This is a genomic window from Larkinella harenae (assembly GCF_054780515.1).
Genome location: NZ_BAAGWE010000012.1, coordinates 1 through 57671 on the forward strand (window position 1 = coordinate 1; position 57671 = coordinate 57671).

Consider the following 57671-nt stretch of genomic DNA (forward strand, 5'->3'; position numbering starts at 1 on the left):
GTGTTGAACTCACCGCCACGGGGGGCAGTACCTACCGCTGGGACAACGGAGCCACTTCCCCCAAGCGCACCATCACCACTGCCGGGACTTACTCGGTCACCGTCACCAGTGGCAATGGCTGTAGCAGTTCCACTTCCGTGGTCGTCACCGATCAGCAGCAACAACTTTCTAGTCCTAATCTGGCAAGTACGACAGTTACCCAGGGAAGTCCTACCCTGATGCTGACGGCCACCAACTGCCCTGGAACTCTCCATTGGACCGGACCTGATGCCACAACCGGTACCGGTACGATTTATGTGCTTACTAACAAACCGGGAACGTTCGTCTATCAGGCTACCTGTATTGTTGATCAGTGCGCCAGCCCAACCACGACACTTTCAGTTATCGTTAACGCCCCCACCGCTTCGGAATCTTATGATGGCTATATTAACGGCGCTGACTGTGCTTCCTTCCGAGGCTGGGTCTGGAACGCCGAACAGCCCAACAACCCTGTGCGCATCGACATCCTGAATGGAGATCGGCTTATCACTACCCTGATAGCCGATCAGTTCCGGCAAGATTTGCTCCAGGCGGGTAAGGGTAATGGACGTCATGGATTCATGTGGCCAATCCCCCAGGAGCTTAAAGACGGTTCTTCCCTCCTGCTATCAGCTCGAGTCAGTGGCCACGGCTTTGTCCTGAAAGATGCACCCAAAGCGATCATCTGTCATCCAAACCCAACGCCAGGGCAGAATCATCCCCCCCAGCTTCCGGCAGCGATCCCCGCTTTGGTGGCTCAGCTTGACGTTGCGTTCGTAGCCGAACTACCCGCCTTCTCTGATCCCGAGGCCCAACCGCTCAGTCATGAGCTGGCAGGATTACCCGCCGGGTTACGTTTTGATAGCGCCCGACGTGTCATCCATGGCACACCCACGCAACCGGGCACCTTTGTGCTCACTTACCAGGCAACCGACCCACAGGGGGCAAGCAACAGCACCACTCTCACACTGACCGTGCAGTCACCCACTACCTCTCCCGTAGCAGGGGCTTTGGATGGCTCCCTCTACGGGGCCGACTGTGAAACCTTCCGCGGCTGGGTCTGGGACCGCACCCAACCTAATACTCCTTTGTGGGTCGAACTGCTTGATGGAACAACCGTTATTGCCACCCTGCTTGCCGATCAATTCCGACAGGATTTGCTGCAAGCCAGCAAGGGCAATGGACGCCATGCCTTCATTTGGACCATTCCGGCCTCGCTCAAAGATGGTAAGCCCCACTCCCTCTCGGCTAGGGTTGTAAACCCCGGATTCATCCTGAATGGGGGGCCTAAAACCATTCACTGCCAGGCACAGCCCGCCCCGGTGGGCAACCAACCACCCCAGCCGCCCACGCCTACGGTTTTGGTCGCCCCTCTGACAGCCCAGGTTGGCGTGCCTTTCTCAGCAACCCTGGTGGCCTTTACCGATCCGGAAGGCCAACCGCTTCAGTACCGTCTGGAGGGGTTGCCCCCGGGCTTAAACCTTGAAATGCCTAACCGTACCCTCAGCGGAACACCCACCCAAGCGGGCACCTTCGTACTGACCTATCAGGCGACTGATCCGCTGGGGGCCAGCAATAGTGTGAGTTTTCCGCTCACGGTGCAATCCGCCGGCAGTGCACCCCTCACGGGTAATTTTGAAGGGTTCCTCGATAAACTTGACTGTGGAGGCATCCGAGGGTGGGTATGGGATCGGGACAAACCCAACACCCCGCTAACGGTTGAGTTTTACCTGGAAACGAGCCCCGGAACGATTACAGTACTAGGCAGCACGGTGGCCAATATTTACCGGCAGGATTTGAAGGATGCGGGCAAGGGTAATGGTGCGCACGTCTACAACTTCACCCCGCCGGCCAGTGTCACCAACGGCACGCTGGTGTTTGCCCGGGTGCTCGGTTCGCATTTTGTGCTCAGCGGTTCACCCAAGACCTACCACTGCACTCCAGCGGCCCGGATATCGGCAGAAACACCCCAATCGCTGCAGGTACAGGTGCTAGGGAACCCCGTTCGGGGTGATGCCGTAGTGTTTGAAGTGCGGGGTGCCGAAGGGCAAAACCTGCAAATGCGGCTATTGGATGAGCGTGGACTTGTGATTGCCGAACGGGCGCAGCCTCGAGCGACCGCGCTGGAACACCATACGCTATCAGTAGCTGGGCAGGCACCAGGGGTGTTAACCCTGCAGGTGCACACGCCCACACAGGTAAAAACAGTGAAGCTGTTGTACGCCAACTAATAACGATTACCCCTCCAAGGGCAAACGGGTTATTGCAAATGCGCTAACCCGTTTGCCCAAAATCTTGGTAAGTAGCTAATTTTGGAACAAGATGTGAATCACGTCTGATCGGATGGTTACGTACCCTTCTAGTATCCTGGGTTTTCCCGCGATTATCTCAACCGTAGCTTTTCAACCGAGTTGCACCGCTGAAGTCAGATAAAGTACACGTAAGTCATTTCATGGCAGTAAAAGAAGCTCTTTTTTTTCCCACGACTCGCTGTGGTCCAGAGAGGTTGAAGCCAACGGATTCATTTATTGGAGTCGGCAGCTCGTTGTCTTGTTTATCAATGGAGAGAATAGCAGTTGCTCCAATCGCTTGATTAGGCGATAAGATCAGCACCTCGTTCATCTTAAGGGTAGAAAGCTAAGACCCTGTTTAACGTAAGAAGGTCCTACAAAAAACTTGTCCACGAAACGGCATGGCTTATACGCAATGTCTACTTGAAACCATTTTCTATAGGAATAAAAAGGGGAGGAACCCGCAACCCGGCCCTCCCCTTTCGTTTATCTATTTGTTATTTCGATCTTACTTCGATGCTCTGAATTTCATGATTGTACCCGGTCCGTAATACAACACATAGTACACATCGGGGTTTACATTACTTAAGACAATATCAACTGGGGTTATAGCTGGTGAAAATAAGCTCATTGCTGGATCATCGCCACTGGCAATTCGAGCGGGCGACGAAAAGCCAAACTCCGTCACAATGCTTTTACCACTGGGGGTCAATAAGATATCTGTAATACCCGAAAAACCTTCTTTGTATAGGGTTGGTGAAACAGGCGCGCTACCGGTAGCACTCACTTTATAAATTTTTGAAAGACCAGCCGGAAACGGAAAACCGGTCAGCGTACTGACCAGGAAATGGGTACCATCATATACAATTCCTGTCGGTACCGCATCAATTGTTGAAGTCCCCACTGCTGGGAATAAGGGGTTTGGATCATCGGGAAACGTAGCGAAAATACTAAGGCTTCCATCCACTTTCTTACGGCGAACAATAGCGTTGGCGCCTGCATCAACGATAAACAAATCACCGTCAGGCCCAAATGTAAGGTTGTATGGATTAGAATCTGGATCATCAGGCGCATTGGGATGTTCCTTTCTGACAAATGTGCCGATATCTTCGCTGTGAATTGTGCTGAAATCGACTGCAGGCGTTGTTCCGGGCACAAAACCTGACACATCGGCGATGTATAATTTATCCTCCGTAGCATGCAGGATATACAACTTCCCATATTGATACACCAAATGATTGAGGCCTTCAGGTGAGTTTTCGGGACTCATCAGGGATGGAAAACCCGTTATAACCGGAAAAACGCTACCCGATGGCGTAACGACCGTAACCTGGCCATTGTTAACCGTCCCACTTCCCGCTTCAGTCACCCAAACATTGCCTTTCGGGTCTTCGGCCATGCCCAGAGGGGACTTGAGCCCTGTGGCCAACGGAGGGCCTGGCACGGGCTCGAAGGTCGTAGGAGTCGGAAACTGATGATCAACCAATACACAGCTTGAAAATCCTAGCAGGAAAAAGCCAACCAGCGCAAAAGGCTGACATAATTGCGAATAGAATCGTTTTGTAGTCATCTTGAAATAGGAAAAAGAAAGATAATCTGAACGCTTTTAACAGCGGTTTTGAAGTAGTCCGGTTTTTTGAAAGTGGCAGTAGGTAAAAGCTATAAACAAGCTACCCATCGCTCCAACCAGTTTCTACACCGGTCCTATCGTCGGAGCTTTTTGACCCGGTGGCGTCTCAATTCCTGGTTGCTTACTGGAGGCCTTTCGTCAGGAAGTGACTTCAAATAATCCTGGCTGGGTAACGGGGCGGATTAAATAACCAGTTCTATTCTTCGCCCTCCAGCTGTCACGGCCTTGAAAACTTACTCCTTCGACCTATCGCTTTACAGCGTAGCCGGCATAGAGCATATTCATATCGGAATCTTCCACCAGGCAGAAGTTTGCACCCAACTCCACAAAGGTCCATTCGCCTTTGACTCGTTTCCTGAGAAAGCTCAGCATTTTAGGCAGGGAAATGTTGGGCTTGGAACCTACATGTTCCTTCCATTCCAATCGGTTGGCTTTGAGGAGATCTTTCAGTTCATCCGGCCGAATGAACATGTCCCAGACGTGGAGATTGGGGGGCATAAAAGCCCAGCGTTTCCATTCCTGCCAAATTTTAATGGCAACAAGCTTGCTGATAAACGTCCTGTTGATGGTGTCATAAACAAATATGCCGTTGGGTTTGAGCACCCGGGAGATTTCAGAAATAACCTTCGGCAAATCTTCCACATGCTCTAGGACATCACAACAAAAAATGACATCAAACGACGCATCCGGAAAAGGAATTCGCTCACCGGACCCGACTTCGTAGCGGATGGCAAGTTTTGCAGCGTTGGCGTGATTTCGGGCCGTATGGATTGACTCCGCAGCCGGATCAATTCCAGTCGTGTTGAATCCCATTTTACTAATCTCTTCGGTGAGGATTCCACCTCCACACCCTACTTCCAGCGCTGATTTTCCCGCAGCGTTTATCATTAGCTTTTGTAAAACTTTCTTTGCAAAGCCAACCCGCCAGGGGTTTACGGAAGTTTTTAGAATATGGAGCACACTATCGGGCTTCCACCATATATCGCCTTCCTTTTTATAAACAGCATTGTTTATCTGGTTATATACCTCTGTAGCAACTTTCTCCATCGTTCATCAGGAATAAATAAGACTCATTTATAGAATAAAATGGGCAATAACTGGCCTTCGGCAAGCGAAGCGATAGGCCACTTACCGGTTTTTCAGACTAGAAATCGAGGAGGACTGGGATGCTGTTGCATCACGGCCTTATCAGTTCATTCTAGGGACTAGAAGGAATTGAACGGACTTGATGGGTAAAATTCCAAGGCTGATTCTTAATTTGCAACGGGCACTAATCCATATTCCAGCATGATCTTCTTTATTTTCCCCATGTCTGGAGGACCTCCTGCCCTCATTATTCCCAGCAAGTCTTTGAAGTAGTTGGAAGTAAACACCCCGGGATTCGCAAAAGCCAGGATTTCCACCGTTTCGCTGGTGTTGTTCGTAAAACTATGAATCCTCCCTCTTTTGATGAAGTAATGGTCGCCGGGGTTAAGTTGGAGAATCTGGTCATCCACCGTCAGCGTGAGCGACCCCTTTATACCATACAAGGTTTCATCAAAATTATCGTGGTAGTGCGCTGCTGGCACTTTCGCGTTTGGATGAATGACTACTTTAAACAATGTAAACTGGGCATTGGTGTCAGACGCATCTAAACAAAAATGGACTTCTAACCCATTGCCCAGGTTGATCACCTCAGAAGGTTTCATAGGATTTGCTTTGTTAACCAGGACAAAGTAAATCAGCAACTTCATGTAAAAAATTGATCCGAATCAAGAAAGTTATAAATGCCTGTTTCTTTTTCGGATGCGGCTCAACGTCTCTGGGGTTACGCCCAAATAACTGGCGATATGGTATTGGGGCAACCGGTTGATCCAGTGGGGAGATTCTTTCAATATCCGACGGTATTTTTCATCGGGCGTTTCAGTCGCCATGTTACTGAGCATATTTTTGAGCCAGGCCACCGTGCGCCCCCGGTTTATGATTTGGTACAGTGCATAATCTGGAATGGTTCGGGTGGCATATTCCCATTTCTCCCGGTTGAGATAAAGAAGGTGGCAATCTTCCAGCGCCTGCATGCTCATGGTAGAAGGAATTCGATTGATAAAGCTCTCCATTTCCCCACACCACCACCCTTCCTCGGCGAAAAAGATATTTCGTTCATTGCCTTCCGACGTGGTATGGTATTGTCGCAGGCAACCTTTCAAGACAAATGAAACGTGCTTTACCACTGCATCCTGCTCAAAAAGCATTTCGTTTTTAGGAAGAATTTGCTCGCCAAAAAGCGGGAGAAATTTTTGAAATTCCTCTTCCGGGAAATGATGTCTTTGCCGTAATGTCGTAAGCAGTAAGTGGGATTCCATCATGTAGTTCAAGATTAGCTCGATTAACCCATAGGGATTGTTTCTGGCAACTTGTCCCTACGAAGAATAACCTTTCTAGAAAGTAAATACAGGTAAATCCTGGATCTACCTACCAGCAGCCCAAAGGGAAAGAAATAATTTACGGAGCCCTAAAGAAGTTTAAGAGCAGGAAATTGATGAGGGCCTGGGTTCTTAGACTTGCCACTTACTCAAAAATATAACCTGGGTGTAACCAATTACAACGGCGGTAAGATCGAGTCAATCGTTCCCGACATCTACTATAAAAAAGAAAGTCCCTACGCGCTTCCGAAAATCAACCGGTTTGGTCCGCAAACAACAGCGTTCCCGTTGGAGGTGACACAACGATTAACCAGCGGTTTAAAATAGGAACTGATCATCAGTGCTCCACTTTTGCTACCAGGGTCCGTTCAACCAAGCCAGGCTTTAGGGCTAAACCAGGAACACTTTCTTTCCTGAACGGCTCATTCGTTAGCTTTTCGCGTTTGTTTCGAATTGCAGCCCCATTTAGCGTACACAACGAATTCGGATCCGGTCAATCTGGGGCGTCAACCAGGGTGTAAAAAATCAATCTAGTTTCAAAAGAATGCTGGAATGACAGCTTGATATGCGGTCGTCAAACTGTTACATTTGAAGGCATATCTCGTTCCTTCACCATGAATACCAGCCAAGAGATTCTATTCTTTTTCAGTGCCCTGGGCGCGTTCAACGGATTAGTTTTAGGTGTCTTCCTGCTGTTTTTTACCCAGAAGAAGTACCTGGCCAACTACATGCTGGGTGCTCTCCTATTGGCACTTAGCGTTCGAATCGGCAAATCGGTTTTTCTTTATTTTGACGGCCGGTTACCCAAAATCTACCTGCAAATCGGTCTTTCTGCCTGTTTTTTTATCGGTCCTCTGCTGTATTTTTTTGTGCGTTCGGCCGTAAAACCGTTGGAAAAAGTACCGAAAAGCTGGGTTGGAACGATCATTTTGTTGGCCCTCGTCATTATCACAACGGGAATTCTCTTCCCGTATGAAGCATTTCCGGCCTATTGGAATCAGTATTTTGCCAAAATCATCTATATACAATGGTTTTGCTTTCTGCTGGCTTCCGGGTGGGCCATTCGGAGCCTATTGGCGAACCTGTTCCGCCGGGATTACCGCATGAAACCCGCCGAAACCTGGATCTGTATGATCTTTGCGGGCAATGCGGTCATCTTTCTGTTTTATTTTACCTCCCTGATCAATGCTCCATTCGCTTCCTATATCAGCGGAGCCATTGCCTTTACCCTGATTCTATACCTGATGGCCACCCTACTGGTTTACCGGAAAAATACCGACGCGCTTTTGCTGGTTTTACCCGACAAGCCCATGCCTAAAAAGCTAAACGAATCCGATGCGCAACGCTGGCTGACCAAACTCGAAAAAGTGATGACGGAAAAAGCCGTTTATAAAAACCCTGATCTGAAGCTACATGATTTGTCAAACGAAATACAGATCTCCGCACACCAGCTCTCGGCCTTACTCAACGATCACCTGGGCAAAAATTACACCACGTACATCAACGAATACCGGATTGCCGAAGCCTGCAACAGGATGACCAATGAACCGCGTTTTACCCTGGAGGCCATTGGGTATGAAGTGGGCTTTAATTCCAAATCAACCTTTTTTGCCGCCTTTAAAAAAATTAAAGGAGTTACCCCTTCCAATTACCAACAATCTACTAATCAAACCATTACCTTATAAAAACAGTACGGTTTTATAAATTCATACGCCTGTTTTTCTTTTCCTGAACCCCTACTACCGATCTGCTGCTGACTTTTGGATTCAACCACATCCTTTGTCAATCAGCCATGAAATTCACCGGCTTGCTCTTCGTAACAGGTTTCCTGTTCACACTGGCTCATTCGGTCCTTAGTCAGCCCACTTATTCGTTGAATGCCACCATTGTGGATGCCCGGCAGCAACCCGTGGCAGTGGATGCCCATCTGCTTTCCCTACCCGATTCTGTCCTACTGAAAAGTGGCCACTTTCCGGATGGTCGCGTTTCTTTTTCAGCCATCCGACCTGCCAAGACCGTTCTCCGGTTAAGAAGCCTGTCGTTTGCAGATTCCCTGATTGCCCTTGCAGACAGATCCTTTTCGCACCGGAATTTGGGAGTAATTGTCCTGCGGGAACAGGCCATTCTAATGAATGAAGTCCGCTTCACCCGCCAGCCCCCCCTGGTCCGGCACGGAATCAACGGCACGATAGAGGTGCAGGTTGCGGGTTCCATACTGGCGGGTAGTGCTTCCGTCAACCAACTTCTCGAACGATCCCCCGGCATTACCTTTACGGAAGGGCGGATCAGCGTGGTGGGGAAAGGCGAAGCACTGATCTTCTTAAACAATCAGGCCATCACGTACGAGCAAATGATGACGATACCGGTTAGCCAGATTGTTCGGGTGGAAGTTATTGTCAATCCCTCGTCCCGCTACGATGCCGAGGGAAAAGCCGTGATTCGGATTATAACCCGGCAAAATGCCGAACGAGGGACTTCGGGATCGGTGATGCAGCAGTTGACCTATTCGCCTTTTGCCGGGGGTGAAGGCAATACCCTGGCCGATTTTACGTACCGGCACGGTAAGCTGACCGTATCCGGGAATTACACCTTCCGCACCGGCAAGGACCGTGAGGTGCTTTACACCACCCGAACCCGGCCGGATTCGGCGATCTTTTTACGTTCGGAATTAACGACTGACTGGCAGCGACAGCTCCGCAATTATTCCAGCTATAGCCTGGGGGCCCAGTATAATCCAACAGCAAACGCAGTCCTGTCCCTGGCCTACAAAGGAAACCTGGATCGCCTGGGCGGTCGACAATACAGCCAAAATAAGATCGATGACGCCGTCAATCAGGGGCTTTACAACAGCACGCTCGCCAAAAATGAAAAACGGCTCAATCACTCGTTCCTCCTGAATTACAACCGTACCCTGGATTCACTCGGCTCCGCTTTTTTTGTGGGCAGTCAGGTTGCTCGCTTCCAAACGGATGTCCGTGATGGAATTCAGGAAAGCAATCTCCTCAATGACAGCAGCTTCGCACGGCTCCTTAAAAATCACCAATCGTATCATATCACAATTTGGAGCACCCAACTGGATTATACCAAACGGTTTGGTAACGGCAATAAGCTCGAAACGGGGTTAAAGCTCTCCTTCGCCAGCACCGCTTCCAGCACCGACTTCCTCATTGCCGCTTCCGAAGATGGTTTTCAGTTTGACCCTGCCCTATCCAGCCAGTTTGATTACACCGAACGCATCCCTGCAGCCTATATTCAGTACGACGGCGGACTTGGCAAGCGCACCCGTTATGCGGCCGGTATTCGGGGTGAGTGGACGCAGTACGAACTCAACACAAGTGCCGGATCCGGCCAGCAGCTTCAAAAAAGTTACGGCCATCTGTTTCCCAATTTATTGCTGACAAAAGCGGTTTCGGCGGAACTGAACGTTCGCCTTTCCTACGTGGCTAAAATTACCCGCCCGCGGTATCAGGCCCTGAATCCGTGGGTGATTTATCAGGATCCTTTCACGAGCATCCAAGGAAACCCCGGTTTACGCCCCGAAAAGGTTCATTCGGTTGAAACGGGACTGAGCTACCGGGATTTTGATCTGCGAGCCGGTTATAATTTCACCAAAGACCCCATAAGCGGAGCTGCTTTGCGGGGCGATGGCCCCAACAGCTATGTGCTCAAAGGCATTAATCTGGAAAAAGATCATACCGTTTTTCTAACCGGTTCGGCCGTTTTTACCAGGGGCTGGTGGAATACCACCACCAGCCTTACAGTAAGCCGGAGTAAGTCGGTTGACCATCAGTACGGTTTTGAATTGATTAAACCCCGCCCCCACCTGTACGTTTACACCAGCCACTCGTTGCAGGTCAACAACCTATTCAAAGTGCAACTCGTGGCCTGGTATCTGGGTGATAAATACTACGGACTTTATTACAACAAGAGCCGGGCTACGGTAACCCTCGGTCTGGAAAAAGATTTTTTCAAAAATGCCTGGAAGCTTCGGTTGACAGCCAACGACTTGTTTCACCAAACCAACGCGTCGGGGACGTACAACGTCGGTAAAACCGCTATTTATTTCGACAGAACCTACAATACGGCCAATGTTACGATGAGCCTCACCTACCGTTTCGGAAAACCCCTCAAAATCGGTTACCGCAGCCGGTCAACGGCTGAAACGGAGCAAAATCGGGCTAAATAAGGGGCTGCCCCCGAACCGCCAGGCTGATTTACAAGAACCGAATTAGGCGAGAGAATCCCTGATTCTTCCGGTTAACGTTCCCCCCGTTGCGTTCCCCTGTTCCTAACGGAAATGGCCTCCTGCGTTTCGGGCAACAAAAAGGAAATACCGTCATAAACCGTTGCCTGTAAGGCGTCCACAGTGGGACGAAAAACTTCATTGTAGTGCAGAAAAGCATCCTGGTACGTAGCAGCATTAGCCATCGCATCGGCCAGTACCGTAGCGCCTTGTAGGGCCAATGTACTGCCCATACCCGTCGGAAATGCCGGTGCATACCCGGCATCACCGACCAAGGCGACCCGGCCTATGGTCCAGGCAGGCATCTTTATTTGACAACCCTGGTCAAAATAAAAGGTGTCGGCTTTTTTTACTTCCTCGATCAGCTGAGGCACTTTCCATCCCAGGCTTTTGAAAGCGTCAATGACAAGCTGCTTCTGAGCTTCGATATCGTGCCGATTATAGCTAATTTTTTCGTTTGTCCGGAACGTCAAAAAGCCATCCGCGTGCTCCTCATTGTAATAATAGACGACGGCCATGTTCGTCGGTGTGGTATACATTTGTCCGTAATTTTTCTTGCCTAAGCTTTTGTCCACCGGAAAAACCGAAAAATAGAAATTCAAGAAATGGGTAAATTGCTCTTCCGGACCAAAAGCCAGCTTTCTTACCCCGGAGTGGATCCCATCAGCCCCAATGACAAAATCATAGTTCTCAGAAGTGCCGTCTTTAAACGTAACGGAAACACAATCTTCACGCTGCTGTAAGGCGACGATGCGGCTGTTGAACCGATACTCAACGCCGTCTTTTACCTTTTCATACAAAATGTTGACTAAGTCATCCCGGCGAATTTCCGTATCATCACCGGGCCGGATAGCCCCAATTTCCTCAACCAACATAGTGCCTTCTACTTCCCCACTTGCGTTCAGAAATTCAAGACCTTTTGTTGGCAATTTGGCCGCTTTGATGGCATCGAGTATGCCCATTCTCTCGGCCGTGTCCAATGAGTCGCCACGCACATCAATGGGCGTGCCACCCATTCTTGGTCCATGACCGATTTCAACGACGGTTACCTTGTACTTATACTGTTTCATCCAGTAAGCCATAGTAAGGCCTGCAATGCTGGCACCTGAAATCAAAACGGACTGTTCCATACGTATTCGCCTTTATGTTAAGTTCCCTGCAAAGGAATGTCAGCTTTTAGGCTTAAAATAGCGCAATAACTAGTAAAAACAGTCGTAAACATGAAGTCGCAAACCGATCACCAACAGAACTTTGCCAAAATGGCGTCAATGGCAGAACGCCTGGGCGTACAGCTATCCAAAGACGTTCACGACGATTTTTTGCAGAGCTTCGAGTTTAATAACGTCCAGATTTTTGATTTTCTACCGGAGTTTGCGCTGATGGTCCGGAGCCTGGTTTCTAAAAAGGAATTTGCTTTTGAGCGGGGTCCTATTACGGCCATTGAGCACGGGATTCTGATTAGCTTTAAGAACTTTTTTGATGACGGATTTGAAGCTGTTGAGCCTAAACAAACGGTTTTGATCGAAGAGCTCCCGAGCCTACAAATCATGCCGTTACATTCGGGCGCGCGCCTTCAATTACCAAAGCATTCGCATGAAAAGCTCATCTCGATCATGGTTAGTCTGGACTATCTGCAACTACTTTTAAAAGAAAGTCAGGCTCGTTTTAATTTTTTGTTCGAGCAGGAAAATCAGTTCTTTATTGATGAATTAATGTCGGCCGATATTGTACGGGTGGCCACTGAGATCAGTAAGACCAGTGTCCAACCCGCCCTACCGGGTTTGTACTACCGGTTAAAAACACTGGAGTTGTTATACTTTCTATTTCGTGATTTGAGCAAAAGGAAGGCGACAAATCATGAAAACATTAAAATTGATGATCTGAAGGCAATTTATAAAGTACGGGATGTCTTGACGACAACCCTTAATGAACCCACTCCCGTCAAGGAGCTGGTAAAAATAGCCGGCATGAATGAATTGAAACTGCGCAAATTATTTGTCCAAATTTTCGGCATGGGACTGTACGATTATTTCCAGCGCGTCCGGATGCAGGAAGCGGCCCGGCTCCTGCGGGACGAAAATCTTACGGTATCCGAAACCGGCTATCGACTCGGTTTTTCCAACCTTAGCCATTTTACCCGTTTGTTTGAAGAGCATCTGGGCTCCAAGCCGAAAAAGTGGAGCATGGAAAAAGGATAAAAAACACGGACGGGGAGAATCTTTTGTTGAATAGCTCATTCAGGCACGGTGCAGATGAACTGGGATCACAGGAATGATGCGATGAAAAGAGGAAGTGAGGGCAAGGCCGTTATCGGTCCGGTTGTATGGACTCCCGGATTCCGTTAAATGTTGATGAAGTTAAGCAAACCCATCCATTTTCCTGCCTGAAAAAAAAGTCCTGAATCATTTTTGAGTCCCGTAGAGAAGTCTTCTACCAAGCAGCCCCTTCAAAACGCTTTCTTCTGTGAATGAGAAATTTACTCTTAAGACAATTGATCAACACATCGAATTATTTTTTCATGGATACCGAATAACCAATAAACGGATAGGCTCTGGAAAATCTGACTTGATCCCCATTCGGGTAATGGAGTTTAACGATGCCTACTTTCACCGCATTCCGCTTATAATCCAACCGACCTCCCAATGATAAAAACCAAACGTTAGAATAATTTTTACTTAAAAAACCAGCGGTTTGGATAAAGTGGTTTTGAGTAATTAACGAGATATCCCCAAACAGGTGTCTGCTGTAGGCTATACTGCTAATGAGGTTTATTTTATTGGGAACAGCAACTGCTACGCCATTACCATAATCATGAAAAGCAAGATTGCCACGTAATACGCTCACGCCAAATGTTCCATTACTCTTTGCGTTACCTGCGGTAATCAGTACCTGAGGAGCTAGTAAGCCCCCCTTCTTAACGGGTTTGTACTTGACTTGGTAATAGGTTACGTTGGCCGCCAGGTGGATAGTATTGGTAATCGGTAACGAATACTGGAGTTGTAAAGAAAAAGGTGGGGCCGCCACATCAACCGGCAAAATACAAACGCCAGCCCCCACACTTACACGGTTGGTTACTTGGTAGGAAGCGGAGTTGATCAGTAAGTAATAGTTATTATACGTGAAGGTTCCTTTGGGCAAAGGCCGTGCATTCTTTTGAAAAAAGTAAGACGTTTGGCGATTCTCAAAAAGCGAATCGGCTTGACAATAAGCCAAATGGCCCCAAAACAGAAAAGAAAAAAAGTAAATGCTATTTTCATGGAAAGCATTGGCGAAGTTCAATACAGTCAATCTATTTTCATCATATGAATATTATCCACAAGTTACATTTATTCGCTAACGTTTTTTTCTTACCTCCAATTTTTTCAGGTGGAATCCTTCCCTGCCCTAGCCTTGGGAAAGGAGTCCATTACCGGTAAAGCCCGTTCACTATGTTTAGATCTATACCGTGGCGACCCGTTGTATTTCTTGCTCCCTTACTCCCTTGCACCCTTACTCCCTTGCCGCCACAAACTTCTATGCAACAAAGCCGCTAAAAGTAGACTGTTTGGGCTTAATCGGCCCAATTCTGGTTTCAGGGAAGCTTATCCGGGCCTATTCCGGTTAAGAGCAAGACGAACGGCCCTCTCCCCATCAGGAAATCAGTTCCAGGGCGGAACGGGCGGCCGTTTCCAGCAGTTGGTATGATGGCGGGTTTCGATCCAAGCTTATACCGGGCATTTGAAACGCCCGCGGAATATCGACCACCAGATCCAGAGCAGCCTGTTTTTTACAATAAAAGAAGCCTTTTTCCAACAGGAATGTGCCCAGGTACTCCTGTTCTGGCTGGCCGGGCGTTGGAATGAGCAATGCTTTCCGGCCCGTGACGGCAAGATCCATCAGCGTTGAATAGCCACTGCGGCAGATTACCAGGCCAGCATGGGCGATTTCAAGGCTCAGTTGCGTGGCATTTAGATGGGTGAAGTACGCAAGATGAGAAGGCAATCCATCCGGTATCCGCCCAGCCGGATTACCGGCTACAAACGTAAACTCGTACTGGTTTAAAGGGGTTATTTGGTTCAGAATACGTGCTTCAAGCAGGCTACGCATGGGTTCGGGGCCCGAAAGGAGCACCAGAATCCGGTTTTGAGGCACCAGCAGATCGTCGATGGGAATCTTCAGTTGAGACAACCAACCAACGTACTGAGCATTTCGGGGAAGCTGCGTGGGGTGCGACAAGGTACCGGCGAGGTTATCCTTCCCATCACGGTCCACCACCCAGCATTGGTCGAACTTTTCCAGCAGCGGGTAATGCAACTTTTGAAGGACATCATCGACCAGGGCACCTTTCCCGGAGCGAATCCGCAGCTGATGCGTAAGGATCACGGCTGGGAGATCTGGGATTTTGAGCCCATAGCGGTTATCGGAGATGACCAAATCGAAGCGATGTTCACGGTGCATAGCCACAAGCCAACGGCCTTCTTTCCGAATAGCGCGCAGAATGCGCGGAATCTGGCCAATGATTCTGGCGGCAAATGTGCTTGCGTGGCGGCTGTAGGTGATGCGGTACCCTTCGAGTGGCAGAATTGGAATGTCCGGAAAATTGCTCCGCAGCAACAACGCGGATGCCCCCTCGGCGGCCAGCGTTATGCGGCAGCCTTTGGCCAGCAACAGGCGGATCACCGGGATGCACCGCGTGGTATGTCCCAGCCCCCAATCCAGCGGTGCTAGTAAGATGTGCGGATTTTGTACCGATCGTTTGGCCTGTTGCATGCTGGACTATTGAAATTTCCCATCAAAAATCGTTGAATCATGGAACGATTGACAAAGGACCACCTTGAAAACCACGTCCCGTTGCCCGTGCTGAGTTTTTACTTTTCTGTTGTTAAACCTGCGACAGGACTATAGAAGGGCAGAAATTGAATGAATCACCCTTGGGTTGAAAGCCGTATACCCGCTATTTCTTCTTGGCCTCTATCCATTTCGTAGCGAGTGAAGCCTCAATAGGTTGCAATAACTCAATGCCCATTTGTACCTGTTCATCGGACAACGCGCCGAAACACCTTTCGTTCACTTCATTCAAGGTTTGATAGCAGGCTTTTAACACCCTGCCCCCTTCTTCGGTTATGGCCAACCGTTTAGTCCTCTTATCAAATTCATCCTCCTGCTCCACAATTAATTCAGCCTTCTTTAATCGACTAAGAATTAACAAACCGGATGATAACTCATTGAAATTAGCTAAGATAACGTCTGTTTTTTTAGGATTTAGGGTATTTGCAATGGAATTGAGGTATAAAAATTCGTCGAAGCTACTGATTCCGAATACTTTGAAAGCGCTCTCCGCATCTACCGTGTGCAGTTTGGCAACCCTGCCCACCAGTTTAGTAAATGTGCTGGTGCTGTCAGGAGGAACGGGGGATTGCCAAAAGGCAACTTCCACCGACCGCTGCTCCGGCTGGGTTAAGTAGGCCTGACAAAATTGACGGATATCGGCCCCGGGGTTCTCTTCTTCATACTTCGCCCATAAAGTAATTAATTCAACCGCCTTCTTCATTTACATCAGATTTGATGTAAAAATACTAAAAAGCAACACAAATGATTTTATTATATCATTTGTGTTGTATATATTCGACATTTGGATCATAACTGCTATAAATATGGAAAAATTAAAAGTGAAAGGGCTATCAGGAATTATCATGTCCTCTCCCGAGCCCGAGCGGCTGGTCAAATTTTACAGCGAGGTGTTGGGGCTACCACTGGCCCTAAATCGTCATGGAAACACACCCGACCATTGGGAGTGCGACTACCAAGGCATCCACTATGCCGTCCTTAAACGCAAAGCAAATGAGCAGCCCAATGAGAACATTGTCCTCTCCTTCGCCGTGGATGATATAGAACGCTTTATCGACACCTACGGTATTCCGATGATTCATCCGATCATGGACTTAGGAAAGGGGGCCTACATTGCCAGTTTCAAAGACCCCGATGGGAACCTATTGCGGTTTTGGATGAATAAGAATTGATTACGCTACACGAAGAAAAGGTACAAGCTCTCCTTATATCTAATTCGGACGAGTCAAGGCGAGCTTGTACGCCTTGGTGGACCGGCGGTTTAATGGCCTAACGTTCCCACCCGTTCCTTCCTTTCCGTACAGACCCGTCCACTCACCAAGAGTTGTCTTTGGGGAACGGCCAGGGGAAGGGGCGGTCGACTGAGGGCAAGTTGATAAGAAGGAAGGTTACGTTGCGCCATATGTTAGAATAGCATATTCCTTTTTTATACATTTGGCGGCTACCCTAATTATCCTAGTCGCTTGATGAATGTTGCCATACCAACGGGGCAGGTGTTGAAAGCCCGCCTAGCTACCCAACTAATTTTTCTCGTTTGCGGCTTGGGAATGTCCAGTTGGGCACCGATGGTGCCCTTTGCCAAAGACCGCTTGGCTTTGAATGACGCGAACCTGGGTTTGTTACTCTTGCTGCTGGGCGGGGGGTCCATGCTAATGATGCCTACCTCGGGCTGGCTGGTGAGACGCTTTGGCAGCCGTCTTGTCATGACCGCTGCAGCGCTGGTGATGGCACTTTCTCTGCCCCTGCTGGTCATCCTTCCCTCCACCGCTGCAATGGCCGTCACGTTGTTTATATTCGGCGCTAGCATTGGCACCATTGACGTAGCCATGAATGCGCATGGCGTACAGGTGGAAAACCTGTACGGAAGGCCCATCATGTCGTCCTTGCATGGCCTCTTTAGTGTTGGGGGGCTATTGGGCTCGTTGGGTTTAGGATTTTTGATTAAACTGGGCCTTAACCCGCTGTATGCGGCCATCAGCATTGCCGCCCTGATGATCCTTATTACCCTGACTCAATTTCAAAACTTGTTTCCTTTACCAATAGAGCAACAGGCGATTGCTCACTTTTCGGCAGCCGATGAACAACCATCCTCAGTTAAGCAGCGGTTCAGCTGGTTAGATAGCCGCATTATCTTCATCGGATTGATGTGCTTTGCTATTTTCCTGGCCGAAGGGGCCGTGCTGGATTGGAGCGCCATCTTTCTCCGCGATAGCAAACACATCGAACCGGAGTTTGCAGGCGTGGGCTATTCGGCCTTTTCCATTGCGATGGCGACGATGCGGTTAGTAGGTGATAAGCTGGTGACCCATCTGAACGGCAAAACAGTCGTGGTGGGGGGCAGTCTGCTGGGGGCAGTGGGTCTGGGCATTGCCGTTCTGAGTCCATGGGTAGGCGGAGCACTCATTGGCTTTGTGCTATTGGGCTTGGGCGCAGCCAACATTGTGCCGGTGTTTTTCAGCCAGGCGGGCCGGATGCCGGGCATCTCGCCGACCGTAAGTCTGCCGGCCATTACCACCATGGGGTATACAGGGATGCTGGCTGGGCCGGCCTTATTGGGCTTTATCGCGCAACGCTCTTCATTGAGCATGGCTTTGGGGTTGTTGGCGGTGTTGCTGGTCGTGGTGGCCCTGAGTTATGGACTGAAAGATAAAACGGCTTAAAAGGAGTAACTTATAACCTAGAGCCGAAAGGAACCTGCAAAGGGTAGGTTGTCACGGTTTTTTTAAGAGGACCGGTTCCACCCGGTATCCCCGCTCACGTAACAAGCGAATAACGCCTGTTCGATACCGCAGGTGATTAAGCCCTACCGCTATCAGGCAAGGTTTCGTGGAAATAGTGGCGGTAATTTTGCTCATCCATTCCCGGTTACGTACATCCATCGGAATAAAGTCGAAATCCGCTGTAGTGGAAAAATTGGCCCTTTCCTCCAGCTTGTAGTCAATGCGCATGCTCCTGTAGCGAGCAACGTCCTTTTTTCCACCTTCTTTCCCGTAAATAGTCCAGCCAGGCTGGTCACTGCCTTCAATATACCTCAAGGAACGAGTCAGGTACTGCCTGGCCTGTTCAATGCTTGTTGAATCAAACGCTGTCGTTTTCATTCGATCCAACCGATCCCCTTTCCTACCCAGTTTCTGATAAAACTTAACTAAGTCCAGATCCATCGATTTGGTAACGCCATTGGCTCCCTTGGTATGAGCAACGAGGGTCATCAGGATCGCAGCCTCCATCTCGGCGACCGACATGTTCTGGGCATCCTCGTTCCCGTTGATTCCTTCACCAACCCGGGCCACAAAGAAGGAATCAAGAGTCGTGTATTGCTTGGGAGTAAGCAATGGCAGGGCTTTTAATGAATTTTTAGGCCGTGTGCTTAACGTAGCTGGTGGCTCCGTGGAAAACGCTTCGGTCAGAATAAATTCGGTGCTGTCAATGACCTTTTGCATTTCCGGGTATTCAAAGAGCCATTCTGCGTCAACCAGGTGATCTGTTCCCAATAAATAGGACGGTTTTGGGCAGGCAGGACCAGTGATTTTCCACAGTATGGTGGGCGGATTAGCGGTACTGTCTGCGGTGCGTTCTGGCCCCATAGCGTAAGCGTAGGATGAAAGCAGCCACAAGGGTCCAAGCAGGAAAAACGACAACTTGCATTTCATAGCAATAGCCTGAAAAGGTGTATGAATGTAGCGGATAAGACCCGCTTCACCAAACACCTTTTGCCACCCTACTTAAAGTTATCCTGGTTGTTCTTTGGGAAGCATTTTGTAAAATTCCGTCAATTGGCCTATCAACTGACACTCGTTACTGAGCAGATGCCTGTTGAAGCCCGTATCCGTTTTACAGCACCAACTGACCTTCCTGTTGCTGTCCAATCCTGGACAGCAACATGTCCGCTTCTGGACAAGGACACCAACCTAGGTAAGGCCCAGCGTTCCTGAAGGCTCGTTTTCAGCCCTGGCATCAGATTTGATTTGTTCGTTTTGGGCTCATGCATTACCTCAACCTGGGCTTCACGGCTCCTAACGGAAATAGGCCGTTTCAGCGACCAGCAGGCTGGGGATAGCCTTAAGCCTCGCCGGTGATTTACTGGAAAATCCAGGAGTACGGGACGAACTTCATGGGATCAAACGAGCTAGCCTTTCGGGCGGAACGGGCAGTACGTTGGGTTACCCCACACGAAGCAGATCGTTCCGGAACCGGGCTTTCAAGTTCGTCACAAGAAATTCGGTCTATGACCACCATTTGTTACCGTTTAACAAAAGATCAATGATCGGAAGTTACCTTAAAACAGGAGGACGCAACCTAACGCGCAACAAGCTCTTCTCGTTTATCAATATCACGGGCCTTGCCATCAGCATGTCCGTTGGCCTATTGCTGATCGCATTCGTACTCGACCTGCGTTCCTACGATAAGTTCCACCAGCACGGTGAACGGATCTATCGCATCACCAATGTGCTCTCTGCAAAGCGTGACCCCCGCGGATCAGGGTCCGGCGGCAAGTTTGCCACCACCTCCTTAAAAACCGGAAAGCTTATCCGGGAAAAAGTGACCGATATTGAAGATGTGGCGATTATGCGCACCGACTTTTCACAGGATGCCAAGGTCGGAGCTACTATACTCCCGCTCAAGGGCTTCTGGGCAGAGCCGTCGGTGTTCAGGCTGTTTACATTTCCTATGCTGGAAGGCAGTCCCGAGACAGCCCTGAAATATCCTTACTCGATCGTTCTCACGGAAACAGCAGCGAAAAAGCTATTTGGCAACCAGCCTGCGCTGGGCAAGGCTATCCGGTTTGATACGCTCGATTACCGGGTGACCGGTATTATGAAGGATGTCCCCTTCTTTTCGCACATCCACTTCGAAGCATTGGTATCGTTGTCGACAGCCGAGCAGCTCAACAAAAACAACAAAGACTTCGAAAAATGGACCAGCATGTCGTCCAATTATGTATACCTCCTGCTGCCGGAAAAGGCGAACCTGGCTTCCATCCAGTCGCAGCTCGACGGTATTGCCAGGCAAGAAAATCTCGCCGGAGAAACTACGAAGATTCAACTCGAGCTTCTTCCCCTGCACAAGATTGTGGTTGGAGAAACCCTCCGTCGCTCCGAGGGAGGGCCTGGATCCATGGGGCCTCACCTGTCTCCTGTACTGCTTTGGATCCTCGGCGGGCTTGCCCTGGTGGTAATTTTGTCGGCGTGTTTCAACTATACCAACCTTTCAATGGCACGGGCCATGCGCCGTTTTAAGGAAATAGGTCTTCGCAAAGCAATCGGGGCCGGAAAGAACCAGGTGTGGCAACAATTCCTGGTGGAAGCCATCATGATTTCCCTGGCTGCCCTGGTGCTTTCCTACTTCCTCTTCGTTGTTTTGCGGCCGGAATTGATCAACCTGGCTCCGGAAATGCAGCGCATGGTGAAGCTCGAGCTCACTCCAACAATGACCATAGCCTTCATCCTTTTTTCGGTCCTCGTTGGTAGTATAGCCGGCTTCATGCCGGCCCTCTACTTTTCAAATGTCAGCGCGATCAATGCGCTGCGGAACGTGTCATCCGTGCAGGTGTTTAGACACGTCAGCCTCCGACGCGCTCTGGTTGTAATTCAATACACACTCACCCTGATTTTTATAACGACCACCGCCATTGGCTACGTGCAGTATAAAAACATTCTTGCCTTCGACCTGGGTTTCAACACGGAAAACATCCTGAACATTGACATGCAGGGAAATAAGCCGGATGCCTTTCTCAAGGAACTGGGCCAAATGCCGGAAGTGACCGCGCTATCCCGGTCGTTAATCATCACCAGCGTCGGAAATGCCTGGGGCGGTTTCGTAAAATACAGCGACTCGCGTGACTCTGCCTTAGTCATGACCAACCACGTCGACGAAAACTACCTGTCCCTGCATGAATACAAACTGGTTGCCGGGGGAAATTTCAGGGCACGACCCACTACCGCTGAAGCCGCCACGGAACTGATCGTTAACCAGCAATTCTTGAAACGATTCAACATCGCGGGCCATGATCCCGTAAAAGCCATTGGGAAAGAAATTACCTTCAGTAGCTTCAGCGTAAAAGGACGCAAGATGACTATTGTTGGTGTCATGAAAGACTTTCACTATGGGAAGGTCGAAAACCTCATTGAACCCGTCGCCTTTATGTTCTGGACACCCGGAGACCGAGCCATGATTAACGCCAAAATTCAAAGCACCGATATGAGCGCGACCCTTGCCAGGATCGAGACAGCCTGGAAGAAGACCGATCGAGTTCATCCTTTTGAGGCCCAATTTTTTGACGAAGCCATTGAAGAAGCCTACAGCGAATTTTCGACCCTGATCAAGATCATTGGTTTCCTTTCCCTGCTGGCCATTTCAATCGCATCGATGGGTTTGTTTGGCATGGTGGCCTTCACCACCGAAACCCGGCTGAAAGAGATCAGCATCCGCAAAGTGATGGGCGCAAGTCCGGGCAACCTGATCTTCTTATTGAGCCGCGGTTTTCTCATCCTGCTGACAATAGCGGCACTCATTGCCCTGCCCATAACCTACTTGTTCTTTGAGAACGTCGTGCTTACTCATTTTCCGTATCACACCCCCGTTCAGGTTGCTGAGTTATGCGTCGGCTTAGTGGTGGTCCTGCTGATCGCCTTCCTGATGATCGGATCACAGACGTGGAAGGCCGCAAAAAGTAATCCGGCGAAAGTTCTGAAGAACGAATAAAAGAGATCATCGTGAGAAAAGGCACGACTGACCTCCCTTTATGTTTTTTCACGCTCAATATTCGGCAGAAAATAAGTAACCAAACCAATCAAAAGCAAATAAGGCGTAATTGAAAAAACGAACCGAATTCCTTGCAGGTCGGCCAGCCAGCCCAACAAAGCCGACCCAATACCACCCATGCCAAAGGACAGGCCAAAGAACAGCCCCGCAATCGCGCCTACTTTACCCGGGATCAGCTCAGTGGCGTAAACCAGAATAGCCGAAAAAGCCGATGCAATCAGAAGTCCAATGACGATAGAAAGCAATACGGTCATTTCCAGCCCTACATAGGGCAAGAGCAAGGCGAACGGAGCTGCTCCAAGGATGGAAGACCAAATCACGATTTTCCGACCGTACCGATCTCCGATCGGGCCACCAGCGATAGTTCCAATGGCAACGGCGGCCAGAAATGCAAAAAGATAGAGCTGCGATTGCTGAACAGTGGCGTCAAACTTTTCGATCAAAAAGAAGGTGAAATAGTTGGTCATCGAAGCCATATAGAAAAACTTCGAGAACATCAGAGCCAGCAAAATGAGAATGGAAAAGGTAACGGTTCGTTTGCTGAAACGGTTGGTGCGCGCTACGTCGATCGGTTCGTTTTTCACCGTTTTAGGGACCATATTCAGCTGATACCACCGGCTTACATACCCTAAAATGACAATGGCGAACAAGGCCATGATCGCAAACAGACTGATGTAAGACTGCCCCATGGGAACCACAATCAAAGCAGCCAGCAGGGGGCCGATGGCACTGCCGAGGTTCCCACCCACTTGAAAGATGGATTGCGCAAGCCCTTTCTTTCCACCAGAGGCTAAATGAGCCACTCGGGAAGCTTCCGGGTGAAAAATAGAAGAACCAACCCCCACCAAACTAACGGCTCCCAGAATGGTGGGGAAATTTCGTCCAAAGGCCAGAATCAGCAACCCTGCCAGCGAGAAACACATCCCAAATACCACCGCCTTGGGAAACGGGTTTTTATCGGTGTACAACCCGACGAATGGCTGCAAAATTGAGGCTGTCAGTTGATAGGCCAAGGTAATGATGCCTATTTGCGCAAACGTGAGTCCATAATCGTTTTTCAACAGGGGGTATATTGCCGAAATGATGGATTGAATTACATCATTGAGCAGGTGGGAGACGCTAATAGCAAACAGGATTCGATAGGTGGTCGCGCTGGTATAAGTCAGGGAAGCGGTCGTTTTCATGGGCATATTCATCAGACGACCTGATGATTTAATGGAAAAATTAGAGTGTACTAATGATTTTATTCACAATACGCAGGGTTTTAACGGGATTCTGAACCCTGATGCATTCGTAGAGCTCTTCATGCAGTTTTTGACTTTTTAAAAACACGTCGGTATTCGTGTAGGCCCTGGAAAAAAACTCAGTGAGTTGTACGGAAACAGTTTTGTAAAGCTTATACAAAAGCTGGTTACCGCAGCTTTCGGCCAGCAGGATGTGAAATTGAATATCGGCTTGAAGACACTCCTCCAGTTTATCTTCAAGTGCATAATGTCTCCGTTTTTCCAATTCGGCTTTCAACCTTTGCAAATGATCATCGTTGCGGTTAAGGGCTGCTTTTTCCGCAATTTTTATTTCCAGGAGCTGTCGTACTTCAACTAATTCCGCGAAATCGGCTCGTTGAACCGTATTATCCAGCGATTCATTCCCGGCATTACTGATCACAAAGGTGCCAATTCCTTGCAAAGGGTTGACGTAGCCCGATTGCGCCAGGTACCGGATGGCTTCCCTGACCGTCGATCGCCCTACGCCAAACGTTTTCATAAAATCTGGCTCCGTGGGCAACTTTTCATTGATTGCGTACCGTCCATTCTGAATGTCTTGCAGAATGGTTTCGGCAACTTCCTGGGCTAGCGATTTTCGCTGAAGATTTGACATACAACTATTTCGTCCGGTCGTCTGATGATTACAAAGGTAATAAGTAGATAAGAAAGGCCAACCATTCCAACCAAAAAAGCTTCAACTGACTCAACAGCTGCGCCTTGCTACATGCGGTCAGGTAGAAAGCGTAAAGCGAAGGTGAGCTAGCAAATGTTAAAATAGAACTATTCATGAGGGATTTCGTTTATCAATTGGCTAAGAACGAAGCCGATCGAAATCCACTCAGAATCAACACCTGTCAAAAAACTATGAAAAGCCAGTTATACGCAATCCTGTTGGTATTAGGCGTTCTCACCTGCTTCTTATGGTACGGTTTTGCCTTGGTTGACTGGGTCCAGGATTACCGGACGGGCGTGTATCATCACGAGTATTTCGAAGCTTTTTATGAGACGTTGGCCATTGCCCTCTACACGCTCCTTGGGGTTCGGTTTATGAACAAACGGATTGATAGCTTTTGATAAGGCAGAAAACGTTATGTTTCCCGGCGGTAACGCCTTCAATTAGCCGGTAATTAGGTACCCGAACGGCTGTTTTACTTTTGAAAGGTATCCAACACGGATCCATTCAGGCCAAATCGGACGCCCTCCTGAACGGGTACTCAAACCTCCCTCTAGCGCCTATCATATTGCCAATTAATCACTTTTTAAATCCGATCACGACCCCTATACGTTGATCCTGCATCATAAACTGGATAGCGAATGAAGACATTCCGATTTACCTTCCAGAAAAATGGCGAGATGCGGATCAAGTACATTGAGGCTTCAACCCAGAAAGAGGCAAAGCGGCTTTTTAAGGAACTTGGACTCGGCAAATACGAAACGTTCTGCCAATGGCCCCTCCCTTACTAAGGATGCGGTAAGGGGTTCTGTGAGAAGTTACGTTACACCAATTGATAAAATATCACAATCTCAATGTTAAATTGAAAGATAGCATGGTATCTTAGCAAAAAATTCTTACTGAGATCAGCAAAAATGGCAACTGTCATGCTCACTGAGCCTGAAAAAGGCATTGTACCAAACGCAATCGTCGTTGTGGAGGGAGTCTTTACGAATTACGAAGCCTACACTGCCATTAACCAGTTTTTACTCGAGAATAATAAAAACCAAAACCTGACATTCGACACATCGGCCGTTGCGGAAGGCTTTGTATTTCGATTGGTCCCCAAGCTGCAATACCGCTTTGGGTAATGGCACACTGCTTCTATCCGCTTTATTCGGGTCCTGCGCTTGCGCAAAGCCAAAGACTTACTGACTCGACCAGACTGAACATTGCAGGAGTGGCCGATGCCGTTGGTTATAAGGATCCGAAATATTTTAACCGGGTTTTTTCGGAAGAATTCAAGGTTTTATCCCTTAATTTCCGTCGTTCAGCTCTTTCCGAACAATAGTCCACCCTTTCCGAACAGGAATCCACCTCGTTTCCTGAGCCTTCCCGTATTCTTGTAGCGCTAAAACCAGGGCTATTGAAGTGCCAGTGGTAGTGGAGCGGTGATCCTTCAGAAAAGAAGGAAGTGGCAACAAAGCTCACTTGACACAGGGCTCTTTAGGGAGCGAGTCTTAGGAGGATGCCGCTCTGATTGAGGAATAGGGAGGGACCCTATGGCCACGCAGCAGCAGAGTCTCGTGGGGAGTGAAGGGGAATTGTGGATCAGATTTGGCAGGAGGATAACTCACATCGGACCACGCTGATTCAGGAGGGCCGCAACCAAACGGGCATCATGATTCAGACTAACTTACGTTAGCGGGTATCTAAAAAAGAACTGGCCAGTTAGTCAGCCCTGGATGAGTGTGGTTTTGAAGGCTACTGCCCGTCAAAAGACCATTTTCAGAAGGCAGATCAGATTTTTGAGGAAGGATAGGTGAATGGCAAAAACACCCTTATAGAATCCATTGAACTACTAATGATTTCTTACTTAAATATATAACCATGAAAGTGTTAGTGATTGGAGCCTCGGGCACTATTGGAAAAGCCGTGGCCAGTCTTTTCACCCAACAGGGGCACCAGGTTATTGAGGCCTCCCGTTCAACGCAGCCCAGCCTGGACTTTACCGACCTGAAGAGCCTCGATGCCTTTTACGAGCAGATGCCTGAGGTGGACGCGATGCTGGCTATTGGTGGGGATGCCGCTTTTAGTTCCCTGGGCCAACTAACCAACTCGCAAATTGAGGTGACGTTGTCCAGTAAGCTGATGGGCCAGATCAATGCGCTGCGAAAAGGATTAGTTAAGATTCGGCCCAACGGTGCGTTTGTGATGACGGGGGGGATACTAGCGTATACACCCTGGCCGAATACCTCGATGGTTGCCATGGTCAATGCGGGCCTGGAAGGTTTTGTCAGAGGAGCCGCTTTAGAAATGACCGAGAACCGTCGAGTGGTTATTGTTCACCCGCCCCTGGTTGCCGAGACCGCAAGTATGTTTGGCATGGATGAAGCACAATTTCCGACGGCTGCAACGGTAGCCAGAACTTATCTGAAGGCCGTGGAGAGCGGCCAAAACGGAGCTGCGATTTTTGTGGACGGCCACGCCCCGGCTTAAACAGCTGGGCTGGAGTAGTCAAACCCACTCGGACCAACTCCCTAAACCTACTCAACGGTCCACTAGTGGACCGTTGAGTAGGCCGTTGAAAAAGGTAGTCGAAAGCGTATATTGTCTTACACTGAAATAGGTTGTCCGATTTTTACCCAAAATTGACCGCGGTGACCATTAGGTTTACGAGGTGGTAAGAATCCAAGATTTGGGTAGCTTACCTACAAGGAAATCAGAATAGGGTTCCCTGTAGGTAAGCTACTTCGACAACAGGCCACGTAACGTATAGAACAGCCCTACAAATGGTACAAATAACGTCGGCAACAGTTTGCGCAATTAGAACAGCTTTGGTTCGTTGTTAACCCATCAAACGAACATACGTATTCCCTTTGACCAACTAGCCATGAAGAAGGCTGCACTCGCCGTACTGCTGCTCACCACCAGCTTAAGCACGATGGCCCAAACTGAAAAAGGACGTTGGATCATCGGGGCACAAGTGGGCGATTTTTCCTATCAAAAACTTAGATACGAGCAAGGGCACTCATCTGGCATGGATCTAACGCCTACCGTAGGCTATTTTCTAGCGAAGAACCTGCTGCTTGCGCTAGCGGTGCCTTACAAGGTCCAGAAAACCAATTCCGAATACGTTTATAACGACGCACTCAATCGCCAAATTGGTATCGGCCCCGCGGTCCGGTATTATCTGGGAAAGGCAAAAGTCAAACCGTTTCTTGGATTCAGCTACTCGTATCAATGGGGCAAAGACCGCCAGGCTGAGTACGGACCTCCTGTGAATGTTATGGTGATTAAAGTCTTTACCAGCACCTTCTCCCCAAATGTGGGTGTGGCTTATTTTATTCATCGGAATGTCGCCTTAAACGCCGGATTGAATTACAACGTTGGTACCGAAAGAGGGTATTGGACCAGCACGTTGGTGCCCGATCCGGGCCACAGTCCCTATTCTTACCGTCAGAAAAGCGTGACACTAGCAGTCGGTTTCTCTGTTCTCTTTGGCCAGTAGCATCCACTACCGCTTTTTTGCCCCTTCGTTCACCTGCTGGTTATGCTGCTTCAAAGCGTTTTTGTAGTTTTTTTGCGTGACGAGCCACTGGACAAATTCACGATACGCGGCCAGTTCCTGCTGTGCCTGAACGGGTTTCTGCTCCCAGACTTCGGCATGATACAGTTGGTACGCGCAGGCAAAACCCAGTCCGAACACCAACAGGCTAAATAACCCCAATATCCCCCTATCGACTGCCAGGAGATAAACCCAGGCAGACAAAGGATCATCTCCGGGACGAACATCACCAGTCGGTTTGAATTCTATCCTATTGCTCCTCAAACCGGTTGACCGTGATATAATGCACTTTTTTGTCCTTTAATCGGTTGGGACATACTTCGTACCGCATCGAATTGAAAGGTGAAAGTTTGCGAAAAAGAGGTAAAATTGTCAGTCCATCAAAGGCCCGGAATCAAAACCTAGTTAGAGGGGACAATAAGGCCGGAATGGGGTCAGCATCACCGGAATATCCAGCACCATTCTCCTTTCGGGAAAAGCTTTCAATAACACTAATTTTCTTCGTTTTCCAGATCGTTCTTTGGGCTTAGGATTACGACCCGATTGCCTAACGGCCCAGCAGAAATGGGTAGCAGCATAACCTACAGTACTTCCCATGAATTGGAAAATCGCCTACGTCCGTCTTCCCCAATTAAAACACGGACAGCAGCCCTTGAGAGGGTATTCGTGCATGCCTCTTAATGCGAACGTCTTTAAGAGAATAAAAATAATCCAAATCTGCCAGCTAAGCTGTAAGTTCGTACCATGAACTGGATCACCCGCGAACGACCAAAAATAGATCGCCTGGCTTGCCCCTGGCTCATCAAACGATTCATTGACCAGGAGGCCACCATTTTTTTTGTACCGGAAGACCAGGTTCTCCAGCAAGCTCAAAGCTTACAGGCAACGCCCTTCGATGTGCCGGGTGTCGAATACACCCACTATGAAGACCGTTGTACCTTCGACTACTTTCTACAAAAACACAACCTTGCTGATCCAGCGCTGCAAGCTATGGCACCCATCATTCGAGGTGCCGATACGGACGATCATGCTTTGGCAGCCCAATCGGCGGGGCTATGGGCCATCTCGGCGGGCCTGGCTTTCAATATCACCGATGACCAGCAGTTATTGACGCAAGCCCTAGTTCTATACGACGCACTCTATAGCTGGTCCAAGCACCTGCAATCCACCCAGCATACCCAGAGCCCTACCGAGCGGCTGTTATTACAGGTGCTGCATAGCTATTTAAAGCCAACGGGTAACAAAAAACCACCAGCCTGGGTAGAGGGGTTAAAAGAAGCCATTCAGGATCAAATGGACACGAATCTGACCTTATCCTTAACTGAATTGGCGCAAAGTCTGGATGTCAACCCAGCTTACGTTTCACGCACCTTTGCCCGTTATTTCGATGACTTATCGTTCGGGCAATACATCCGTAAGTTACGCATTGAGAAAGCCCTGCACTTGTTGGAAACGACCCGCTATACCCTTACCGAAATCGCGTACTTAACCGGCTTCTCCGATCAGAGTCATTTTACCCGTATTTTCAAACTTCACCTGGGGCAAAACCCATCCGAATACCGAAAAAACTGGTTAAAAAGTAAACCGGGTGCGAACGAATAAACTTCACGCGGGTGGAGAAGTGCTGAAGCGTGTGTTCTTGCAAAAGATCGTGATGCCCTTATCCGTTGCTGGTGTACTAGGCGGAATGGGAATCGCCCCCATCCGGTGTTCAGGCAAATACCCCTACCACGGTTCATACTTGGTAACCACTGAGGAATTTAGTTTATTCAATGCAACTATAGGTCATGGGAAAAGCCTACCCATCCTTTAGCCGCAGTTCAATCAATAACGGTTTTCTTTCAGCACGCGGGTGGACGCAAAAGCGGGATGCTGTACATCGTCTTTTCCCACTCGAAACCCACCCATTGATAGAGGCCCTTGAGCACTTTTCCCAAAAGTACCAGGAGTTGACTCATTTGCGACAGGCTTTGCTAGCCAACCTGCCGACCTTTGATTCATCAAACAGAACAACAATCCTTAAAACAATAGACGCCATGAAAGCCCTGATCAACACCTTGCTCGTTGCCGTTGCCTTAACAGCTGCTTCCTTCAACGCCGTTAATGCGAACCCGAAAGAACCCAAAAAAGCAGCCGCTTTCCAGACCGGCATCTACACCACCACCGAGGGCAAGTTGCAGGTAGCCGTTCAAAAACAAACCACCAGCCCGGTTCTGGTGCAGTTGCGCAATGCGAAAGGTGAGCCCGTCTTTGCCCAGCGCATTGGGAAAAATCAAGGGGCGGTGCGTTACCGGTTGGATATGAGTAACCTGCCCGACGGGGTGTACCACCTCACTGTGAGCAACGGCGTGGAAACAACCACCCAAGAAGTAAAATTGAATACCCCAGCACCCACAGCCACGCTCAGACTCCTAGCGACTAAGTAACCGATTGAACTGCTTTGGAAATACAGCAGCTATCCAGGATATGGCCATAAAAAACGGGATGGAGCTCCGTAACTATTCTTTTTCATTCCAGAAGATAGGACTGAATGGTTACCTCCATCGTCGGCTCGAACCCAGGCTGATATGTAACCTTTTGATCGAACTGAATACCTGTTACCCGCTTGTTTTTGACCTGAAGCGTTTCCAAAAATTCTTTGGCTTCCCGCAGGTTATCGATTCGGGCATTCACAATCATCCCCTTTGCGAGCAAGGGTGGAATGGCCCGGTAGGTAGCAACCGAGTTGTCCTCGGCGGCAATTGTCATCGAAAGTTGCGGTGGTTGAAACAGGGCTTTCAAGGCTTGGCCGTAAAAAGTGTATTGGGGTTTAACGTAGATCACATGCAGTAAGGAATCGGCTTCATCCAGCCGTACTTTTTCCCCCATTCGCACTGGTAACACCTTGTTGGCGACGAGTTTTAACTGCTTGGTCCGGCTGGTTCGTTTCAAAAAAAGATGTTTTGGGGTGTTTTCCGCCACCTGGTAACGTTGCAAAACCGCTAACAAAGTCTGCGTTTCGTCGGCCAGCGGGTATTTGTTATCAATGGATTCATAGCTGAACATGATCCATTCGGAGCCACTTTCTGACAAGTACTTCTCCCGATTTTTCCCATCCAGGTACGCATTATAGGCTTGATAGGACTGCAAGGTAGGACGGGGGTTGTAGTTAAAGCCATTAAAATAAACTTCGGAAAGCTCATTTGGAATGACATCCAGTGTTTGACGACCGATTCTATTCCGGATTTGTTCAGGAACCGTTGCTTTCGGGGATTCGTACTGACAGCGTTTTGCCTTCTGAAAATAATTCACCACTAACTGTGCCTTGTAGGAAAATAAATCGATGTAATTGACGGGCATCTTTCCAAAGATCGGCACGCAAAAAAGAAGATAGAAAATACAGTGTAAGCCAAGGTATAGAAAATAAAGTTTCGTTACCCACTCTTCTTTGACCAGAAGCGCCACCAAGAGCAACAACAAGCTCGATTGCTTGATAAAAACCGTTATATGCCCGTCGTCGGCCCGGGTAAAGGCATACTTTAGCAACACAAACCCAACAACCAGCGTCCACAATAACGTAAACAAGGTATCGAGTGGCTCCTGCCTGGACCGTTGGCTTTTTCTAATTACAAAATACCCATAAACTCCCACCGTAACGGCCTGCAAACCAAACGACCCGTACGAAAAGGCAATTAAGCGCATTCGGTAAGGTGGAAAAAGAAACAGCGCGTCATTATAACCGCTGATAATGTGTAAACTGGACAGCGAATAGCGAATCAGGTCCACCCGCAGTAGATACGCCCCCAGCAACAACAAAGCCATCAATAGCAAGACCGAAGAAGCGAACCAGGCTAGGGTCACCTGCCGCCTGAAATAGCGGTACGAAAGCAGGGAAAGAATGAAGACAATAATAATGACCCCGTAATTGGCTTTCATGAAAAAATTGATGCTTCCCAGCACGAACAGGTAAGCGAGTAATCCATCACTGGGTTTAGACAAGTATCGAATCCCCCAATACAGGACGGAATAAAACCAGATGAAATGAATCCACTCACCGTGCATGTTATTCAGTATATTCCATAGCAGAAAATACAAACACAGGTGCCAGACCTTAAGCGGTTTCGGCAGGAAACTGTACAGCAGTACCGCTAAATTGAGGGCAAAAAAGGTATCCACGAGCATTAGCTCCAGTGGGCTAGTAACGATGGTATACCGCTGAAGCCAACGCCCCAGGGGGCCATAGGTAAACAGCACATCCTTTCCCCAGATCAGCTTCTTGTGGTAAATATACTCCAGGGCAATACGCCATGAATTGTCAATATCAGGCGTCGGTATATGGACAAAGTCCATATACGGAAAAGCCAGAACCAGCAGCAGAACTATAAAAATAAATTTTACAACGGGGTGATCAACCGTTGCCTGTTTAAACACATCTCTGACATGCAGCAGCCTGGCATGTCGTATTCGATAACTCAGCATAAATCTGTCAACGCAAGAATCAGTTTAACACTTTCAGGATCTAACGAAGAGTATTAAAGGTGGACTGGATTGCACGCGAAGCGCGGACAGCAGTACCGCATCCGTCCGAAAAACGCGGATTACCAGCTAAGTGCTCAGGAATGAATCCGTGCCCTGGTATTTTCAAAGATGGCCGATGCGATACGATTGTATACCCCCGTAGCCTGAATTGATGAAAATCAGGGTTCAAATGCAATCAATAGTACTTAGTAATTATACATATTTTCAAAAACGGTAACATACGCTTTATGAATTATCTTAATTTTTTAATTTTTCATTGTATCTGTGTATCCAGCTTACTTTTAGTAACGTTTAATTCTCTTAATATCCGGTTTCTATTTCTAAAGACAATCCGTAATAATACTTGGTTGTATTCCTCTATTATTTTTTCTAAAACATGACGGTATAAACTTAGGTACACCTTTCGTACGTAGCAAGTAGCTTGCCAAATTTTTTCACGACTATTCAGAAAGTAAGCAGCGAATTGAAAAGGTGTTTTTTAACCCATTTTCGGTATTAACGCAAATCGTTATACGCTTGCCCACTGAATCCCATTGGTTGGCAGCACCATAACGCTATCACCTTCCACCGCGGAAAGCCGCTAAAGTTTGCTTTTTAGCCGCAGCCCCGTCTCTGGGCATTGACTGGGGCAAGGCGTCTTATATATTGACACAACAACCATAGATTTGGTTAAGTCTGCGACCGAGTAACGGGCGATTTTTGCTAAAAAAACGCCACATGAAAATCATTGTCACAGGTTCAGTAGGACGCATCAGTAAACCCCTCACCGAAGAACTGGTCCAACAAGGGCACACCGTAACGGTGATCAGCAGCCGCTCCGACAAGCAGGGCGCTATTGAGGCCCTGGGAGCTTCAGCAGCCATCGGTTCGGTGCAGGACGCTCATTTTTTAGCCGAAACCTTCCAGGGAGCAGACGCTGTTTATACCATGGTGCCCCCAATCAGCTATTTTGATCCGACGATTGACCCAATGGCCTGTTTCCGCCAGATCGGTACCAACTATGCCGAGGCCATCCGGCAGGCCGGCCTGAAACGGATCGTCAATTTGAGCAGTTGGGGGGCGCACCGGGACAACGGCAACGGCGGCATTGCAGGTGCCTATCACCTGGAACAGCTCCTAAACGAACTGCCGGACGCGGTTAGCATTACCCACATTCGGCCCACGTCCTTCTATTATAATTTATACAGCTTTGTCCCGGCCATTAAAAGCACCGGAATCATGGTGGCCGCGTATGGCGGAGAGGACCGCACGGTATTGGTGGCCCCTTCTGATATTGCAGCGGCCGTTGCCCAGGAACTACAGGCGCCGGTAACAGGCCGTCATGTACGCTATGTAGCCAGTGAAGAGTTGACCTGTAATGAGGTAGCCCGGATGCTGGGCGAAGCGATTGGAATGCCCGATTTGAAGTGGCTTGTGATTCCGGCCGAACAGATGCAAAAACGCCTGGAAGCCGCCGGAATGCCCCCGCACATGGCGGCCAGCTTGGTTGAACTTCAAAAAGGGCATCATACCGGTATCATTGCCGAAGATTATGACCGCAACCGGCCAGCGGTATTAGGCACAGTCAAAATGAGCCATTTTGCCCAGGAATTTGCGGCCGTATTTCATCAAAAATAAAGATCTTGCATCATGGGAAACCAACTGCCTTACACCATCCGAACGATTAGTGCGTTCCATCAACTCCGGAAACTTCCCAGCCCGGCCCATCCGCTGGTTAGTGTCGTGCCATTCGAAGCAATGAGGACATTGTCCGACGATCACCCCCGGAGCTGGGTGCTTGACTTTTACGCCATCGCGTTGAAAAGAAACTTTGAAGCCCGTTTGAAGTACGGACAACAGGTGTATGATTTTGAGGAGGGCATCATGACCTTTATGGCACCAGGGCAAAAAATCGGCATTGAGACCGGTGACCATGAGCAGTTAGAACATTCGGGATGGTTGTTGATTTTCCATCCCGATTTCTTGTTGCACACCCCGCTGGCCAAAACGATCAGGCAGTATGAATTCTTTGATTATGCTGTCCATGAGGCCCTGTTTCTTTCTGAGCAGGAAGAGGCCATCCTCACCGGCATGATGCAAAACATTCGCCAGGAATACCTCACGCAGATTGACCGGTTTACGCAGGCCATCATTATCGGCCAGATCGGGGTCCTGTTGAATTTCGCTGAGCGGTTTTATCAACGTCAATTTACGACCCGAAGGGTCAGTAACCACGATATCCTCATTCGGCTGGAAGCCTTGCTGACGGACCGTTTCGACAGCGATGCATTAGCGCGAAAAGGATTGCCTACCGTTATTGAAATCGCCGGATTCTTACATGTTTCCCCCAATTACCTGAGTAGCGTCTTGAAAAATCTGACGGGGAAAAGCACGCAACAGCATTTGCATGACCGCATTATTTCGAAAGCCAAGGAAAAGCTTGCCGGAACGAATTTGTCAGTGAGCGAAATCGCCTACGAACTGGGTTTTGACTACCCGCAGTCGTTCAGTAAATTGTTTAAAGCCAACACCCACCTTTCACCCGTTGCATTTCGTCAGTCCTTCAATTGATAAAGCGCTGGTGGACCGGCAGCTTCTTCTCCCATTGGATGGGCTTAAGGCCATTCGCTAACGCTCCATCCCCAGCATTTTTGAATAGCCCACGGCAACAAAAATGAGCGAAATGACCAGGTAAAACAAAAAATTCGTTTTCAGATTCATCCAATCGATCCGCCGGTAATCCGCCGGCACAAATTTCGGAATGGCTTCGGCATCGGCGACCGAGAAGGAACGGTACGTTTCTTCGGTCTGCATTTTAGGAAAAAAATACGTTTCCAATTCCTTTCTGAATTGGGTAACATCTTGACTGAACCGATTAAACTGGTGCCAGTGGGTGCCCGCCAATCCACTCAGGGTTTCCTGCATCATCAATGCAGGACTGAAAAACTGTACCGTGCGAATGGCGGCTTGCTGCTTCTGAATTTGAGCGTACAGTTTTACCTCGGCGGTATTCGTGGCGGCATCTTTTATGGGCGTGGTTTTCGTGTTCAAGAGCCCATAGCCATAAATCATGATGGGTGTGATGTATTGCGCCTGGCGAATCTGGGCCAGGGGGTTATCAAATACGTCACGGCTAATCTCAGCCCCCCCGTTGGCAAAAAAGGCGTTCACGGCATCACGCTCCCGATTCAGCATCTCCACCCGGTTGGGAATCGGGTAGGTTTTGTCAAGCCCTATCTGCAGAATACCCGGCACTAATACGCTGGTAAATAACCAGACCAGCATGAGCGTAACGGCATTCATCCCCGAATTCATCGAAAAGCTGTTGACCAGCAGTGTCAGGGCAAACCAGAACAGAAAATACAGCGAAACCATCGAAAACAGCCACCACCAGTTCGGCGTCGTTAAAAATGAAGCGCCAACCCGGTTGAGTAGGATGATGAGGGTAATCCCCCAGAAGAAAAAGGCGATCAACCCATAGCGTAGGGTCATTTTTGCCAACAGCAGTCGCGCAATGGATACATTACTGGTTTTTAACAGGACCCAGGTCCCTTGTTCCTTTTCGGAAGAGAGAATATTGTAGGTAAAAACGATAATGACCAGTGGAAGCAGAAAGACGACCACAAACGAGAAGTCAAAATGGCCCAAAAAGTGTAAAAAGCTATTGTAAATTTCTTCTTCGAACAGCAGCGCCTGTTTCTTGGCGATGTTAACCTTATAATAAAAGGGCTGAATGTCGCTCTGACCCAAGCTCAACGCCTGCAAAGAGAATACCGGCTTGACGGCATAGGCACTGCCCTCATTCCGGGCGGCATTGTAAACAAAAGTGGGGTCATTCCAGATGTAGCCCTCGTACACCAGGCCACGCTCCCGGATTTGGGTAATCCGGGTTTTGAGGGTGTCGCGCAAGGCTTTTTCGGACTGGCGTACGTTGACCAGCGTTTCGTTCTGCTTTTGCAACCTGTTGGTACCGATCCAGATGGATGAAACCAACATGGCCGCCACCAAGGCGAAAATACTGGTAAGGACATGGCTGCGGGTCAGTATTTTTAATTCCTGCGAAAAAACAAGTTGATAGAAGGACAATTTCATAATCAAACTTTCAGGGTTTTGTAGGAATAATAAAGCAGCAGCAGGGAAGCCAGTAGCCAGACGCTGATTACGCCGATGGAAAACAGGGATTTTTGCAGGCGGTAGGAAACCGCGGGGAAGACGTAGTGGAACCGGGGGATGGTTTGCCAGAAGGCTTTCGTGGCTACCGTATGGTGCTGGTAAAAGTCATCGACCAACTCCCCCACCCGCCGACGGTGGGTCTCGGCGCTTTCGGCAAAATTGTGATGCGTGTCCATGTCCGATCCGCACAAGTGCATGGAAATATCCCGGAAGGCGATGAAGGGCGATAACACGGAGCTTTGGGTAACCACCTTTTTTTGCCGGGCATCATTTTCATCGATCCTGCTGTACCATCGGTCCATGACCCGACCATCGGATTCTTCGAAGTACTCAATTGAAATGGGGATAAAATACACCGGCAGGTCTTCGATCCTAGCTACCTTATAAGCGCGCATGATGCTGTCGCGAAGCATCGCCCGGCGTTCGTCCTTGGTTCCCTCTCTGCCAACGCCGTACGTTTTTTCGGCAAAGGTCCCGTCTTCAAATTCAACCGAGGTAATGGGCGGGTAGATGTTTTTGGAAATTTCGCCGGCCAGCCGCGGAATCAGGAACAGGCCCAACAGCCAGAACCCGCAAAGATACACCAGCGACAAGACGGAGCTCCGGGTCAACAGCGAGGTGGCGCAAGCGATCAGGGTCATGAGCAGGGCGAATACCGAAGCACCCAGCATATACAGCAGAAAGGTGCCGAGAAGATGCCTAAAATCAGCGGTCTGATTTTCCTTCGTCAACAGCAAGAACCCGGCCCCGGCGGTCAGCAGTAGAATGGTGAAAACAATCAGAAGGCAGGCTGCCAGCTTACCCGCGATCAACTGTCCTTTGGTGATGTTGGAGTTGAGCAAGATTTTAATAGTGCCGTTTTCCCATTCTTTAGAGAAACTACTGTGGCAGATCAGAAAAATGAACAGCGGCAATAAAAACTGGATAAAGAAGCCAATGTTCAGAAACCCAAAGCTTCTCAACGCGGTCGAATCACTCACCTCCTTGTACTTAACTATGCCCCGTTTATGGGGTTCCAGGTAAAAAGAATTGCCGGTAAACGGTTCAAGTCCATTATCGATCATCCCCAGATCGGCGGCAGGCTTGAACGCGTAAAAACCAAAGTGAGCACCGATATGGGGGTTTTTATCGCCCTGGTTAATAAACTGCTGATACGTAATTTCCTGGGAGACCGACAGGACCTGCTGCCGGGTATGGTGGTAGGTGAACCCATTGTAGATCGCCAGGCCCAATAACACCAGGACTCCGCCGAATAGCCAGGTCATGGTCGAGGCCCTGAAAATTTCCTTGAACTCCTTTCGGATGAGTAAATAAATCATGGCAGAACCGTTCTATTTGACCAAGTCGAGGTAAAGTTTTGTAAGCTCGGCGGGGCTGATGTCCGCCGATTTTAATTCCTTTCGCAACGTTCCCTGGTGCATGATACCGATTTGGGTGCCAAGGCTTTGGGCCAATAGCAAATCATGGGTTGCCATCAGGACGCTTACTCCTTGCCGGCTAAGTGAAGCAATGATCTGGGAAAATTCATTGGCCGCATAGGGGTCGAGCCCCGAGGTGGGTTCGTCCAGAAAAAGGGCTTTCGCCTGTTTGACCAGGGCAATGGCAATACCCACTTTCTGCCGCATGCCCTTGGAGTAGGAATGGACCCGTTTGTGGAAGGCGTCTTCCTGAAGGCCCGCCGTTTTCATGAATTCAACGAGTTCTGGTTTGGAATAGCGATAGCCGGACAGCCCGCTGAAGAATGCCAGGTTTTCCATCCCGGTCAGCGTAGGGTACAGGTTGACAATCTCCGGGATATAGGCGACGAGCCCCCGCGTCGCCTGATTATTGACGGAAACCTCCTGATTGTCAATATAGGCTTTCCCTTCGGTCGCTTCAATAAAGCCCAGAAAGATATTGATGGTCGTGGATTTACCCGCCCCATTGGAACCCAACAGGCAATAGATTTCGCCCGGGGCAATGGTTAAACTCAGACTCGATAAGGCGGTATGGGGGCCGTACTGTTTGGTTAAGTTTTCCGCTCTCAACATGGTGCTCAGCTTATCAATCGTTTAAAAATGGTAACCAGCCGTCAACCGAACGTTGCGGGGTGGCTGGGGAACATACCAGTACAAGCCCGGGGTGTACCAGGTGGCCCCAACCTGTTTTCCGTTGAGTAGGTTGTTGACGTTTAGGTTGAGACTTAATTTTTTCTTCGACCAGCCAATGGCACCGTCCAACCGGAAATAATCCGGGGTAACCCGCTTCGGATCGGCGCGAATGTCGTCAGTGGTTACATTTCGCTCATACCGATCCCGCAAATACTGATACCCCAACGAAACTGCCAGGCCGGTGATTTTCTTCCATGGCAGGCGGTAATTTAGCCAGGTGTTTTGAATCGTTCTGACCGCAGTGCCCGTTGGCGTTCCAATCAGCCTTGGATTTACGTCATCGGTAATTTTAGAATCATTAGAAGCGAAATTGATCACGGCATTCAATCCGCGGGCGAGTTCCCCCAGCAGATCAATTTCAATGCCACGGGCTTTTTGTTTTCCCACCAATAGGCTATAACCCGGATTCACCGGATCGTTCTGCGCGATGTGGGTCCTGTTTATTCGGTAAACCGCGAGGGAAGATGTAAAGCGGTTATTGAACCAGTTTTTCTTTAGACCAATCTCCTGATTAGCCCCCGACTGCGGCCGGACTTTTTCGCCGTCGGAGGTGATACCGGTTTGGGGTTTGAGCGTCTGGTCATACAACGCATACACCGAGAACGAGGCTGAAAGACTGTAACTTATCCCTAGACGGGGCGTCACTTTTTGGTCGTTTGAACGAACTTCGGTCGTGGCGGTTCGGCTGTCCGTTTCGATACCGGTATACCGGCCGCCGACGGTCAGGCGGAGTTTATTGGCCAGAAAAGCAATTTCATCCAGGGCGTACACTGAATAATACCGGATGCCAGCGTTCTGGGGGCTCGCTTCGATGCCGCCGGGAGCACTGTAAGCCGGAAAGTCAAATGCACCGTACACAGGATTGGCAATGTTCAACGGATAGTACTGCTGCTGGGTAACACCACCCGCATCCACATAGGTGTTGAATGGCTTGGTGTCCTGAAAGCTTCTTTTTTGGTTCCTATCCATTCCGGCCAACAATTGGTGGGACACGATTCCCGTAGTGAATTTTCCGTTCACAAACAGTTGCTGGGAGAACACCCGGTAGTATTCCTCGTCGTTATTCAGGTTACGGTATTGAATAGTCGGATGGGCAGCGTCTACGCGCCGGGCAAACAGGTAATGGCCTTTCCGAAGGTTTCTGAGCAGGGTTCCCCGCGCCGTTAAACTCCAGCTTTCATTGAAGGCATGGGTAAAGGTGAGAAAAGCGGAGTGATCCTTGACTTGGTAGGGGGCCAGGCCCGGATCGGTCATGGCAAAGTCCCTGGGAAGCGTGTTGTAGCCAGCCTGCGAGGCAACGGTTGGGCTGTAAATCCGGTAGGCCATGTTTTGATACGTATATTCCAGCGACAGAGCGGTTTTCTCATGGAATTGGTAGCGGAGAACCGGGGCGATCAGATACCGATTCAGAAAATCGAATTTAACAAAGGAATTGGCGGTCGTCCCCATGGCATTCAGCCGGTAAGCCAGTTTGCCTTTATGGTCCAATTTTCCACCCAGATCGGCGGCTAGGCGGTATAACCCAAAACTGCCCACCTGTACCTGCAGGTCATTATTTCGCTCCCCCGTGGCCTGCTTGGTCACGACATTAAAGGTCCCGGCCGGATCGCCCAGGTTATTCATAAATAGGGAAGGTCCCTTGATAAATTCAATGCGTTCAATAAAAGCCGCATCCTCCGGAACCGGCCCCCGGTAGATTGGTGTAAAGTCCACCCCGTTGCGAAGGGTCGAGACCGCCCCACCGCGCATAAAGATATACGGCCCATAGTGATTGGAGATATCCAGGCGGGTGGCCCCACTCACATTACGGGTTACATTTTCAGTCAGGTTGGAACTTCCCTGATCGAACAGGATTTCAGGAGTGACCGCTTGAATGTTCTGGGATAGTTCCAGCAGGGACGTTTTTAGCCTCAACGCACTGGAAATGGACCTGGTGGTATACGGCTTATAGTACTTCGAACGGACCGTTACGGCCAGGAGGTTTTGCGCTTCATCGGTTTCCAGTGCAATGGTCAGGTCCAGGCTCTTTCCACGAATGGGTGTGGTTTGGATACGGTATCCCAGGAAACTCACCCGAAGCAAAGAGTCTGACGGCGTTGTGTGAATGGAAAAGTAGCCATTACTGTCCGTTACGGTTCCTTGTGGCCCTCCCACTACCTGAATTGTGGCACCCGCCAGTCCCGATTGGGGATGCTGAGCATCGACTACTTTTCCTTTGATCCACTGGGCCAGCGCTACCGTGGGGACTAAGGTAACCAAAGGTAGCATGAGGAGCCATTTTAGGACGAACGGTGGAGCAGCCCCAGCAAGACGGCATACGCCTACCCGCCAAAAAGCGGCCCATAACAAAGCGGTATTCATAGTCAGCGTAATCGGCTGCGATAGCCTAAATAATCATAACTTATTAAAACAGCGTTTCTGCCTCCTGACTGACAACGGGCAGGACGATAAGGAAGCCGTTGTAAAGAGGGGAATGGTCTTAACCGGCCATTGGCCTGACAAACAACATCTGTTAGACACTTTCGATTAGGGGAGGAATAGCGTATAGCAAGCTAAAGAGCAAAGGAAGTTTGTGGCTTACATACACTCTTATTTTTACTACCAGGCGGCTAAAATAGGTGTTTAACCCCAAATTGTGTTTAACGACGGGCCAAAATTCACTCAGCAGACTACCTTTTGCCCAATAAACGTCAAAAGATGAACATAAAAACGGGTTTCTTTTAGTAGTACTCCCGGTCAAACGTTATTCGCTCTGTAGGCAATCTGGCTTGTAAACTCAATTTATTTCAAAGCAGGTTCTATTTTTGTCAATTTTAATAATGCTTTTCGGCAATTACTTGTTAAACTATAATAGGACAAACCTTTTCACCTGATCATGCTCCATCCTCACACAAAAAAATCCGCAAATCAAATTCAAAATGAGGCCTCTATTCTGGTTATTGAAGATAATCCGGACCAATGGCAATTAATCAGGCAAGCCATTAAAACCACCTTTACAAATGCAAAACCAGTATGGGCTACCAACCAGCAACAGGCGCTGGCCTATCTGGATGATTGCATCACGATCGGGCTCAAAAAGCCGTTGTTGGTTCTGCTGGATTTGTACCTGCCTGAGCGGGAAATGGGCTGGAACCTGCTGCAACAGATTCGGACCATGCCCCCACCCATTAGCCTGCTGCCTATCGTTTTACTAAGCAGTTCAAGCCACGGAGAGGACATCACCGAATCGTATGAGCGGGGCATCACTTCGTATGTGGTTAAACCGACCGAATTTGAAAGCTGGATTGAGACGTTTCAGACTCTTAAAGAATACTGGATTGACACGGCGGCATTACCGGATCGGCGTACCCCCTACTGATGGGCAATTGGGCATGCTGCCGCCGGATGTAGACTTGTGTCGTCTTGAGGCTCGAGTCCCCCGCTAGTAGCTCTTGACAGTACATACAGCCTTGGCAGCCCCACTCGGTGATGCTGTGCCGGCCGTTTTCAGGTCCCCACGCCATACTTCTATTTTTTCCAACTGCCATCTCTACAGCCTTTCTATTTTACCGTTCTTACGAATGGTTTTGAACCCTGACCCATCCGGCTCAAGTTAATTCGTTTCGGAACGTCGGTCTTTACGCCGGCAAATACACACAAAAGGTAGCGCCCTGGCCCGGTTGGCTATCCGCCGTAATCACCCCACCGTGGTTTTCCACCACCCGCTGACAGATCGCCAACCCAATGCCCGTTCCAGCGTATTCGTTCTTGCCGTGCAGGCGTTGAAACAACTGAAATATCCGCTCCTGGTATTTGGAATCAAACCCAATGCCCTTGTCGATGACACAGAGCCGATGGTATCGGCTGGTCTGTTGGCTCGCATTAACCGGGATAGGCAGTTCACTTCGCGATACGACTGTTGCAGTAATTCGAATGCGCGGTGGCACGCCCTTCTGGGTGAACTTGATCGCATTGGTAAGCAAATTTTGAAAAAGTTGCCCTAACTGCGTAGCATCTCCCCGCACCATTGGCAGGGCATCGATCTCCAGGTGAGCTTCACTTTGCTGAAGTTGAAAATCCAGGGTCTGTATCACCTGATTCATCACATTCTGCGAGTTAATCAGGCCAAAATCCTGCTGCCGGGTCGCTACCCGCGAATAGGTTAATAAATCCCGAATGAGCGTGGACATGCGCCCTCCAGATACCTGGATGCGTTCAAGGAAGTTTCGGCCATCTTCGTCCAACTGGCCGCCGTATTGCGCCAGTAACAACGTACTGAAGGATTGGATTTTACGCAACGGTTCCTGCAAATCATGCGAAGCGATGTAGGCAAATTGCTGCAGGTTGTCGTTTGATCGTTTCAGATCATGAATGGCCGCTTCCAGTTGCTCATTGGCCCGGACGGCTGTTTCATTGGCAACCTGAAGCTCTTCATTGGAAGCGGTCAATTCTTCATTGGTTGCGGCTAATTCTTCGTTGGCGGCCCCCAGTTCTTCGGTGTGCTCTTGCACCTGCTGCTCCAAGGCTACCTGCGTTTGCCGATCCCGGGTAACGTCCCGCATGGTACCTACCATTTTGACCGGCTGCTTTTGCTCGTCAAAATACATTTGGGCCTGAGCCCGTACAATGCGGTGGCGTCCTGTTCGCTGGATCAGAATGCCATATTCCTCATCCAGTAGCCCCCCCGAGTCTGCTTGGGCTGCCCGGGCGACCGCTTCCGTTACACGCGCCCGATCGGACTCTTGGATTAAGGTATAAAGCTGGTCGTTATCGATGGCGTCCTGGGTGAACTCAAAAAGCGCCTTGAGTCGCTCAGAATATGTGGTTTTCCCTGTTCTCAAGTCCATGGTCCAGGTCCCCATGTCGGCTAAATGAATCGCTCCGCGCAGGGTGGCTTCGGTTTCCTGTAACTGCTGGCGGGCTTTCACTTCCTGGGTGACATCAATAGCGATATCGAGGATGGCATAGACCTCACCGGCTGCATTACGAACGGGGGAGTAGGATATGTTGTAGTAGTTGTTCGTAAGCACCCCATTCTGGACAATCTTCACCAGCGCGCCCGGCGTAATGAATGGTTCACCGCTGGTAAAAACATCATCCAGAATCTGCAGGAAAGGCTGGCCTTCACTGATCAGTTCAGGCATGACCTCCCGCAGCGGCCGTCCTGCGATGTCAGGCCCTTTGCCTACAATATCAATAAAGGTCTGGTTGGGGTTTTCAACCACCAGGTCGCGGCCCACAAACAAGCCTATCCCGGCCGGAGCTGTGGCCAGAATAGCCCGTAGTTTGCCTTCATTTTCTTCAATCTTTTTGCGGGTCAGGACCTGCTCGGTCACGTCAGTGGCCACCACCAGAATACCCTCTACCGTACCCTCAGTTCCTTTTCGAGGCTGATAGGTTAAATTGACATAGATCGTCGTCAATCGGTCATCGCGCAGGATGTCCACCGCTATCTCAGGAGCGATAAAAGGAACACCCGTTGCAATGACGTTTTTGAGGATATCATCAAACCCCTGGCCTTTAATTTCGGGCAAGGCCGCCAATAACGGTTTTCCCACAATTTCCTCCGGTTTCCGAGCCACTAACTCCCCATAAAAGGGATTGACCCATTGAAACACCAGATTCTCATCGGCACTGAGGGTGGCCAGACCAACCGGTGATTGCTCAAATAAGGTCAGCAATTCGCGTTGACTATCGGCGATCTTTTGCTGCGCCAATACCTGCTCGGTTACGTCCATGGCCATACTGATGATCCCGAAAATCTGGCCCGCCTGATCACGCAGAGGCTTATAGGTAAAATCAAAATAGTGCAGCTTGGCGACGCCGTTGATCACCAGCTCCCCGGGCATGGCTTTGGCCTCATGGGCTTTTCCGGAGGTGTATACTTGATCCAACAACTGTAAAAATGCCTGGGAAGCCAGTTCGGGCACAGCCAAAGTAGCAGCCTGACCGACAATGTTGGGGCCTTTCCCCAACATGTTTATCATGACTTCGTTGGCAACCTCAATGGTATGGTCAGGGCCCACCATAAGCATGGTTGCCACCGGGGCTTCTTCGATCAGGGAGCGAAAGCGGGCTTCACTTTCCCGGAGATGCTCCTGCGCCTGCTTGATTTCGGTTATATCCCGGGTTGTACCGGCAACAGCCTCCACCTCACCCCGTTCGTTCAGCACCGGAGCAAAAACATAGTCGTAAATTCGGCGGCCCAGCGTAGCGTGGGGAAAAGACACTTCGCCCCGAATGGGCCGTTGGGTGGCCACCACCTGATCGATTTCCCGTTCGTGCATCTGGGCATGCCAGTGCTCGTAGCCATTTTCCAGCAGGCTTTTTCCGATCGATTGTTCCCAACTACTGCCCCACATATCAAGCAGGGCCTGATTGGCGTAGGTAAACCGATAGTTTAGGTCAAAAATATACATCAGGTCGGGGGTGCTGGCCGTAATGGCTTCGTAAGCCCGCTGCAGTCGCTGGGCCACCTGGCGATCAGCGGCTTCCTGCTGCTGCGTCAGCATCTGCTCGGTTACGTCTTGGGCCACCCCCGCCAGGCGGTAGATCACCCCGGTTTCTGAAAAGTAGCCTTTCCCGTAAAAGCGCACCCAGCGCAGCTTGCCATCATCGGCACCAAGGGTCCGGTAGGTTTCATCATACTGCCCCCCCGACAGAGGGTTCATGGCCCACTGCACGGCCTGATGGACCCGGTCTACATCATCAGGATGAATGTGCTGAATAGCCTGTTCATAGGGCAGGTAATTTTGCGTGGCCAGTCCAAATAACGCCCGGCAACGGTTATCCCACAGAATTTGCTTGGTAACAGGATCCAACTCCCACACGCCAAGGCCAGCGGCCTCGAGGGCAAAGTCAATATCAAGTCGCTGGTTGAGGTTTTGAGTTGAATCAAGAGGCAGCTGATCGCCAGTCATCGTTAAAAGTGGTAGCAGTACTCCTGCAAGTTAAAAGGTTTTTTATTGGTTATTGACGGCTTGTAGCGAATCAGGTCATGACTCCTTTTTAGTCGAAATATCTCCGTACCGCAACAAATAAGCCGGGTGGAACTCCATTGAGGCAGGATAAAATACTAACTTCAATCAGGGCTCCGTGGTTTTGGTAAAGCTAGGCTCCAGCCGCAATTAGCGCAGAAATTACGGCCAAAACCGGTAAAATACCGCCCCACTACCCACATCATTTGAAGCGTTGATGCGGATTTCCAGCAACTCGAAAAAAAACGACCGTAACGAATCACTAAATGGATGATACAACCGGGCGTTAATGGAAGGGGCCACTGTGTTGGCAAACACCAAGGTCCATCGGCAGCCTAAACAAGGATTGGGTGCCCTCAGGGCATTGTCACCGGTTTGCGGGGGCGGAGATAAGCGCTCTTTTCATCCAATGGTGGCCTCCAGGTGGCCTGACGACTGCTCTGCCCCTAATCACGAAAGTCAAAGGGCTAAACAAACAAGGACCATTCGAACCCACAAGGCGAAGCCAACCAACAAGAAGGAGGATCTATTGTCTCGGCAATGAAGCCAGTAGCTTCTTAAGGGCCATCAGATCGACGGGTTTGACCAAATGCGCATCAAACCCGGCCGATTTACTTTGCTCAAAGTCCTGCGGCTGGCCGTAGCCAGTTAGCGCGATAATCAGCATTGGTTTTCCCCAGTCTTCCGTCCGAATCCGTCGGCAGGTTGCATAGCCATCCAGTTCCGGCATACCAATATCCAGCAAAATAGCATCTGGACGCAGGCTTTCGGACAGGACAAGGGCTTCTGGCCCCCCATAGCCCGTGAACACCTCATACCCCAACTGCCTGACCAGCATCGCCGTTACATCCGCCAAGTCCCTATTATCGTCGACAACCAGCACCCGATGAACATCAGGCTTACCCACAGATTCCCTGGCGGGAACTGCCTGCCCCTCGGAGGTAGGGGCCAGGGCGGGTAGATGAACGACAAACTCACTGCCCAGCCCTAATCCTTGACTCTGAGCCTCTACCCGCCCCCCATGTTGCTCGACTAACCGTTTTACCACCGTCAGGCCCAGTCCTAATCCTCCCTGAGGACGGTCCAGGGAGGTATTGACCTGAACAAACACCTCAAAAATTGCCGATACTTGCTGCCTGGTTAGGCCAATGCCATCATCTCGTACCCGGAGGACAACCTGGTCCCCGGCCCGCTCCAGGCTCACCCATACCCGACCGCCTTTTTGGGTGTATTTGATCCCATTCGTCAGCAGGTTAACCACTACCTGCTGCAGCCGGGTAGCATCGCCCTTCACAAATGTAGAAACCGTTGGCGCCTGATAGATGAGCCGGCGGTTGGTCGTCTCCGTCAGGTGCTGAATCGATTGGATCGCCTGGCTTACCAGACGGCTCATATCTATGGGTTCCCATTGCAACCGAATGATGCCCCGACTAATGCGGCTTACATCCAGCAGATCAGCCACCATACGGTTCAAATGAGTTATTTGAATCCGCATCAACTGAAGCGCCTGGATCGGTGGCGAACTCCCCTCCGTGCTGCCGCTGCCGTTCAGTTCCAGCAGCAACAGCGTGTTGTGCAGAATCGCCAGCGGATTACGCAGCTCATGGCTGAGCATAGCCAGAAACTCGTCTTTTCGGCGATCAGCCTCCAAGAGGGCATCCTGGGCGAGTTTCTGCGGAGTCAGATCCCGCATCACCTTGACTAAGCCCAGGATTGTACCGTCCGGCTCGCGCAAGGGTGTTGTCATGCCCGACCCGTACAGCCGAGTACCATCCTTCCGTAAGTGCCAGCGCTCGTTTTCGGCCCGCCCTTCCTGAATTGCTTTTTGGGCTTCCGCCTGAGGCACGCCCCCGGTTCGATCTTCCGGCGTAAAAAGCATATCCCCCAGTAGCCCCATGACTTCGTGGGTAGTGTAGCCAAGCATGACTTCCGCTCCGGCATTCCAACTGGTGATCCGACGATCCTTATCCAGCGTAAAAATGGCGTAGTCCTTAGCACTTTCCAGAATTAATCGCTGCACCTGGGCTGTTCGCCAAACATCTGCAGAGGGTGTAGCCTCCGCGTTCTTCCGGGAGGGCGATGATAACAAATCAGGATTTTCTATATCATCAGGGTTTTCTATATCAAGCATAAGGTATACAAGGGAAGCAGGAAACCCCTTTAGGGGTGCTCAGGAATTGAGCTAAAATGATTAATACGCTTATTAACCCCGGTAGCTAGTCTGGGTTCTGCCCAGTGAGGTAACGGCACGTGATGTTTTGCTAGACGCGCCGGCCCGGGATAAGACACAGGGTTACGCTATTACGCTATGGGTTAAACGCAGCGATCATTCATTCCTAGCGGCTCTTAGCCGGGCTCGAAGCAGCGTCCCCATTGGCTCATTAAGTGGTTTCATTTCAACTGGCTAACTCATCAATCCGTTTCATCATAAACGGCCAACCGGCTGTTTTACGTCTGGTTGCCCTATCGGGATCGTACCTTCCGGACAAGCCGTACAACCGGACGTTGGACCCTTCTACTTTACCCCATGACACCTACGGCGAACTCCCAACCACCCACCTTAGTGGTCTATCTCTTCAATCGACGCGAATCCATTTTAAATAAGTGGCGAATGGCCTGTGAATCAGACCCCGCCCTCCCCCAGGTGGCCCTGCTCAGTCGCGAAGAATTTAATAATCTGATGGGCGTTATCCTGGACACCCTCGAAGAGCAATTGCTTGGCAATGCCCCTACGAATGACCCTCGCACAACAGCGGCTTCTCATGGCCTGCATCGGTGGCAAAAGGCCCATGGTTTGGCCAGTTTGATTCGAGAACTACATCACATGGCGGCTATTCTCAGCCAGGAACTGCTGCGGTATGGGGAGTTCTATCCCCAGGTAGATGCGCGCCCGCTGTTGCTAGCCCAGAACCAGATCAACGCGCTCATGCAGGAAACCATTCTGGCCAGTATTATGAAGTACGACGACTTACAACGGATGGAAGCAGCGGGCCGGTTAGCCAGTCTCCAGACCATGCTGGAGCAAACGAGTGAGCTATCCCGGCAACGCGGGGAAATCTTACGCACGTCCTCCCACGACCTGCGGGGTGGTTTCAGCATTATTCTAAGTGCCGCCCAATTGATTAACATTCAGGACATCGACACGGAGGAACGGGCCCAATACCAGCAAATGCTGAATCGAAATCTGCACAATGTGGGGGCATGCTGAGTCAATTAATGGATTTGTCTCGCTTGGAGGCCGGGCAAGACCCCCTGCAGATGGAAGCGTTTAACGCGGCCCAGTTGCTGCGTGAGCTGGTAGACAGCGCCCAATCGCTAGCCCGTGAACGAGGCCTTCTCTTACAAGCTGACGGCCCAGACTCCCTTCAGGTCCAAACCGACCGGGTAAAGCTTTACCGAATCGCGCAAAACCTAGTAGTCAACGCGTTACGGTATACCCCTTCGGGAATGGTTTCGGTATCCTGGTCGGCAGAAAATGAATGGCGTTGGATTCTGAGCGTTCAAGACTCGGGACCGGGTTTACCGGATGGCTTGCTGGAGGTCTTTCATCAGCAGTTAAAACCGACCGTTGAACCAACGAGTGTCCTTTCGCCAGAGGAAGGGCAACCTACCGCTGTCCACCCGGATTCAAACCCAACCATCCCGGTTACCCCTGCTACAACGGCTGAAACGCCCGGCCCACCAAGCCGGGACCAAACCGCTGGAGATGGACTTGGCTTGATGATTGTTAAGCGCTTGTGCGAGCTGATTGGTGCCACCCTGGAGATTGAAAGTGTCCCCGAGCGAGGCACCCTATTTCGGGTCCGACAAGGAATCCATCAGGGTAGCAAGCAACCTGAACTGCGCTAGAATTGTCCGGTCAACCAGCTGGATACCGCATAATTCCAGCCGCTGGATAACGACGATTTTTGTCAAACATTCTTTCTGGATTAGACCGAAAACCCTTAGAATCGACAAACTCCAAAAATCCGCTCCTGCATTGTAAAGTTCTTTCGACAATGCGCAGTAAGAAAGTGCCGTTTTCGGACAAGCTCGCTTAACCTTTAGGCATCCAATGCGTTTTACGGGATGAGAACCCTAGTCAGAATGAACCGCCAATCGCATCAAAATCGCTTGCAGCATCAGATTGATTTTTTTCAAGAGCGGATAAGCCACATGCAACAGATGCTCTTAAGATCCTATAAACGGGTAGGCGTTGCTTCGAAAATACACGATGAACGGGCAAAATCCGTTCTGATTCGTTCGTACACATCCACCATCCTATCGCAAAAAAACACCCTAAACGAGCTGCATCAATTGAAGGAGTTCGCTCAAGAGCAACTCAGGCACCTTGAATCAAGCCATTCATAACATGAGCTCTTTCTCGTTTAGAAAACCGTCCTAAGGCCCCGTCGCTCGTCCTATAACACGGCCGGTTTTGGTCGAAGGTAGTTGTTGTTGCCCAGAAAGCTTTCTTTTTTGACACTTCGGCAATTCCCTGGCCCACTTCCAACAGCAGCCCTTGCTAACAGCCTTACCCAATCACTGAAACCTTGACAGCTACAGGGAAAGTAGCCAACCAATCATGCCAGCCCTGGCGGCTTTTAACGCTGGCAAGAACAATGGAAGCGATGGAATTACGCCGTACACAAAATTCCTAGTTGGTGTTGGCCAATCCTATAAGGTCGATGAAACCGCCTACCTGGAAGTGGGTTGCTTTTGTTCATCCAAACTCTTGCAGGGGCAACCCGACCACCACCCAGGGTGGGTACCTCGTCACCTCACCCACTATTTACCGCATTTTAGCACCGTCTCGTCCAGCCAGTCAAATTAAAAATGCATATTAGCGAACCATTCAGCCAGGCCGGAAGACGAAGTTGTACCTATCCATATCGAGAACCATCTCATCAAAACCGGTGCGGGGCCCGTCAACTGCCTCATAACCGGCACTAGCGTCACCCGGGCTGATCCTGTTCAACAATCAACTACCTGCCCATGAACCGCAGAGATTTTCTTGCACTAGCCGCCAGCGCTTCTGCCCTACCTGGATTTTCTTCATCCGGTCCATTGAAGGATAGTGCCATCCCGATTATTGACACGCACATTCATCTATTCGATATAAACCGCCCCCAGGGTGTTCCCTGGCCAACGCCCCAAAACGGCATTCTCTACCAACCGGCCCTCCCAGACCGCTACCGCAAGGTTGCAGTTCCCCACGGCATTGTGGGTGCCCTAGTCGTGGAAGCCAGCCCCTGGCTTGAAGACAACCAATGGGTTCTCGATGTGGCCGCCCGTGATCCGATCATCATCGGAACCATAGGAAATCTGGAGCCGGGCAAGCCGGACTTCCGCCCGCAGTTTGAACGCTTCCAAAAGAACCCGTTGTTTCGCGGTATTCGTTACGGAAACCTTTGGAACCGTGACCTGTCACGTCAACTGTCGAATCCCGCGTTTATTGCTGACCTTCGCTTGGTTGCGCAAACCGGCCTGGTGTTGGATACGGCAAACCCAAATACGGTCCTGCTTGATGCCGTCGTTCGGCTGTCGGATCAAGTGCCCGATTTACGGATCGTGCTGGATCACCTGCCCCAGTTCAACCCGCCACGAGAGGCTGCCCCCCGCCAGGCCTACGAAACCAACCTGCAGGAGCTGAGCCATCGACCTCAGGTTTTCGTAAAGATTTCGGAAGTCCTGCGCCGGGTAGATGGAACGATTCCGCAGACCCTCGATTTCTACCGGGCCCGACTCGATGAACTCTTCGGCACCTTTGGTGAAGATCGTTTGCTATACGGTAGCGATTGGCCCAACAGTGATCAATGGCTGCCGTTTGACGCCGGGTTACGAATTGTGCGTGACTACTTTACCGCAAAAGGCCAGCCCGTGGCCGAAAAGTACTTCTGGAAAAATTCGGTTGCGGCTTATCACTGGATAAAGCGTGACTCCTCCCAGCCTAAATAATGCCGGCGCTTCGATCCTTTCCCGAATACGGTTAAAATTCCGTCGGGCGCGTACGTTATCCAGGCAAGCAGGAAGTAAACTCCGGATGATAAATGCCGGGGCTGTTGGACTAACCGAGCAGCCGGTTCGATTCCGCACTTGCTGGGCGAATACGAACCGTTTTTCAGGGTTCGCTTTTCATTAAATCGCTCTTTTTCAACTTTCTAACTTTTGGCACTATATTCGTATGCTGGCAGTCAGTTGACGGTTACAATCGCAACTGACGCACTAGTATTGATTAGGGCGTTGGCTGATTGACAAGCTGGCCAAAGAGCGATGGCCGATTTAGCCCCCTTTTTCGTGTTGACTTTACCTAAATCCAATTTCTAGTGATGAATTATTTACAGACAACATGGGGGCTGCTGCTCCTTTTGACCGGATCGCTTCAGGCACAACCCGCAAATTCCCCCTACTTGAATCAGCCTCCGCCGGGTTTAATCCCCCAGCTATTTGCACCGGATCGGGTTTCCTTAAAAGATCATTATGAATACGGATCGGTCTTTTCAAAGGACGGTAAGGAGTTCTATTACGCGGTGATTATTGATCAGAAGCCCCAGATTCGGTGCATCAAGTTTGAAAAGAATGCCTGGACAACGCCAAAAACCGTTATTGCCAGCCCAAAATATGAGTATAATGATCCCTTCCTGTCACCCGATGGAAAGCGGTTATATTTTATCTCGGATCAGGCAACCGACGGACAGGGCGAGAAGAAGGATTTTGACATCTGGTATCTCGAGCGGGAAAAAAACGGTTGGTCTCGTGTACCCATCAACGCGGGCCCGAGCATCAATACCGATAAGAATGAATACTATATGTCTTTTACGAAAGAGGGGACCCTGTACTTTTCTTCCAATGGGGGCACCAGCCCGGCTACCGACAAGGATTACGACATCCGATTTTCCATGTATGTCAAGGGAAAATTTCAGCCTGCCCAAAAGTTGGGAACAGCCGTAAATACACCCCACTATGAAGCCGATGTCTTTGTTTCTCCCGACGAAGACTACCTTATTTTCTGCGCCGAGCGCCCGGATGGGTTGGGGGCCGGAGATTTATACATCAGCTTCAAGAGCAAAACCGGTCAGTGGCAAAAAGCCAAAAACATGGGCAACGTCATTAACACCGATGCCTACGAGTTTTGTCCCTTTGTGACGAGCGACCGGAACTACCTTTTCTTTTCCCGAAGCGGGGATATTTTTTGGGTAAATGCAGCGGTTATTGATGCATTAAGGTAACGAAAGCCTGCTTTTTAACTTTTTTTGCTATTCAAAAGAGTATTTTGAGCACAGGCGCTCATCTTTTGCTTGACTATCAATCACTTCCTGACCTTTACCAGCCATGGTCTGTTTCCTCTTCCCGATTTTGCTTGCCGCCTTCAGCAGCTATCAGCAGCCCGCAAGCCGGGCTCATAACCAGGCTCCGGAAAGCATTACCAGCCAGCAACCTGCCTTATTCCAATTTCCGACTTTCAAAGAAGGCGTGGTCATTTTTCGAAATTCCTCCAAGCGAACCGCCAGGCTGAACTACAATTTTCTTCATGGAAAACTACAATTCATTGATGAGCACACCGATACCCTGCTGCTGACGAACAAATACTTGATCAGGCGCGTGTTGATTGACGATAAGGAATTTATCATTGGGGCCGGCGATGAGGATCATGATTTGGAAACGGTCGGCGTCTACTCCCTCGTTAGAATCGCCAAACTAGCCAAATGGGTGCCTAAAGCGTATTCAACTTCCGCTTCTTCGCAACAATTCAAATCCAGCGTTTCATCACCCATCCCTAGCTCCCTGTTGATTACCAACCAGGCTGGTGAGTTTCAGTGGCAAAATACGACACTGCCCTTTGAGGGACAACTGAAAACGACCTTCTATTTTATCGATCGTAATGAAAACCGGCATCCTGCCTCTCAAAAAGCCATTGAAAAGCTGTACCCAAGGCTACGAGCTGAGGTACGGGCCTATACCAAAATACACCGGGTTAACTATTCGGATTTGGGAGCCATTCAGGAGCTGTTGGCACAGCTTGATGCCACGAGCTGAAACCTGCCATAGGATGGAAGCCATGATTCTGCTCCCCCTTCTCCCTGTTGACGGCCGTTTTTGCCGAAAAAACCGGCTGCGTAGCGCGTAACCCGTGGTAAAGACCAAGTTTGACAGGCGCTTAACACACCCTTATGTACTTACTTTTCGCGATCGGCGACTACGACTACCTTTTTTAGTTGATTATTTATTGAACATTTTGTCTGATTATGGATTAAACGTTTATCAGCCACCGTTCCAGTGCTACTGCTACATCCTAGTTCGTTCACCCTGAGCACTCCCCGCCCTTTCTATGCTAAGCCGTGGTCAAGTTGCTCGCCTAATCGTTACACCATGCACCCCTTTGATAACGAACAGAACAACCGCATCCTGCTGCACTTTCAGCAAAAGTGCCTGGCCCTAAAAAACCGGATTCAGGCTCTGCAACAGCGGAATCAACGGCTTTCTGACCGACTGGAAGGACTCATGAAATCAAAGCAAGCTATCATCGACAAGACCCGAAAATCACTTTATTAAGGTCATTGATCGTTCCGTACCCAAACGCGCCAAAAAATAGTGGGCTAGGTGTTTAGATTTTTTTATCTTTGTAACTAAGATATTTACCAAATAAGATAGTAATGAAAACCAGCAGTCGCGAAAAAATCAGGAAACTAAGTCAACAACATGCCTACACCTCGATTCAGATGCACGAAGCTGTTGCCCGCAAAGCAGGACTTTCGGGCACGGATCACAAATACCTGGGATTTTTAATCGAAAAAGGGCAAATGACTGCCGGTGAACTTTCAGCCTTGACCGGTCTGACAACGGGAGCCGTTACCGGTTTGATCGACCGGTTTGAGAAGAAAAACCTGGTAAAAAGGCGGTTTGCCGTAGGAGACCGCCGGAAAGTGATCGTTGAACCAAACACAGAGCTAATCCTAGCGCTTCTGACTCCGCTTTATCAAGAATTCCGGCGTAAAACAGAACAACTCATTGCGTCTTTTTCCACCGATGAACTCACCATTATTGAATCCTACTTTTTGAAAGCCATCGCCGTAATGAATGAAACAACCTCCACCCTCAACAGCAAATAACCGTAGCCATGAAACAGATAAGCACCCGTATCCTTTCTTTTGAGGAAGTTGGTCAAAGCAAAATCGATCTGGTTGGCGGCAAAGGTGCTAACCTGGGGGAATTATCCCGCCTTGAAGGGGTACACATGCCCGGAGGCTTTATCATTACAACGGAAGTTTACAGAGAAATTATTGGGAACAACGATGCGTTGCAGTCATGGCTGGATCAGTTGAACAGGCTGAAACCGGCGGATCGACAACAAATTCGCGAACAAAGTGCCCACATTCGGTCGCTGATCGAAGCCATCACCATTCCAGACGCGATTGGGAACGAGATTGCCCGACAAATCGACTTGCTCGATGACCAAAATGCCTATGCCATTCGGTCCAGTGCAACGGCAGAGGATTTACCGACGGCCTCTTTTGCCGGCCAGCAGGATACGTATTTAAATGTAATCGGGAAAGAAGCCATCCTCCGGCATATCAGCCAATGCTGGGCATCGCTGTTTACCGAACGGGCCGTTAGTTACCGCCTTCAAAACGGCGTCGACCACCAGCAAGTCCAGCTGGCCGTGGTTGTTCAAAAAATGGTCTTTCCACAGGTGGCTGGCATTCTGTTTACGGCCGATCCCGTCACATCGAATCGAACCGTGTTATCCATTGATGCGGGTTTTGGGCTGGGTGAGGCTCTGGTTGCTGGGCTGGTGAATCCCGATACCTACAAAGTGCGGAACGGCACGGTAATTGATGCGAAAATAGCCACCAAAAACCTGGCGATTTATGCCTTACCGGAAGGTGGAACGGCCCAGCAGGCAATTGAGCCAGATCGCCAGAACCGTCCGACGTTAACGCAAGAGCAAATCCTGCAACTGGAGCACCTGGGCCGCACGATTGAAGCGCATTTCAATTCTCCCCAGGACATTGAATGGTGTTTAGCCGATGGTACGGTGCATATTGTCCAGAGCCGTCCTATCACTACTTTATACCCCATCCCGGAACCGACTGATGGGCAAAATCGCGTCTATGTTTCGGTTGGCCATCAACAAATGATGACTGACGCCATGAAACCGCTGGGCTTGTCCCTGTGGCAACTCACCGCTGGCCGGCCTATGGTTCAGGCTGGCGGTCGGCCGTTTGTCGATGTCACCGCAGAACTGGCTTCCCCCGAGCAAAGGGAACTTCTCATCAACATCCTGGGAAAGTCCGATCCGCTCATCAAAGACGCCCTGACAACCCTGTTGGAGCGGGGTGATTTTTGGAAGTCGCCCCCCGGTGAGCACCCTGAATCGGCTTCCGGTCCCCCCCACCGAAGAGTTCCCCTGGCGGCTTATCAAACACTGATCGAAAACGACCCGGCGCTTGTCGCTGATTTGATCAGCCGCAGCGAGACATCGCTGGCCGAATTAAAGCAAACCATCCAGCCAAAAACCGGAACGGATCTGATTGATTTTATTCGAGATGACTGCCAGCAGATCAAGGCGAGCATCGCTGATCCGAAAAGCTTTGAAGTGATTATGACCGCCATGAATGCCTCCTATTGGATCAATGAAAAAATGGAGGAATGGTTGGGAGAAAGAAACGCAGCGGACACACTCTCTCAATCTGTGTCCAACAACATTACGTCGGAAATGGGCCTGGCCTTATTGGATGTCGCCGATGTGATTCGTCCTTATCCGGACGTTATTCGGTATTTGCAACAGGTCAAAGAGGATAGCGCTTTGGATGAACTGGTTGGTCTTGATGGCGGACAGCCAACCCGGGACGCCATCGAAGCTTATCTGAACCGCTACGGAATGCGGTGTGCGGGAGAGATCGATATTACCAAAACCCGTTGGCGTGAAAAATGGACAATCCTGGTCCCTTTAATTCTGAGTAATATCAAGAATTTTGAGCCGGGAGCCGGAAAGCGGAGGTTTGAGCAGGGACGCCAGGATGCGTTGAAGAAAGAACGGGAATTACTGGATCGCCTGGAGCCTTTACCGGATGGTGCTCAAAAAGTCCGGGAGACAAAACGAATGATCGACCTGATCCGGAATTTTGCCGGTTACCGGGAATACCCAAAATACAGCATTGTTTGCCGGTATTTCGTTTACAAACAAGGCTTGCTGAAAGAAGCCGAAAGCCTTGTAAAGGCGGGGGTTATTCCAGAAAAAGAGGACATCTATTACCTCACTTGGGAAGAACTTCGCGAAACCGTGCGCACCCATCAACTGGATTACGGAATCATCCAAAGACGAAAAGACGAGTACCGTGGCCATGAAAAATTAACGCCCCCACGCGTTATTACCTCTCAGGGGGAGATTCTTTCCGGCAACTACCATCGGCACCATCTGCCGGCCGGTGCTCTTCCGGGTCTGGCGGTTTCGTCCGGCGTTCGGGAGGGACGGGCACGCGTTCTTTTAACCATGGAAAATGCCGATCTGGGTCATGATGATATACTGGTTACGCGCTTTACCGATCCCAGCTGGACCCCCTTGTTTGTATCCATAAAAGGCCTGGTTACCGAAGTGGGCGGCCTGATGACCCACGGTGCCGTTATTGCCCGGGAATATGGCTTACCTGCCGTCGTCGGCGTCGACCATGCAACCAAACGCATAAAAGATGGACAACGTATTCGCGTACATGGAACGGAAGGATACGTTGAAATCCTGTAAACCGTCCATTCAGCAATCGACCGATTCATCCCTAAACCGCCCGTTCAAAAGTCGATGACCAGGCGTTAATACAAAAAGACATCCGGCTGCCGGATGTCTTTTTGTATTAACGCCTGGTCGCTTATGCCTTAGGCTAATTCGACATTCACGGCGTTTAAGCCTTTCTTGCCGCGTTCGACAGTGAATTTCACTTTGTCGTTTTCCCGAACTTGGTCGATCAGCCCTGAAGCGTGTACAAAAATGTCATCACCGCCATCATCGGGCTTAATGAAGCCAAACCCTTTGGTTTCATTGAAAAATTTTACAGTTCCTGTTTGCATGTTTTATTGAAATTTAGGCAAGAAAGTAAGAACCAATTGAAATTCCAACAATATCTCCTCCATCTATTAAACGGAAGCGGCACAGAGCAGCTGCCTAAACCCGTTTTTATCCAGCAAATGAGCTAAAGTTGAGCGAACAGGCCTAAGCGAAACGGACCAATGAAAACAACTCTGCCCTCCGTAGGTCCTTTAAAA

Annotated in this window: 47 protein-coding genes; 26 read left to right on the forward strand and 21 right to left on the reverse strand. The window is 49.7% G+C overall.

What is annotated here, in order from left to right; translation table 11 throughout:
• Window positions 1-2249: putative Ig domain-containing protein (locus tag ACYVH9_RS28525; RefSeq protein WP_460639853.1), on the forward strand; the 2249-nt coding region annotated here is incomplete at its 5' end.
• A 214-nt stretch (window positions 2250-2463) separates the two neighbouring features.
• Here the strand turns inward: ACYVH9_RS28525 and ACYVH9_RS28530 are convergent.
• From ACYVH9_RS28530 to ACYVH9_RS28550, 5 genes are all read right to left on the reverse strand, one after another.
• Complete coding sequence (locus ACYVH9_RS28530; protein ID WP_460639854.1) at window positions 2464-2640, reverse strand: hypothetical protein; 177 nt, start codon at window positions 2638-2640, stop codon at window positions 2464-2466.
• Between the two features lie 177 nt (window positions 2641-2817).
• On the reverse strand, window positions 2818-3879 hold the full coding sequence (locus tag ACYVH9_RS28535; RefSeq protein ID WP_460639855.1) for a ScyD/ScyE family protein: 1062 nt from the start codon (window positions 3877-3879) through the stop codon (window positions 2818-2820).
• Window positions 3880-4185: 306 nt separating this feature from the next.
• The gene (gene ubiG, locus ACYVH9_RS28540) at window positions 4186-4986 is read right to left on the reverse strand and encodes a bifunctional 2-polyprenyl-6-hydroxyphenol methylase/3-demethylubiquinol 3-O-methyltransferase UbiG (protein ID WP_460639856.1); all 801 of its coding nucleotides are present in this window, start codon (window positions 4984-4986) and stop codon (window positions 4186-4188) included.
• 206 nt (window positions 4987-5192) lie between these two features.
• Window positions 5193-5627 (reverse strand): cupin domain-containing protein, encoded by a 435-nt coding sequence (locus ACYVH9_RS28545; protein WP_460639857.1) that lies wholly within the window; start codon window positions 5625-5627, stop codon window positions 5193-5195.
• Window positions 5628-5699: 72 nt separating this feature from the next.
• Window positions 5700-6281 (reverse strand): Crp/Fnr family transcriptional regulator, encoded by a 582-nt coding sequence (locus ACYVH9_RS28550; RefSeq protein ID WP_460639858.1) that lies wholly within the window; start codon window positions 6279-6281, stop codon window positions 5700-5702.
• Between the two features lie 674 nt (window positions 6282-6955).
• On the opposite strand from ACYVH9_RS28550, the gene ACYVH9_RS28555 reads away from it, so the two are divergent.
• Together ACYVH9_RS28555 and ACYVH9_RS28560 are read left to right on the forward strand one after the other, a co-directional pair.
• Window positions 6956-8026: a helix-turn-helix domain-containing protein gene (locus tag ACYVH9_RS28555; protein ID WP_460639859.1), complete on the forward strand. Its 1071-nt coding sequence runs from the start codon at window positions 6956-6958 to the stop codon at window positions 8024-8026.
• A 107-nt stretch (window positions 8027-8133) separates the two neighbouring features.
• Entirely contained in the window at window positions 8134-10527 is a 2394-nt protein-coding gene (locus tag ACYVH9_RS28560) for a TonB-dependent receptor domain-containing protein (RefSeq protein ID WP_460639860.1), read from the forward strand.
• Between the two features lie 71 nt (window positions 10528-10598).
• Here ACYVH9_RS28560 and ACYVH9_RS28565 read toward each other — a convergent pair whose 3' ends face one another.
• Window positions 10599-11714 carry an FAD-dependent monooxygenase gene (locus ACYVH9_RS28565; protein WP_460639861.1) on the reverse strand — a complete coding sequence of 372 codons (1116 nt, stop codon included), beginning with the start codon at window positions 11712-11714 and terminating at the stop codon, window positions 10599-10601.
• A gap of 90 nt (window positions 11715-11804) precedes the next feature.
• Between ACYVH9_RS28565 and ACYVH9_RS28570 the strand changes: the two genes are divergently transcribed.
• The gene (locus ACYVH9_RS28570; RefSeq protein ID WP_460639862.1) at window positions 11805-12782 is read left to right on the forward strand and encodes a helix-turn-helix transcriptional regulator; all 978 of its coding nucleotides are present in this window, start codon (window positions 11805-11807) and stop codon (window positions 12780-12782) included.
• Between the two features lie 310 nt (window positions 12783-13092).
• Here the strand turns inward: ACYVH9_RS28570 and ACYVH9_RS28575 are convergent, their stop codons facing one another.
• The 3 genes from ACYVH9_RS28575 to ACYVH9_RS28585 all read right to left on the reverse strand — a co-directional run bounded on the left by ACYVH9_RS28575 (window position 13093) and on the right by ACYVH9_RS28585 (window position 16114).
• Window positions 13093-13872, reverse strand: a complete 780-nt coding sequence (locus ACYVH9_RS28575; protein ID WP_460639863.1) for a hypothetical protein — start codon at window positions 13870-13872, stop codon at window positions 13093-13095.
• 342 nt (window positions 13873-14214) lie between these two features.
• A complete protein-coding gene (locus tag ACYVH9_RS28580; protein ID WP_460639864.1) occupies window positions 14215-15333 on the reverse strand; it encodes a glycosyltransferase in 1119 nt (372 codons plus the stop codon).
• Between the two features lie 184 nt (window positions 15334-15517).
• Window positions 15518-16114 (reverse strand): MarR family winged helix-turn-helix transcriptional regulator, encoded by a 597-nt coding sequence (locus tag ACYVH9_RS28585; RefSeq protein WP_460639865.1) that lies wholly within the window; start codon window positions 16112-16114, stop codon window positions 15518-15520.
• Window positions 16115-16256: 142 nt separating this feature from the next.
• On the opposite strand from ACYVH9_RS28585, the gene ACYVH9_RS28590 reads away from it, so the two are divergent.
• Both ACYVH9_RS28590 and ACYVH9_RS28595 read left to right on the forward strand, forming a co-directional pair.
• Window positions 16257-16583: a VOC family protein gene (locus tag ACYVH9_RS28590; protein WP_460639866.1), complete on the forward strand. Its 327-nt coding sequence runs from the start codon at window positions 16257-16259 to the stop codon at window positions 16581-16583.
• Between the two features lie 294 nt (window positions 16584-16877).
• Window positions 16878-18071: an MFS transporter gene (locus ACYVH9_RS28595; RefSeq protein WP_460639867.1), complete on the forward strand. Its 1194-nt coding sequence runs from the start codon at window positions 16878-16880 to the stop codon at window positions 18069-18071.
• 51 nt (window positions 18072-18122) lie between these two features.
• On the opposite strand, the gene ACYVH9_RS28600 is transcribed toward ACYVH9_RS28595, so the two are convergent.
• Window positions 18123-19061 (reverse strand): TraB/GumN family protein, encoded by a 939-nt coding sequence (locus ACYVH9_RS28600; protein WP_460639868.1) that lies wholly within the window; start codon window positions 19059-19061, stop codon window positions 18123-18125.
• Window positions 19062-19082: 21 nt separating this feature from the next.
• Here ACYVH9_RS28600 and ACYVH9_RS28605 point away from each other — a divergent pair, with 21 nt between their 5' ends.
• A complete protein-coding gene (locus tag ACYVH9_RS28605; protein ID WP_460639869.1) occupies window positions 19083-19343 on the forward strand; it encodes a hypothetical protein in 261 nt (86 codons plus the stop codon).
• A gap of 328 nt (window positions 19344-19671) precedes the next feature.
• On the forward strand, window positions 19672-22113 hold the full coding sequence (locus ACYVH9_RS28610; RefSeq protein ID WP_460639870.1) for an ABC transporter permease: 2442 nt from the start codon (window positions 19672-19674) through the stop codon (window positions 22111-22113).
• A 38-nt stretch (window positions 22114-22151) separates the two neighbouring features.
• Here the strand turns inward: ACYVH9_RS28610 and ACYVH9_RS28615 are convergent, their stop codons facing one another.
• On the reverse strand, window positions 22152-23357 hold the full coding sequence (locus tag ACYVH9_RS28615) for an MFS transporter (protein WP_460639871.1): 1206 nt from the start codon (window positions 23355-23357) through the stop codon (window positions 22152-22154).
• A 40-nt stretch (window positions 23358-23397) separates the two neighbouring features.
• Window positions 23398-24051 carry a FadR/GntR family transcriptional regulator gene (locus ACYVH9_RS28620; RefSeq protein ID WP_460639872.1) on the reverse strand — a complete coding sequence of 218 codons (654 nt, stop codon included), beginning with the start codon at window positions 24049-24051 and terminating at the stop codon, window positions 23398-23400.
• 251 nt (window positions 24052-24302) lie between these two features.
• Here ACYVH9_RS28620 and ACYVH9_RS28625 point away from each other — a divergent pair, with 251 nt between their 5' ends.
• From ACYVH9_RS28625 to ACYVH9_RS28645, 5 genes are all read left to right on the forward strand, one after another.
• On the forward strand, window positions 24303-24512 hold the full coding sequence (locus tag ACYVH9_RS28625; protein WP_460639873.1) for a hypothetical protein: 210 nt from the start codon (window positions 24303-24305) through the stop codon (window positions 24510-24512).
• 240 nt (window positions 24513-24752) lie between these two features.
• Window positions 24753-24902 (forward strand): hypothetical protein, encoded by a 150-nt coding sequence (locus ACYVH9_RS28630; RefSeq protein ID WP_460639874.1) that lies wholly within the window; start codon window positions 24753-24755, stop codon window positions 24900-24902.
• Window positions 24903-25037: 135 nt separating this feature from the next.
• Window positions 25038-25241, forward strand: coding sequence for a hypothetical protein (locus tag ACYVH9_RS28635; RefSeq protein ID WP_460639875.1), 204 nt, complete (start codon window positions 25038-25040; stop codon window positions 25239-25241).
• Between the two features lie 739 nt (window positions 25242-25980).
• Window positions 25981-26589, forward strand: a complete 609-nt coding sequence (locus ACYVH9_RS28640; protein WP_460639876.1) for a short chain dehydrogenase — start codon at window positions 25981-25983, stop codon at window positions 26587-26589.
• Between the two features lie 394 nt (window positions 26590-26983).
• Window positions 26984-27601, forward strand: coding sequence for an outer membrane beta-barrel protein (locus ACYVH9_RS28645; protein ID WP_460639877.1), 618 nt, complete (start codon window positions 26984-26986; stop codon window positions 27599-27601).
• A gap of 6 nt (window positions 27602-27607) precedes the next feature.
• On the opposite strand, the gene ACYVH9_RS28650 is transcribed toward ACYVH9_RS28645, so the two are convergent.
• A complete protein-coding gene (locus ACYVH9_RS28650) occupies window positions 27608-27862 on the reverse strand; it encodes a hypothetical protein (protein WP_460639878.1) in 255 nt (84 codons plus the stop codon).
• A gap of 540 nt (window positions 27863-28402) precedes the next feature.
• Between ACYVH9_RS28650 and ACYVH9_RS28655 the strand changes: the two genes are divergently transcribed.
• Both ACYVH9_RS28655 and ACYVH9_RS28660 read left to right on the forward strand, forming a co-directional pair.
• Window positions 28403-29260: a chromate resistance protein ChrB domain-containing protein gene (locus tag ACYVH9_RS28655; RefSeq protein ID WP_460639879.1), complete on the forward strand. Its 858-nt coding sequence runs from the start codon at window positions 28403-28405 to the stop codon at window positions 29258-29260.
• 185 nt (window positions 29261-29445) lie between these two features.
• Complete coding sequence (locus ACYVH9_RS28660) at window positions 29446-30084, forward strand: hypothetical protein (RefSeq protein ID WP_460639880.1); 639 nt, start codon at window positions 29446-29448, stop codon at window positions 30082-30084.
• A gap of 82 nt (window positions 30085-30166) precedes the next feature.
• Here ACYVH9_RS28660 and ACYVH9_RS28665 read toward each other — a convergent pair whose 3' ends face one another.
• A complete protein-coding gene (locus tag ACYVH9_RS28665) occupies window positions 30167-32116 on the reverse strand; it encodes a hypothetical protein (protein WP_460639881.1) in 1950 nt (649 codons plus the stop codon).
• A 777-nt stretch (window positions 32117-32893) separates the two neighbouring features.
• Between ACYVH9_RS28665 and ACYVH9_RS28670 the strand changes: the two genes are divergently transcribed.
• A complete protein-coding gene (locus ACYVH9_RS28670; protein WP_460639882.1) occupies window positions 32894-33793 on the forward strand; it encodes an NmrA family NAD(P)-binding protein in 900 nt (299 codons plus the stop codon).
• Window positions 33794-33805: 12 nt separating this feature from the next.
• Window positions 33806-34726, forward strand: coding sequence for a helix-turn-helix domain-containing protein (locus ACYVH9_RS28675; RefSeq protein ID WP_460639883.1), 921 nt, complete (start codon window positions 33806-33808; stop codon window positions 34724-34726).
• Between the two features lie 57 nt (window positions 34727-34783).
• Here the strand turns inward: ACYVH9_RS28675 and ACYVH9_RS28680 are convergent, their stop codons facing one another.
• The 4 genes from ACYVH9_RS28680 to ACYVH9_RS28695 are packed head-to-tail and all read right to left on the reverse strand — an operon-like array spanning window position 34784 to window position 40746.
• Entirely contained in the window at window positions 34784-36247 is a 1464-nt protein-coding gene (locus tag ACYVH9_RS28680) for a DUF3526 domain-containing protein (RefSeq protein ID WP_460639884.1), read from the reverse strand.
• A 2-nt stretch (window positions 36248-36249) separates the two neighbouring features.
• On the reverse strand, window positions 36250-37647 hold the full coding sequence (locus ACYVH9_RS28685) for an ABC transporter permease subunit (RefSeq protein WP_460639885.1): 1398 nt from the start codon (window positions 37645-37647) through the stop codon (window positions 36250-36252).
• Between the two features lie 12 nt (window positions 37648-37659).
• Window positions 37660-38358: an ABC transporter ATP-binding protein gene (locus ACYVH9_RS28690; RefSeq protein WP_460639886.1), complete on the reverse strand. Its 699-nt coding sequence runs from the start codon at window positions 38356-38358 to the stop codon at window positions 37660-37662.
• A 21-nt stretch (window positions 38359-38379) separates the two neighbouring features.
• Window positions 38380-40746, reverse strand: a complete 2367-nt coding sequence (locus ACYVH9_RS28695; protein ID WP_460639887.1) for a TonB-dependent siderophore receptor — start codon at window positions 40744-40746, stop codon at window positions 38380-38382.
• A gap of 607 nt (window positions 40747-41353) precedes the next feature.
• Here ACYVH9_RS28695 and ACYVH9_RS28700 point away from each other — a divergent pair.
• The gene (locus ACYVH9_RS28700) at window positions 41354-41836 is read left to right on the forward strand and encodes a response regulator (protein WP_460639888.1); all 483 of its coding nucleotides are present in this window, start codon (window positions 41354-41356) and stop codon (window positions 41834-41836) included.
• 259 nt (window positions 41837-42095) lie between these two features.
• Here ACYVH9_RS28700 and ACYVH9_RS28705 read toward each other — a convergent pair whose 3' ends face one another.
• A complete protein-coding gene (locus ACYVH9_RS28705; protein WP_460639889.1) occupies window positions 42096-45377 on the reverse strand; it encodes a PAS domain-containing protein in 3282 nt (1093 codons plus the stop codon).
• Between the two features lie 583 nt (window positions 45378-45960).
• Complete coding sequence (locus tag ACYVH9_RS28710) at window positions 45961-47565, reverse strand: hybrid sensor histidine kinase/response regulator (RefSeq protein ID WP_460639890.1); 1605 nt, start codon at window positions 47563-47565, stop codon at window positions 45961-45963.
• 396 nt (window positions 47566-47961) lie between these two features.
• Between ACYVH9_RS28710 and ACYVH9_RS28715 the strand changes: the two genes are divergently transcribed.
• The 8 genes from ACYVH9_RS28715 to ppsA all read left to right on the forward strand — a co-directional run bounded on the left by ACYVH9_RS28715 (window position 47962) and on the right by ppsA (window position 57156).
• The gene (locus tag ACYVH9_RS28715; RefSeq protein ID WP_460639891.1) at window positions 47962-48642 is read left to right on the forward strand and encodes a hypothetical protein; all 681 of its coding nucleotides are present in this window, start codon (window positions 47962-47964) and stop codon (window positions 48640-48642) included.
• Between the two features lie 50 nt (window positions 48643-48692).
• Window positions 48693-49283 carry a sensor histidine kinase gene (locus ACYVH9_RS28720; RefSeq protein WP_460639892.1) on the forward strand — a complete coding sequence of 197 codons (591 nt, stop codon included), beginning with the start codon at window positions 48693-48695 and terminating at the stop codon, window positions 49281-49283.
• Between the two features lie 1125 nt (window positions 49284-50408).
• A complete protein-coding gene (locus tag ACYVH9_RS28725) occupies window positions 50409-51371 on the forward strand; it encodes an amidohydrolase family protein (protein ID WP_460639893.1) in 963 nt (320 codons plus the stop codon).
• Between the two features lie 371 nt (window positions 51372-51742).
• Complete coding sequence (locus ACYVH9_RS28730) at window positions 51743-52642, forward strand: hypothetical protein (protein WP_460639894.1); 900 nt, start codon at window positions 51743-51745, stop codon at window positions 52640-52642.
• Window positions 52643-52745: 103 nt separating this feature from the next.
• Window positions 52746-53450, forward strand: a complete 705-nt coding sequence (locus ACYVH9_RS28735) for a hypothetical protein (RefSeq protein WP_460639895.1) — start codon at window positions 52746-52748, stop codon at window positions 53448-53450.
• 333 nt (window positions 53451-53783) lie between these two features.
• On the forward strand, window positions 53784-53966 hold the full coding sequence (locus ACYVH9_RS28740; protein WP_460639896.1) for a hypothetical protein: 183 nt from the start codon (window positions 53784-53786) through the stop codon (window positions 53964-53966).
• Window positions 53967-54067: 101 nt separating this feature from the next.
• Window positions 54068-54523 carry a MarR family winged helix-turn-helix transcriptional regulator gene (locus ACYVH9_RS28745; protein ID WP_460639897.1) on the forward strand — a complete coding sequence of 152 codons (456 nt, stop codon included), beginning with the start codon at window positions 54068-54070 and terminating at the stop codon, window positions 54521-54523.
• A gap of 8 nt (window positions 54524-54531) precedes the next feature.
• Window positions 54532-57156, forward strand: a complete 2625-nt coding sequence (gene ppsA / locus ACYVH9_RS28750) for a phosphoenolpyruvate synthase (RefSeq protein WP_460639898.1) — start codon at window positions 54532-54534, stop codon at window positions 57154-57156.
• A 128-nt stretch (window positions 57157-57284) separates the two neighbouring features.
• Here the strand turns inward: ppsA and ACYVH9_RS28755 are convergent, their stop codons facing one another.
• Window positions 57285-57476, reverse strand: coding sequence for a cold-shock protein (locus ACYVH9_RS28755; protein ID WP_460639899.1), 192 nt, complete (start codon window positions 57474-57476; stop codon window positions 57285-57287).
• Window positions 57477-57671: the final 195 nt, after the last annotated feature.

Excerpts from the sequence above, each read along its gene's own strand:
- ACYVH9_RS28555 (WP_460639859.1), top strand. The coding sequence starts at position 6,956 with ATGAATACCAGCCAAGAGATTCTATTCTTTTTCAGTGCCCTGGGCGCG.
- ACYVH9_RS28570 (WP_460639862.1), top strand. The coding sequence starts at position 11,805 with ATGAAGTCGCAAACCGATCACCAACAGAACTTTGCCAAAATGGCGTCA.
- ACYVH9_RS28545 (WP_460639857.1), bottom strand. The coding sequence starts at position 5,627 with ATGAAACCTTCTGAGGTGATCAACCTGGGCAATGGGTTAGAAGTCCAT.
- ACYVH9_RS28530 (WP_460639854.1), bottom strand. The coding sequence starts at position 2,640 with ATGAACGAGGTGCTGATCTTATCGCCTAATCAAGCGATTGGAGCAACT.
- ACYVH9_RS28535 (WP_460639855.1), bottom strand. The coding sequence starts at position 3,879 with ATGACTACAAAACGATTCTATTCGCAATTATGTCAGCCTTTTGCGCTG.
- ACYVH9_RS28685 (WP_460639885.1), bottom strand. The coding sequence starts at position 37,647 with ATGATTTATTTACTCATCCGAAAGGAGTTCAAGGAAATTTTCAGGGCC.
- ACYVH9_RS28585 (WP_460639865.1), bottom strand. The coding sequence starts at position 16,114 with ATGAAGAAGGCGGTTGAATTAATTACTTTATGGGCGAAGTATGAAGAA.
- ACYVH9_RS28635 (WP_460639875.1), top strand. The coding sequence starts at position 25,038 with ATGCTCACTGAGCCTGAAAAAGGCATTGTACCAAACGCAATCGTCGTT.
- ACYVH9_RS28670 (WP_460639882.1), top strand. The coding sequence starts at position 32,894 with ATGAAAATCATTGTCACAGGTTCAGTAGGACGCATCAGTAAACCCCTC.
- ACYVH9_RS28735 (WP_460639895.1), top strand. The coding sequence starts at position 52,746 with ATGGTCTGTTTCCTCTTCCCGATTTTGCTTGCCGCCTTCAGCAGCTAT.
- ACYVH9_RS28680 (WP_460639884.1), bottom strand. The coding sequence starts at position 36,247 with ATGAAATTGTCCTTCTATCAACTTGTTTTTTCGCAGGAATTAAAAATA.
- ACYVH9_RS28595 (WP_460639867.1), top strand. The coding sequence starts at position 16,878 with ATGAATGTTGCCATACCAACGGGGCAGGTGTTGAAAGCCCGCCTAGCT.
- ACYVH9_RS28600 (WP_460639868.1), bottom strand. The coding sequence starts at position 19,061 with ATGAAATGCAAGTTGTCGTTTTTCCTGCTTGGACCCTTGTGGCTGCTT.
- ACYVH9_RS28620 (WP_460639872.1), bottom strand. The coding sequence starts at position 24,051 with ATGTCAAATCTTCAGCGAAAATCGCTAGCCCAGGAAGTTGCCGAAACC.
- ACYVH9_RS28630 (WP_460639874.1), top strand. The coding sequence starts at position 24,753 with ATGAAGACATTCCGATTTACCTTCCAGAAAAATGGCGAGATGCGGATC.
- ACYVH9_RS28730 (WP_460639894.1), top strand. The coding sequence starts at position 51,743 with ATGAATTATTTACAGACAACATGGGGGCTGCTGCTCCTTTTGACCGGA.
- ACYVH9_RS28590 (WP_460639866.1), top strand. The coding sequence starts at position 16,257 with ATGTCCTCTCCCGAGCCCGAGCGGCTGGTCAAATTTTACAGCGAGGTG.
- ACYVH9_RS28720 (WP_460639892.1), top strand. The coding sequence starts at position 48,693 with ATGGAAGCGTTTAACGCGGCCCAGTTGCTGCGTGAGCTGGTAGACAGC.
- ACYVH9_RS28715 (WP_460639891.1), top strand. The coding sequence starts at position 47,962 with ATGACACCTACGGCGAACTCCCAACCACCCACCTTAGTGGTCTATCTC.
- ACYVH9_RS28690 (WP_460639886.1), bottom strand. The coding sequence starts at position 38,358 with ATGTTGAGAGCGGAAAACTTAACCAAACAGTACGGCCCCCATACCGCC.
- ACYVH9_RS28710 (WP_460639890.1), bottom strand. The coding sequence starts at position 47,565 with ATGCTTGATATAGAAAACCCTGATGATATAGAAAATCCTGATTTGTTA.
- ACYVH9_RS28610 (WP_460639870.1), top strand. The coding sequence starts at position 19,672 with ATGATCGGAAGTTACCTTAAAACAGGAGGACGCAACCTAACGCGCAAC.
- ACYVH9_RS28625 (WP_460639873.1), top strand. The coding sequence starts at position 24,303 with ATGAAAAGCCAGTTATACGCAATCCTGTTGGTATTAGGCGTTCTCACC.
- ACYVH9_RS28745 (WP_460639897.1), top strand. The coding sequence starts at position 54,068 with ATGAAAACCAGCAGTCGCGAAAAAATCAGGAAACTAAGTCAACAACAT.
- ACYVH9_RS28565 (WP_460639861.1), bottom strand. The coding sequence starts at position 11,714 with ATGGAACAGTCCGTTTTGATTTCAGGTGCCAGCATTGCAGGCCTTACT.
- ACYVH9_RS28725 (WP_460639893.1), top strand. The coding sequence starts at position 50,409 with ATGAACCGCAGAGATTTTCTTGCACTAGCCGCCAGCGCTTCTGCCCTA.
- ACYVH9_RS28580 (WP_460639864.1), bottom strand. The coding sequence starts at position 15,333 with ATGCAACAGGCCAAACGATCGGTACAAAATCCGCACATCTTACTAGCA.
- ubiG (WP_460639856.1), bottom strand. The coding sequence starts at position 4,986 with ATGGAGAAAGTTGCTACAGAGGTATATAACCAGATAAACAATGCTGTT.
- ppsA (WP_460639898.1), top strand. The coding sequence starts at position 54,532 with ATGAAACAGATAAGCACCCGTATCCTTTCTTTTGAGGAAGTTGGTCAA.
- ACYVH9_RS28640 (WP_460639876.1), top strand. The coding sequence starts at position 25,981 with ATGAAAGTGTTAGTGATTGGAGCCTCGGGCACTATTGGAAAAGCCGTG.
- ACYVH9_RS28550 (WP_460639858.1), bottom strand. The coding sequence starts at position 6,281 with ATGGAATCCCACTTACTGCTTACGACATTACGGCAAAGACATCATTTC.
- ACYVH9_RS28660 (WP_460639880.1), top strand. The coding sequence starts at position 29,446 with ATGGGAAAAGCCTACCCATCCTTTAGCCGCAGTTCAATCAATAACGGT.
- ACYVH9_RS28705 (WP_460639889.1), bottom strand. The coding sequence starts at position 45,377 with ATGACTGGCGATCAGCTGCCTCTTGATTCAACTCAAAACCTCAACCAG.
- ACYVH9_RS28700 (WP_460639888.1), top strand. The coding sequence starts at position 41,354 with ATGCTCCATCCTCACACAAAAAAATCCGCAAATCAAATTCAAAATGAG.
- ACYVH9_RS28695 (WP_460639887.1), bottom strand. The coding sequence starts at position 40,746 with ATGCTACCTTTGGTTACCTTAGTCCCCACGGTAGCGCTGGCCCAGTGG.
- ACYVH9_RS28605 (WP_460639869.1), top strand. The coding sequence starts at position 19,083 with ATGAATGTAGCGGATAAGACCCGCTTCACCAAACACCTTTTGCCACCC.
- ACYVH9_RS28755 (WP_460639899.1), bottom strand. The coding sequence starts at position 57,476 with ATGCAAACAGGAACTGTAAAATTTTTCAATGAAACCAAAGGGTTTGGC.
- ACYVH9_RS28675 (WP_460639883.1), top strand. The coding sequence starts at position 33,806 with ATGGGAAACCAACTGCCTTACACCATCCGAACGATTAGTGCGTTCCAT.
- ACYVH9_RS28615 (WP_460639871.1), bottom strand. The coding sequence starts at position 23,357 with ATGAAAACGACCGCTTCCCTGACTTATACCAGCGCGACCACCTATCGA.
- ACYVH9_RS28655 (WP_460639879.1), top strand. The coding sequence starts at position 28,403 with ATGAACTGGATCACCCGCGAACGACCAAAAATAGATCGCCTGGCTTGC.
- ACYVH9_RS28740 (WP_460639896.1), top strand. The coding sequence starts at position 53,784 with ATGCACCCCTTTGATAACGAACAGAACAACCGCATCCTGCTGCACTTT.
- ACYVH9_RS28665 (WP_460639881.1), bottom strand. The coding sequence starts at position 32,116 with ATGCTGAGTTATCGAATACGACATGCCAGGCTGCTGCATGTCAGAGAT.
- ACYVH9_RS28645 (WP_460639877.1), top strand. The coding sequence starts at position 26,984 with ATGAAGAAGGCTGCACTCGCCGTACTGCTGCTCACCACCAGCTTAAGC.
- ACYVH9_RS28560 (WP_460639860.1), top strand. The coding sequence starts at position 8,134 with ATGAAATTCACCGGCTTGCTCTTCGTAACAGGTTTCCTGTTCACACTG.